The 56547-nt window shown below is 60.3% G+C and carries 54 protein-coding genes (2 of these 54 only partly in view); 34 read left to right on the top strand and 20 right to left on the bottom strand.

Annotated features, from left to right (window positions below; genetic code table 11):
* On the bottom strand, nt 1-2066 hold the 5' portion of the coding sequence (locus tag P3C29_RS11575; RefSeq protein ID WP_275964574.1) for a hypothetical protein. Its footprint begins 655 nt before the window's first position; 2066 of the gene's 2721 nt are visible here — the first part of the coding sequence; its start codon is at nt 2064-2066; its stop codon lies beyond the left edge, outside the window.
* 496 nt (nt 2067-2562) lie between these two features.
* The gene (locus P3C29_RS11570; RefSeq protein WP_010175080.1) at nt 2563-3273 is read right to left on the bottom strand and encodes an SIMPL domain-containing protein; all 711 of its coding nucleotides are present in this window, start codon (nt 3271-3273) and stop codon (nt 2563-2565) included.
* A gap of 206 nt (nt 3274-3479) precedes the next feature.
* On the opposite strand from P3C29_RS11570, the gene P3C29_RS11565 reads away from it, so the two are divergent.
* From P3C29_RS11565 to P3C29_RS11555, 3 genes are all read left to right on the top strand, one after another.
* The gene (locus P3C29_RS11565) at nt 3480-4742 is read left to right on the top strand and encodes an ATP-binding protein (protein ID WP_201125374.1); all 1263 of its coding nucleotides are present in this window, start codon (nt 3480-3482) and stop codon (nt 4740-4742) included.
* Complete coding sequence (locus P3C29_RS11560; protein ID WP_003216016.1) at nt 4735-5295, top strand: response regulator transcription factor; 561 nt, start codon at nt 4735-4737, stop codon at nt 5293-5295. The genes P3C29_RS11565 and P3C29_RS11560 overlap by 8 nt, the downstream gene beginning before the upstream one ends.
* Nucleotides 5296-5394: 99 nt before the next feature.
* A complete protein-coding gene (locus P3C29_RS11555; protein ID WP_275964573.1) occupies nt 5395-7119 on the top strand; it encodes an ABC transporter ATP-binding protein/permease in 1725 nt (574 codons plus the stop codon).
* A 920-nt stretch (nt 7120-8039) separates the two neighbouring features.
* On the opposite strand, the gene P3C29_RS11550 is transcribed toward P3C29_RS11555, so the two are convergent.
* Nucleotides 8040-8477 (bottom strand): DUF1043 family protein, encoded by a 438-nt coding sequence (locus P3C29_RS11550; protein ID WP_010170781.1) that lies wholly within the window; start codon nt 8475-8477, stop codon nt 8040-8042.
* A 147-nt stretch (nt 8478-8624) separates the two neighbouring features.
* Between P3C29_RS11550 and P3C29_RS11545 the strand changes: the two genes are divergently transcribed.
* From P3C29_RS11545 to zapE, 3 genes are all read left to right on the top strand, one after another.
* A complete protein-coding gene (locus P3C29_RS11545) occupies nt 8625-9254 on the top strand; it encodes an alpha/beta fold hydrolase (RefSeq protein WP_275964572.1) in 630 nt (209 codons plus the stop codon).
* Nucleotides 9255-9270: 16 nt separating this feature from the next.
* Nucleotides 9271-10626, top strand: coding sequence for a tryptophan--tRNA ligase (locus tag P3C29_RS11540; protein WP_275964571.1), 1356 nt, complete (start codon nt 9271-9273; stop codon nt 10624-10626).
* 78 nt (nt 10627-10704) lie between these two features.
* Nucleotides 10705-11799: a cell division protein ZapE gene (zapE, locus tag P3C29_RS11535; RefSeq protein WP_003216025.1), complete on the top strand. Its 1095-nt coding sequence runs from the start codon at nt 10705-10707 to the stop codon at nt 11797-11799.
* 48 nt (nt 11800-11847) lie between these two features.
* Here the strand turns inward: zapE and P3C29_RS11530 are convergent, their stop codons facing one another.
* Nucleotides 11848-12768 (bottom strand): GlxA family transcriptional regulator, encoded by a 921-nt coding sequence (locus P3C29_RS11530; RefSeq protein WP_172834601.1) that lies wholly within the window; start codon nt 12766-12768, stop codon nt 11848-11850.
* Between the two features lie 220 nt (nt 12769-12988).
* On the opposite strand from P3C29_RS11530, the gene P3C29_RS11525 reads away from it, so the two are divergent.
* Nucleotides 12989-14125: an acyl-CoA dehydrogenase family protein gene (locus P3C29_RS11525; protein WP_010170773.1), complete on the top strand. Its 1137-nt coding sequence runs from the start codon at nt 12989-12991 to the stop codon at nt 14123-14125.
* 54 nt (nt 14126-14179) lie between these two features.
* On the opposite strand, the gene P3C29_RS11520 is transcribed toward P3C29_RS11525, so the two are convergent.
* A complete protein-coding gene (locus P3C29_RS11520; protein WP_275964570.1) occupies nt 14180-15220 on the bottom strand; it encodes an NADP(H)-dependent aldo-keto reductase in 1041 nt (346 codons plus the stop codon).
* Nucleotides 15221-15468: 248 nt separating this feature from the next.
* Here P3C29_RS11520 and rplM point away from each other — a divergent pair, with 248 nt between their 5' ends.
* The 8 genes from rplM (at nt 15469) to P3C29_RS11480 (ending at nt 21277) form a co-directional block, all read left to right on the top strand.
* Nucleotides 15469-15897 carry a 50S ribosomal protein L13 gene (gene rplM / locus P3C29_RS11515; protein WP_003216032.1) on the top strand — a complete coding sequence of 143 codons (429 nt, stop codon included), beginning with the start codon at nt 15469-15471 and terminating at the stop codon, nt 15895-15897.
* Nucleotides 15898-15911: 14 nt separating this feature from the next.
* A complete protein-coding gene (rpsI, locus tag P3C29_RS11510) occupies nt 15912-16304 on the top strand; it encodes a 30S ribosomal protein S9 (RefSeq protein ID WP_003216038.1) in 393 nt (130 codons plus the stop codon).
* A 266-nt stretch (nt 16305-16570) separates the two neighbouring features.
* On the top strand, nt 16571-17167 hold the full coding sequence (gene petA, locus P3C29_RS11505; protein ID WP_003216040.1) for a ubiquinol-cytochrome c reductase iron-sulfur subunit: 597 nt from the start codon (nt 16571-16573) through the stop codon (nt 17165-17167).
* Nucleotides 17167-18378, top strand: a complete 1212-nt coding sequence (locus P3C29_RS11500) for a cytochrome bc complex cytochrome b subunit (RefSeq protein ID WP_003216042.1) — start codon at nt 17167-17169, stop codon at nt 18376-18378. The genes petA and P3C29_RS11500 overlap by 1 nt, the downstream gene beginning before the upstream one ends.
* Nucleotides 18378-19157: a cytochrome c1 gene (locus tag P3C29_RS11495; RefSeq protein WP_010170751.1), complete on the top strand. Its 780-nt coding sequence runs from the start codon at nt 18378-18380 to the stop codon at nt 19155-19157. The genes P3C29_RS11500 and P3C29_RS11495 overlap by 1 nt, the downstream gene beginning before the upstream one ends.
* Before the next feature lie 145 nt (nt 19158-19302).
* The gene (locus P3C29_RS11490; protein WP_010170749.1) at nt 19303-19920 is read left to right on the top strand and encodes a glutathione S-transferase N-terminal domain-containing protein; all 618 of its coding nucleotides are present in this window, start codon (nt 19303-19305) and stop codon (nt 19918-19920) included.
* A 17-nt stretch (nt 19921-19937) separates the two neighbouring features.
* Nucleotides 19938-20357 carry a ClpXP protease specificity-enhancing factor gene (locus P3C29_RS11485; protein WP_010170747.1) on the top strand — a complete coding sequence of 140 codons (420 nt, stop codon included), beginning with the start codon at nt 19938-19940 and terminating at the stop codon, nt 20355-20357.
* A 170-nt stretch (nt 20358-20527) separates the two neighbouring features.
* Nucleotides 20528-21277, top strand: a complete 750-nt coding sequence (locus tag P3C29_RS11480; protein ID WP_275964569.1) for a FadR/GntR family transcriptional regulator — start codon at nt 20528-20530, stop codon at nt 21275-21277.
* A gap of 191 nt (nt 21278-21468) precedes the next feature.
* Here the strand turns inward: P3C29_RS11480 and P3C29_RS11475 are convergent, their stop codons facing one another.
* On the bottom strand, nt 21469-22623 hold the full coding sequence (locus P3C29_RS11475) for a phospholipase (protein WP_201125371.1): 1155 nt from the start codon (nt 22621-22623) through the stop codon (nt 21469-21471).
* A gap of 236 nt (nt 22624-22859) precedes the next feature.
* On the opposite strand from P3C29_RS11475, the gene kdgD reads away from it, so the two are divergent.
* The 5 genes from kdgD (at nt 22860) to P3C29_RS11450 (ending at nt 29419) form a co-directional block, all read left to right on the top strand.
* Complete coding sequence (gene kdgD / locus P3C29_RS11470; protein WP_003216058.1) at nt 22860-23771, top strand: 5-dehydro-4-deoxyglucarate dehydratase; 912 nt, start codon at nt 22860-22862, stop codon at nt 23769-23771.
* Between the two features lie 54 nt (nt 23772-23825).
* Entirely contained in the window at nt 23826-25271 is a 1446-nt protein-coding gene (locus P3C29_RS11465) for an aldehyde dehydrogenase family protein (RefSeq protein ID WP_003216060.1), read from the top strand.
* Nucleotides 25272-25356: 85 nt separating this feature from the next.
* Nucleotides 25357-26721 (top strand): MFS transporter, encoded by a 1365-nt coding sequence (locus tag P3C29_RS11460; RefSeq protein WP_010170736.1) that lies wholly within the window; start codon nt 25357-25359, stop codon nt 26719-26721.
* Nucleotides 26722-26734: 13 nt separating this feature from the next.
* The gene (gene garD, locus P3C29_RS11455; RefSeq protein ID WP_275964568.1) at nt 26735-28288 is read left to right on the top strand and encodes a galactarate dehydratase; all 1554 of its coding nucleotides are present in this window, start codon (nt 26735-26737) and stop codon (nt 28286-28288) included.
* Between the two features lie 189 nt (nt 28289-28477).
* A complete protein-coding gene (locus P3C29_RS11450; RefSeq protein WP_010170731.1) occupies nt 28478-29419 on the top strand; it encodes an AEC family transporter in 942 nt (313 codons plus the stop codon).
* On the opposite strand, the gene P3C29_RS11445 is transcribed toward P3C29_RS11450, so the two are convergent.
* From P3C29_RS11445 to gatC, 6 genes are all read right to left on the bottom strand, one after another.
* Complete coding sequence (locus P3C29_RS11445; protein WP_088422719.1) at nt 29416-29796, bottom strand: carboxymuconolactone decarboxylase family protein; 381 nt, start codon at nt 29794-29796, stop codon at nt 29416-29418. The genes P3C29_RS11450 and P3C29_RS11445 overlap by 4 nt on opposite strands.
* Entirely contained in the window at nt 29793-30848 is a 1056-nt protein-coding gene (locus tag P3C29_RS11440; RefSeq protein WP_275964567.1) for a calcium/sodium antiporter, read from the bottom strand. Before P3C29_RS11440 ends, P3C29_RS11445 begins: the two co-directional genes overlap by 4 nt.
* 50 nt (nt 30849-30898) lie before the next feature.
* On the bottom strand, nt 30899-31270 hold the full coding sequence (locus tag P3C29_RS11435; RefSeq protein ID WP_275964566.1) for a septal ring lytic transglycosylase RlpA family protein: 372 nt from the start codon (nt 31268-31270) through the stop codon (nt 30899-30901).
* A 156-nt stretch (nt 31271-31426) separates the two neighbouring features.
* Nucleotides 31427-32872, bottom strand: a complete 1446-nt coding sequence (gatB, locus tag P3C29_RS11430) for an Asp-tRNA(Asn)/Glu-tRNA(Gln) amidotransferase subunit GatB (RefSeq protein ID WP_010170723.1) — start codon at nt 32870-32872, stop codon at nt 31427-31429.
* 10 nt (nt 32873-32882) lie between these two features.
* A complete protein-coding gene (gatA, locus tag P3C29_RS11425; protein WP_169386306.1) occupies nt 32883-34334 on the bottom strand; it encodes an Asp-tRNA(Asn)/Glu-tRNA(Gln) amidotransferase subunit GatA in 1452 nt (483 codons plus the stop codon).
* A gap of 16 nt (nt 34335-34350) precedes the next feature.
* The gene (gatC, locus tag P3C29_RS11420; RefSeq protein WP_003216077.1) at nt 34351-34638 is read right to left on the bottom strand and encodes an Asp-tRNA(Asn)/Glu-tRNA(Gln) amidotransferase subunit GatC; all 288 of its coding nucleotides are present in this window, start codon (nt 34636-34638) and stop codon (nt 34351-34353) included.
* Nucleotides 34639-34848: 210 nt separating this feature from the next.
* Between gatC and mreB the strand changes: the two genes are divergently transcribed.
* From mreB to tldD, 8 genes are all read left to right on the top strand, one after another.
* A complete protein-coding gene (gene mreB, locus P3C29_RS11415) occupies nt 34849-35886 on the top strand; it encodes a rod shape-determining protein MreB (protein ID WP_002555108.1) in 1038 nt (345 codons plus the stop codon).
* Nucleotides 35887-36026: 140 nt separating this feature from the next.
* Nucleotides 36027-37133, top strand: coding sequence for a rod shape-determining protein MreC (mreC, locus tag P3C29_RS11410; RefSeq protein ID WP_081480076.1), 1107 nt, complete (start codon nt 36027-36029; stop codon nt 37131-37133).
* Nucleotides 37133-37621 carry a rod shape-determining protein MreD gene (gene mreD / locus P3C29_RS11405; protein ID WP_010170623.1) on the top strand — a complete coding sequence of 163 codons (489 nt, stop codon included), beginning with the start codon at nt 37133-37135 and terminating at the stop codon, nt 37619-37621. The genes mreC and mreD overlap by 1 nt, the downstream gene beginning before the upstream one ends.
* A 50-nt stretch (nt 37622-37671) precedes the next feature.
* Nucleotides 37672-38268, top strand: a complete 597-nt coding sequence (locus P3C29_RS11400) for a Maf family protein (RefSeq protein WP_201125368.1) — start codon at nt 37672-37674, stop codon at nt 38266-38268.
* Nucleotides 38269-38338: 70 nt separating this feature from the next.
* Nucleotides 38339-39796 carry a ribonuclease G gene (gene rng / locus P3C29_RS11395; protein ID WP_003216085.1) on the top strand — a complete coding sequence of 486 codons (1458 nt, stop codon included), beginning with the start codon at nt 38339-38341 and terminating at the stop codon, nt 39794-39796.
* A gap of 76 nt (nt 39797-39872) precedes the next feature.
* Nucleotides 39873-43688 (top strand): YhdP family protein, encoded by a 3816-nt coding sequence (locus tag P3C29_RS11390; RefSeq protein WP_275964565.1) that lies wholly within the window; start codon nt 39873-39875, stop codon nt 43686-43688.
* 63 nt (nt 43689-43751) lie between these two features.
* Nucleotides 43752-44600 carry a carbon-nitrogen hydrolase family protein gene (locus P3C29_RS11385; RefSeq protein ID WP_275964564.1) on the top strand — a complete coding sequence of 283 codons (849 nt, stop codon included), beginning with the start codon at nt 43752-43754 and terminating at the stop codon, nt 44598-44600.
* Nucleotides 44601-44616: 16 nt separating this feature from the next.
* Nucleotides 44617-46059 (top strand): metalloprotease TldD, encoded by a 1443-nt coding sequence (gene tldD, locus P3C29_RS11380; protein WP_275964563.1) that lies wholly within the window; start codon nt 44617-44619, stop codon nt 46057-46059.
* Between the two features lie 45 nt (nt 46060-46104).
* On the opposite strand, the gene yjgA is transcribed toward tldD, so the two are convergent.
* Nucleotides 46105-46626 carry a ribosome biogenesis factor YjgA gene (gene yjgA, locus P3C29_RS11375; protein WP_003216092.1) on the bottom strand — a complete coding sequence of 174 codons (522 nt, stop codon included), beginning with the start codon at nt 46624-46626 and terminating at the stop codon, nt 46105-46107.
* A gap of 108 nt (nt 46627-46734) precedes the next feature.
* On the opposite strand from yjgA, the gene pmbA reads away from it, so the two are divergent.
* The 6 genes from pmbA to P3C29_RS11345 all read left to right on the top strand — a co-directional run bounded on the left by pmbA (nt 46735) and on the right by P3C29_RS11345 (nt 52002).
* On the top strand, nt 46735-48081 hold the full coding sequence (gene pmbA / locus P3C29_RS11370; protein ID WP_010170604.1) for a metalloprotease PmbA: 1347 nt from the start codon (nt 46735-46737) through the stop codon (nt 48079-48081).
* Between the two features lie 148 nt (nt 48082-48229).
* Nucleotides 48230-48625, top strand: coding sequence for a hypothetical protein (locus P3C29_RS11365; protein WP_010170602.1), 396 nt, complete (start codon nt 48230-48232; stop codon nt 48623-48625).
* Complete coding sequence (locus P3C29_RS11360; RefSeq protein ID WP_201125365.1) at nt 48618-49994, top strand: class II fumarate hydratase; 1377 nt, start codon at nt 48618-48620, stop codon at nt 49992-49994. Before P3C29_RS11365 ends, P3C29_RS11360 begins: the two co-directional genes overlap by 8 nt.
* A gap of 27 nt (nt 49995-50021) precedes the next feature.
* Nucleotides 50022-50465 (top strand): hypothetical protein, encoded by a 444-nt coding sequence (locus tag P3C29_RS11355; RefSeq protein ID WP_010170597.1) that lies wholly within the window; start codon nt 50022-50024, stop codon nt 50463-50465.
* A gap of 1 nt (nt 50466) precedes the next feature.
* Nucleotides 50467-51078 (top strand): superoxide dismutase, encoded by a 612-nt coding sequence (locus tag P3C29_RS11350; protein ID WP_275964562.1) that lies wholly within the window; start codon nt 50467-50469, stop codon nt 51076-51078.
* A gap of 30 nt (nt 51079-51108) precedes the next feature.
* Entirely contained in the window at nt 51109-52002 is an 894-nt protein-coding gene (locus P3C29_RS11345; RefSeq protein ID WP_275964561.1) for a ZIP family metal transporter, read from the top strand.
* Between the two features lie 41 nt (nt 52003-52043).
* Here the strand turns inward: P3C29_RS11345 and P3C29_RS11340 are convergent, their stop codons facing one another.
* The 7 genes from P3C29_RS11340 to lptA all read right to left on the bottom strand — a co-directional run.
* Nucleotides 52044-52316 (bottom strand): HPr family phosphocarrier protein, encoded by a 273-nt coding sequence (locus P3C29_RS11340; RefSeq protein ID WP_012722237.1) that lies wholly within the window; start codon nt 52314-52316, stop codon nt 52044-52046.
* Between the two features lie 16 nt (nt 52317-52332).
* On the bottom strand, nt 52333-53190 hold the full coding sequence (gene rapZ, locus P3C29_RS11335) for an RNase adapter RapZ (RefSeq protein WP_201125362.1): 858 nt from the start codon (nt 53188-53190) through the stop codon (nt 52333-52335).
* 2 nt (nt 53191-53192) lie between these two features.
* A complete protein-coding gene (gene ptsN / locus P3C29_RS11330; RefSeq protein WP_010170588.1) occupies nt 53193-53657 on the bottom strand; it encodes a PTS IIA-like nitrogen regulatory protein PtsN in 465 nt (154 codons plus the stop codon).
* Nucleotides 53658-53669: 12 nt separating this feature from the next.
* Nucleotides 53670-53975, bottom strand: coding sequence for a ribosome-associated translation inhibitor RaiA (gene raiA / locus P3C29_RS11325; protein WP_010170586.1), 306 nt, complete (start codon nt 53973-53975; stop codon nt 53670-53672).
* 75 nt (nt 53976-54050) lie between these two features.
* Entirely contained in the window at nt 54051-55544 is a 1494-nt protein-coding gene (locus P3C29_RS11320) for an RNA polymerase factor sigma-54 (RefSeq protein WP_010170584.1), read from the bottom strand.
* 184 nt (nt 55545-55728) lie between these two features.
* The gene (lptB, locus tag P3C29_RS11315) at nt 55729-56454 is read right to left on the bottom strand and encodes an LPS export ABC transporter ATP-binding protein (protein WP_003216119.1); all 726 of its coding nucleotides are present in this window, start codon (nt 56452-56454) and stop codon (nt 55729-55731) included.
* On the bottom strand, nt 56454-56547 hold the 3' end of the coding sequence (gene lptA, locus P3C29_RS11310; protein ID WP_010170582.1) for a lipopolysaccharide transport periplasmic protein LptA. 479 nt of this gene lie beyond the right edge of the window; 94 of the gene's 573 nt are visible here — the last part of the coding sequence; its start codon lies off the right edge, out of view; it ends in the stop codon at nt 56454-56456. The genes lptB and lptA overlap by 1 nt, the downstream gene beginning before the upstream one ends.

The following is a 56547-nucleotide window of genomic DNA, read 5'->3' as shown; positions in this document are numbered from 1 at the left end:
ACCGCAATGCCGTATTTGTACTCGTTTGCGTCAAGGTTCAAATACGGGTCAAATTTTTCAGCCCCCTTCATTTTTGAGCCATTTACCTCTATAAACTGATCGGCAATCGTCAGTTGAGGTCTGGGTTCCGGGCTTGGCGGAGAACTTTTGCGTTGCCATGGCCATCCACCTTCCATCCCTCTTCTTTTCCATAACCCATTTTTATCCGCTGCTGCCAATATACCGGTACTCACCAACGTTGATGGGTCATTCGGGTCTTGTACGAGCAACAGGTAACTTAACCCGTCCGCATCGTCAGGCTTATCAGCGACGAAGTATTTTTCGCCCCTGAATTCTATCTCGCGCATTCCCGGAAAGGAGGGCTTGGCCGTGGGTTCTACTGGAGGCACTTTTCCTGTTGTAACGGGGGCGGGTTCAACTTTCTCCGAAGTCTCAGGTCTTCGCACCAAGCCAAATCCTTTTGCCTCCTCGTTATATCTCCAGTTGTAATGTGGGGTTGTGGGAGACTCAAACGGTATGCGTTCTACCATCGAGGGGGCCAGTTCGTGCGCCAGCTGCAGGCCTGATATCACCGCAGCCGCATTGCCGCCAACGCGATCATCGGCTGTCATGCCATAAATAGAGTCATGGACGCCGAAGTAAATATTGCCCGCGTTGCCGAGGATGGGGAAGTAACCGAAGGTGCGCCCCCACAATTCTTTCGCGGCTTTCCAGGTTTGCTGCGATGAACCAAACACTTCGGTCTGGTCGGACCATACCGCGTTGCTGGCGTTAATCTCTTGGTATTTGGCGGCAAGAGTGGTGTCCAGGTCTCCGTATTTCAACCGATAAGCACCCCCGCGTGCTTCCGTATAGTTAAATGTTTCCTGCACGGGCACCCCTTTGTCTTTGAGGAGGTTTTGATAGCCCGGGTAGGAGGCAAAGTTTCCGGCAATAAGGTTGTCGAGCACATCCCCCGCTTTTGGCCAGTGAGCATCTTTTCCGCCCTGCCTGTCGCGGGCATTAAAACTTTGCAGTAAGTCACTTCGGTTGTTTTTGGCCCAGTCGGAAAAATCCTTATCACCCTTTATTTCACGGACTGTGCCGTTCTTCAAATCGATCATCAATCCCTTATCGGGCCTGTGCTTATAGTGACCGTCAAAAGGGGTGTAAGGAATGAACGCATACCCGGCCAGTGGGTAGCCATAGATGTTGGGGATAATAACTTGTCCATTCTTATCCAGTGTACGCCTGGTGGCCTCTTGACCTTCATTGCTTAGTTTTTCGAAAGTATCTTTATCACTCACCAGGCTTTGCAAGGTTCCCCGTACAACATACGCGTCTGCCTTCCCCGAGCGTTTCGCCAATGGGCCCGACTCGTCCCGCATGGGTTTGGCTATCTCATCTTTCCAATGACCCTGAAGTTGCGCGCCTAATGACTCCAGAATGTTGATCTTGGTCCGGTCTTCAGGCTCGATTTCCATCTCTTGGAAGTTGAGCAGGCCGCCTCCCGGTGGCCTTTCGTGCTTAAGGGCTCCGGCTGCAATTTCCCATGCAAAATAGGTGCGTTTTTCCGTATTGGTCCGTACTTCCGGCTTCCATTTTCCTACATAGGTATTGAACGTCACCGTGATTTTTTCATGGGGGTCGTATCCGGCAGCCAACAGCCCACCACTAAAGTAACCGGCAGGATCAAAGAACTGGCGAGCTTGCAGGAACCTGCTAGTGCTTGTGCTTTCGTTACTGCCTTCTATGTTCTTGATCTGCGTTACTACGCGATTCGCGTAGTCATCAATGCGCTGCTTTCGCTCTTGCTGCGTAAGATTCTGCGAGGGCGGAGGAACGGTGAACGAGCCATAAATGACGCTCTTGGCGATGTCTAATTCATGATTCGGTGCAAGGTGTGCAATGGGCTTTTGTTCGGGAGCGTTTTTTTTGCTCACCTCTCCAGGAAGTCCATTTTTGGGAGAGGGCGAATAGTCCATGTTTTGTAGATGACGACTGTGCTCCTGGTGCGGCTGAATATTCAATTCGGAAGGATAGGTTGTTACTAAAGGCAGGCTCGGGGAAGACGGACGCATACTCATTATCACCTCGCGTTATGGGTGTAGCTCATCAGGTTGATTATTTGATGTGACGCAATAGTATTCCGTCCGCGCGCTGTTCTATTACGCCATCTCAGTCGTTCTGCTTTCAGCGGGTTAACGTTTAAAAAATGGAATTTTTATTATCGGGTATGCACCGCTCATCTGCCTGGCCGGGCCATAACAAACGTTATGGCGGACTTCTCTGGGACAGTGTGGCTGCCTAGTTGCAGCAAGGTCATGGATGAATTATTTATAATTGGGTGGTTATTGGCAGGCGCGCGGTTCCTTTTTGCGCCTATTCCATTCGCGAGAATTAGTTTCATAAGCGGCCGTCTGCCGTTTTCGAGAAAAGGCTGATGCTCAGACACACGGAAACGACGCGTAGGACAGCAGGCTGAAGTGAGAATCGGGTGTTGGAGATGATGTGATGGTGACGCCGCGTAAAAAAACGGCGCTGGCCTTGGAAGGCAGCGCCGTTTTTACAGGACTACAAAGCTTACTGAAGGACTTCAATCACCCCATCGGCGCTCATGCTCACCTGACTGGTGCCGGCTTCGACTTCCGGCGTCGGCGCCGAATCCATCGCTGCGGCCTTCATCATCATCCCACCGCGGGCGTAGGGCTGTGGATAACCGTTGGTGTTGAAGTTCAGGTTGACGATTTTGTAGCCCTTGCCGCCCAGCGCGTCGGTGGCCAGTTGTGCACGGGCCTTGAACGCGGTGACCGCTTCTTTAAGCAAGGCATCTTCGCTGGCCTTGCGTGTCGGGTTGGCGATGGCGAAATCCATGCTGTCCATTTTCAGGTTGGTCAGCATGTCGCCGGTGAGCTTGGACAGTGCGGCGAAGTCCGCACTTTCCATGCGCAGTTCGGCGCGTTCACGCCAGCCGGTGATCTTCTGGTTCTTGTTGTCGTAGATCGGGTAGCTGTTGCGGCTGCCCTGGCGCAGGGTCACGCCTTTGACTTCGCGGGCCTGGGCCAGCGCCTTGTTCATGGTGGTGGTGATTTCGGCGGCCAGCTTGGCCGGGTCGGTGTTCTGCGACTCGGTGTAGAGGGTGACGATCATCTGGTCGCGCGCCACTTCCTGGCTGACTTCGGCACGCAGGGAAATCTGGTTGTAATGCAGTTCATCGGCAGCCATCGCCGGCAGGCTGGCGAGGGTAGCGGCGCCGAGGGTGAGGGTGGCTGCACTGCGAATGAAACGTGACATGGAAGCTCCTTGAGATGTTCGTGTTCGGTAAGACTGTAGACGCAAGGTTTCAGTTCTTCGGGTTTACACATTCGCTACAAGTTACCGGATGCCGACGAACGGTTGTGTTCCTGACCCCTGCGTCAAAGAGCCACACACGCCGTGCCAGCGCTGTCGCTTCGTTTATACTCCGTGCGATCCGCCTGCAGCGCTCATCGGGAGAGCTCATGCTCGCCGCCGTAAAACTGACTTCCGCCACCCGCCAGAACCTTTGGCGCCTGACGTTCATCCGCACCCTGGTGCTGGCCGCACAGGCCGGTTCGGTGGGGCTTGCCTATTGGTTCAACCTGCTGCCGCTGCCGTGGTTGCAACTGGCGGTCACCCTCGGGTTTTCCACCGTGCTGTGCGCGTTTACTGCCATCCGCCTGCGCACCACGTGGCCGGTGACTGAACTGGAATACGCGCTGCAACTGGCCTGCGACCTGTTTATCCACAGTGTGTTGCTGTACTTCTCCGGTGGTTCCACCAACCCCTTCGTTTCCTATTATTTGGTGCCATTGACCATCGCTGCGGTGACCTTGCCGTGGCGCTATTCGGTGGTGCTGTCGGGCATCGCCCTGGCCCTGTACACCCTGCTGCTGGCGCAGTTCTACCCGCTGCAAACTTTCCCCATCGCCCGGGAAAACCTGCAGATCTACGGCATGTGGTTGAGTTTCGCCCTGTCGGCGGCGGTCATCACGTTCTTTGCCGCGCGCATGGCGGAGGAGCTGCGCCGTCAGGAAGAGCTGCGCGCCATTCGCCGTGAAGAAGGCCTGCGCGATCAGCAGTTGCTGGCCGTCGCGACCCAGGCCGCCGGCGCGGCCCACGAGTTGGGCACGCCGCTGGCAACCATGAGCGTGCTGCTCAAGGAAATGACCCAGGACCATCACGACCCGGCCCTGCAAGATGACCTCGGTGTGCTGCAGGAACAGGTCAAGCAGTGCAAGTTGACGTTGCAGCAACTGGTGCGCGCCGCCGAAGCCAATCGCCGCCTGGCGGTGGAGATGCAGGACGTCACCCAGTGGCTGGACGAAGCCCTGAACCGCTGGCACCTGATGCGTCCCGAAGCCAGTTACCGTTTCCACCTGCTGGGCCAGGGCGCAGTGCCGCGCATGGCGCCGCCGCCGGACCTGACCCAGGCGCTGCTGAACCTGCTGAACAACGCCGCCGATGCGTGCCCGGAAGGGTTGGAAGTGACCCTGAACTGGGACGCGGAAGACCTCACCATCAGTATTCGCGACCACGGCGCCGGTGTGCCGCTGGCGATTGCCGAGCAGATCGGCAAGCCATTCTTTACCACCAAGGGCAAAGGCTTCGGCCTGGGCCTGTTTTTGAGCAAGGCCAGCGTGACCCGCGCGGGCGGCTCAGTGAAACTCTATAGTCATGAGGAAGGCGGCACGCTCACCGAGCTGCGCCTGCCCCGTGTCGCACGAGGAGACATCGATGAGTGACGAGATCCAAGTCGAAGGCGAAGAACTGCCGCACCTGCTGCTGGTAGATGACGACGCCACCTTTACCCGCGTGATGGCCCGCGCCATGAGCCGTCGTGGCTTTCGTGTCAGCACCGCAGGTTCCGCCGAGGAAGGCCTGGCCATCGCCACCGCCGACCTGCCGGAATACGCCGCCCTGGACCTGAAAATGGATGGTGACTCCGGCCTGGTGCTGCTGCCCAAGCTGCTGGAGCTGGACCCGGAAATGCGCGTGGTGATCCTCACCGGCTATTCCAGCATTGCCACCGCTGTGGAGGCCATCAAGCGCGGCGCCTGCAACTACCTGTGCAAGCCGGCAGACGCTGACGACGTGCTGGCCGCCTTGCTCTCCGAGCACGCCGACCTCGACACCCTGGTGCCGGAAAACCCGATGTCGGTGGACCGCCTGCAGTGGGAGCACATCCAGCGGGTGTTGACCGAGCACGAAGGCAATATCTCCGCCACCGCCCGTGCTCTGGGCATGCATCGCCGGACGTTGCAGCGCAAGCTGCAGAAGCGCCCGGTACGACGTTGAACGGCGACTGAACAATCTGCTTCAGGCTGCACGGAGCCCCGGATCGATCGGCTATGATCGGTCCGACGCCTGTTCTTTATTTCCTACCGAGCCTGAACAATGAATCAGAACGCTGAGTATTCCGCGGTCAATGACGCGGTGCGTGGGCAATTTTTAAGGAAAGTCTGGGCGCTGATCACCCCTTACTGGCGCAGTGAGGAGAAGGGCAAGGCCTGGCTGTTGTTGCTGGTGGTGCTGGGGCTGTCGCTGTTCAGTGTGGCGGTGTCGGTGTGGTTCAACAGCTGGAACCGTGACTTCTACAACGCCCTGGAAAAAAAGGACTACGACGCCTTCACCCATTTGCTGATGTACTTCAGCGTGATCGCCGTGGTGGCGATCGTCACCGGGGTGTTCACGTCTTATTTGCAGCAAATGCTCACCATCCGCTGGCGGCGCTGGCTGACCGAAACCTACTTCGCCAAGTGGCTGAGCCAGAAGAACTACTACCACCTGGAATACGGCGGCTACACCGATAACCCCGACCAGCGTATCTCCGAAGACCTCAACGCCTTCACCAGCAGCACCCTGAGCCTGGGCCTGGGTTTTATCAGTAACCTGGTCAGCCTGGTGTCGTTCTCGGTGATTTTGTGGGGCGTGTCCGGCAGCATTGAAGTGTGGGGCATTACGATTCCCGGCTACATGTTCTGGGCGGCGCTGGTGTATGCCGTGCTGGGCAGTTGGTTGACCCACTTGATTGGTCGAAAACTGATCGGCTTGAGCAACCGCCAACAACGGTTTGAGGCCGACTTGCGTTTCAGCCTGGTGCGGGTGCGCGAGAACGCCGAAAGCATCGCGCTGTTCAATGGCGAGCCGAATGAACACCAACAGCTGAGTGCACGTTTCGGGCGGGTGTGGAGCAACTTCTGGAGCATCATGCAGCTCAAGAAGCGCCTGAATTTCTTCACCAGCGGTTACTCGCAGATTGCGATCATCTTTCCGTTTGTGGTGGCCGCGCCGCGCTACTTTTCCGGGCAGATAGAGCTGGGTGTGCTGATGCAGGTGGCCAGTGCCTTTGGCAGCGTGCAGGGCAGCCTGAGCTGGTTTGTCGACGCATATACCGTGTTGGCCAGCTGGCGCGCGACCTGTGATCGTCTGCTGAGTTTTGGCGAGGCGATGGAAGAAAACGAAGGCCGCAACATGGGCATTGAGTTGCAGCGTCAGGGCGGCAATTTGCAGATGAACAACCTCAGTCTGGACCTGGCCGATGGTCGTCACCTGCTCGACGGCGCCAACCTGACCGTCGCCGAGGGGGAGCGCCTGATGCTCAGCGGTCGCTCCGGCAGCGGTAAATCTACCTTGCTGCGGGCCATGGGTAATCTGTGGCCAAACGGTCACGGCAACATTCGCTTGCCGGCCGAGCGTTACCTGTTCCTGCCGCAGAAGCCGTATCTGCCGATTGGCACCTTGCGCGGCGTGTTGAGTTATCCACAGGAGGAGGGCGCCTACCCGGCGGAACGTTATGCACAGGTGCTGGAAACCTGCCGCCTGGCGCATCTGATTCCGCGGTTGGATGAAGCCAATCACTGGCAGCGCATGTTGTCACCGGGTGAGCAGCAGCGTCTGGCGTTTGCTCGCGCATTGCTGTTTGCGCCGCAATGGCTGTATATGGATGAAGCTACGTCGGCGATGGACGAGGAGGACGAGGCGGCGCTGTATCAGGCGTTGATCGATGAGTTGCCGGGGTTGAGCATCGTCAGCGTCGGGCACCGCAGCAGCCTCAAGCGCTTCCATGGGCGGCATGTGCGGATCGAGAACGGGCAGTTGGCGGAGCAGGTGCTGGTTTGAGACTTTGGGGCATATCCGTTTTTTCGGTAACGGCTACTTGTGGTTCCGCTCTTACAGCGGGTCACTTTTGAAAAGCGCAAAAGTAACCAAAACGCTCTGCCCCGCCTGTCGGCGCCTCGCCTAGGCTCGGCGTTCCCTCACTCCGGCATTGCTCCGCGGGCCGCCGCGACGGGGCGTCCCTGCCCCGTCGCGGCTAAACCGGCGTCCTGCCGGTTTACCCGCTCCTCAATCCCTGCGTTCGGCCTCGGGCTTATTGGGGCAGTCAGATCAAGATCAAAAGCAAGAGCACAGCGGCCTACAGGCCGGCTTGAGTGGTAGAAGCCAGATCAAAAGCGAAAGCCAAAGCGAAAACCAAATCTGAAACGGATGCAGCTCTGCTTTTCTGTGGGAGCTGGCTTGCCTGCGATGCAGACACCTCGGTTTTTCAGGTACATCCAGTTGATGCCATCGCAGGCAAGCCAGCTCCCACATTTGACCGTGCCCGCTCTGGCTTTTGATTTTGATTTTGCCTTTGCTTCACACCACTCAAGCCGGCCTGTAGGCCGCTGTGCTGTTGATCTGCTTTTGATCTTGATCTTAGGCGCCCCGTTAAACCACGCTGGCCGAACGCAGGTAGTACGGAGCGGGTAAACCGGCAGGACGCCGGTTTAGCCGCGACGGGGCAGGGACGCCCCGTCGCGGCGGCCCGCGGAGTAGTACCGGAGTGAGGGCACACCGAGCCTGAGCGAGGTGCCGAGTGGTGGGGCAAGAGCGTTTTGCTTACTTTTGCGCTGTTCAAAAGTGAGCCGCCGTAAGGGCGGAACCCATAGCAGCCCCGACCGCAGCAACGGATATGTACTCACTCCATCCAACGAAGCCAAACAAAAAAAGCCCGGCTGATCATCGATCAGCCGGGCTTTTTCATGTCGCTTGAAAACGTATTACTTCTTCAAGCCGTAATGCTCATCCAGCATCCCCGGGGCGTTTGGCGTTTTTGGCGCGTAGTCCCGTGGCGGTTCCTGGTTTTCCCGGGGTGGGGTCAGGCGTTCCCGTGGCGCTTGCGGGGCATCGGAATGCAGCGCGGCCAGCAGACGCTGGCGGGTGATGTCGTCCAGGGCCAGGCGGTTGGCACCCTCGGCGAGATGATCCTGTACTTCCTGGTAGCTCTGAGTGAGCTTTTTCACCAGGGTCGCGGTGCTGTTGAAGTGGGTAACAACCTCGTTCTGATAACTGTCAAAACGTTCCTGAATGTCATCCAGCTGACGCTGCGTGCGGTTAGGCGCGGCATTCGGCAGCAGGCGGGCAACCAGGAATCCAATGGCGACACCGGCAACCAAGGCGAGAGTCGGCAACAACCAAACTAAGAGCGAGTGTTCCACGAGTCCTTCCTCTATAAACGGCTTTGCTTTACGTTAACGGCTCGGACCTGCGCTGTATACCGCGATTAAGCTCGCAATGATGCCATGCACAGACTTTTAGCTAGACGAGTCGACCCCTTGAGAGGTCACGGAGTTCCTTCCTTGCTGATGCGTGAAACCCCCGTTTTGATCGATGGCCCGGTAGGCCAACTGGAAGCCCTGTATCTGGATCACCCCGAGCCACGTGGCCTGGCGCTGATCTGCCACCCTAACCCGGTGCAGGGCGGCACCATGCTCAACAAAGTCGTATCGACCCTGCAACGCACTGCGCGCGATGCCGGCTTGATCACATTGCGATTCAATTATCGCGGTGTCGGCGCCAGCGCCGGTACGCACGATATGGGCACCGGTGAAGTCGACGACGCCGAAGCCGCCGCCACCTGGCTGCGTGAAAAGCATCCCGACCTGCCGATCACCCTGCTGGGGTTTTCCTTCGGCGGGTTTGTGGCAGGCACCCTCGGCGGCCGCCTGGAAGCCAAGGGCGAAAAACTCGCCCACCTGTTCATGGTGGCCGCGGCGGTGATGCGCCTGCGAGATAACGACGTGTTGCCGCAGGGCTGCCCATTGACCGTGATCCAGCCGGAAACCGACGAAGTGGTCGACCCGCAGCTGGTCTACGACTGGTCCGCCGCCCTGAATCGTCCCCATACGCTTCTGAAAGTGGCAGAATGCGGACACTTTTTTCATGGCAAGCTGACCGATCTCAAGGATCTTGTGCTGCCACGTCTTTCGAATTGATGACAAGCGATCACCCATGACGACCCGTACCCGCATCCTCACTGGCATCACCACTACCGGCACGCCGCACCTGGGCAACTACGCCGGCGCGATTCGCCCGGCGATCCTTGCCAGCCAGGACGCCAATGCCGACTCCTTCTACTTCCTGGCCGACTACCACGCCCTGATCAAGTGCGATGACCCGCAGCGCATCCAGCGCTCGCGCATGGAAATCGCTGCGACCTGGCTGGCCGGTGGCCTGGATGTGAACCGCGTGACGTTCTATCGCCAGTCCGACATCCCGGAAATCCCCGAGCTGACCTGGTTGCTGACCTGCGTGGCGGCCAAGGGCCTGCTCAACCGTGCGCACGCCTACAAGGCCTCGGTGGACAAGAACCTGGAAAACGGCGAAGACCCGGATGCGGGCATCACCATGGGCCTGTACAGCTACCCGGTGCTGATGGCGGCGGACATCCTGATGTTCAACGCCCATAAGGTGCCGGTCGGTCGTGACCAGATCCAGCACGTGGAAATGGCCCGGGACATCGGCCAGCGCTTTAACCACCTGTTCGGCAATGGCAAGGAATTCTTCACCATGCCCGAGGCGCTGATCGAAGAAAGCGTCGCCACCTTGCCGGGCCTGGATGGCCGCAAGATGTCGAAGAGCTACGACAACACCATCCCGTTGTTCACCAGCGCCAAGGACATGAAGGACGCGATCTCGCGCATCGTCACCGACTCCCGCGCGCCGGGCGAAGCGAAAGATCCGGACAACTCCCACCTGTTCACCCTGTACCAGGCATTTGCCACCAAGGCCCAGGAAGAAGAATTCCGCGGCGAACTGCTGCAAGGCCTGGGCTGGGGCGAGGCGAAGAACCGTCTGTTCCAATTGCTGGACGGCCAACTGGGTGAGGCGCGTGAGCGTTACCACCAACTGATGTCGCGCCCGTCGGACATGGAAGACCTGCTGCTGATCGGCGCCCACAAGGCCCGTGCCGTGGCGGCACCGTTCCTGGCCGAGCTGCGTGAAGCGGTGGGCTTGCGTTCGTTCGTCAACCCGGTCGCCGTTGCCGCCACCACCAGGAAGAAGGCTGCGAAAGCCGCGCGTTTTGTCAGCTTCCGCGAAGACGACGGCAGCTTCCGCTTCCGTTTGCTGGCGGCCGAAGGCGAGCAACTGCTGCTGTCGCGCAACTTTGCCGACGGTAAAACCGCCGGCGCGGTGACCAAGCAGCTGCAGTCGGGTCAGGCGTTGGATGTACGCAGTGAAGCCTCGAGCTTCAGCGTGTGGCTGGACGGTGAAGTCGTCGCCGATAGCCCGGCGTTCGCCGACAGCGTCTCGCGGGATGCGGCGATTGAAGCCTTGCGCGTTGCGTTGACCCCACTCGAGGATTGACCCGACCAAGGGTTGATTGCCATTCTTCAGGGCCGTCGTTACAGTGGCGGCCCGTTTTTGTTGCCTTGCTAACGAATTATGACGCCCCTAGAACGATATCAAGCTGATCTGAAACGCCCGGAATTCTTCCATGACGCTGCCCAGGAAACTGCGGTGCGCCATTTGCAGCGCCTGTACGACGATCTGGTCCAGGCCTCGCAGAACAAGCCGGGCATGTTCAGCAAGTTGTTTGGCAAGAAAGACCACACGCCGGTCAAGGGCCTGTACTTCTGGGGTGGTGTTGGCCGGGGCAAGACTTACCTGGTCGATACCTTCTTTGAAGCGCTGCCGTTCAAGGAAAAGGTCCGTACTCACTTTCACCGCTTCATGAAGCGCGTGCACGAAGAGATGAAGACCCTGCCGGGCGAGAAGAACCCGCTGACCATCATCGCCAAGCGCTTCTCGGAAGAAGCCCGGGTGATCTGTTTCGATGAGTTCTTCGTGTCCGACATCACCGACGCGATGATTCTCGGCACCCTGATGGAAGAGCTGTTCAAGAACGGCGTGACCCTGGTCGCCACCTCGAACATCGTGCCCGATGGCCTGTACAAGGACGGCCTGCAACGCGCGCGCTTCCTGCCGGCCATTGCCCTGATCAAGCAGAACACCGACATCGTCAACGTCGACAGCGGCGTCGACTACCGCCTGCGTCACCTTGAGCAAGCCGAACTGTTCCACTACCCGCTCAACGAAGTGGCCCAGGAAAGCCTGCGCAAAAGCTTCCGCGCACTGACGCCGGAATGCACCCAGGCGATCGAAAACGACAAGTTGATCATCGAAAACCGCGAAATCATTGCGTTGCGCACCTGCGATGACGTGGCCTGGTTCGAATTCCGCGAACTGTGCGACGGCCCCCGCAGCCAGAACGACTACATCGAACTGGGCAAGATCTTCCACGCGGTGATCCTGAGCGGCGTCGAGCAGATGAGCGTCACCACCGACGACATCGCGCGGCGCTTTATCAACATGGTCGACGAATTCTACGACCGTAACGTCAAGCTGATCATCTCGGCGGAAGTCGAGCTCAAGGATCTCTACACCGGCGGTCGCTTGAACTTCGAATTCCAACGGACCTTGAGCCGCTTGCTGGAAATGCAGTCCCACGAGTTCCTGTCGCGGGCGCACAAGCCGTAAGCGATGTGCTCGAAATGAAAAAGGCCCGCAGCGATGCGGGCCTTTTTTTTACGCCGCCTGCTGGAATTGCTGGCGGTACTGGTTGGGTGACAACTCGGTGTGTTGCCGGAACAGCCGCGCAAAGAAGCTCGCGTCGTCGTAACCCACCTCGTAACTGATGGTCTTGATGCTTTTGCGACTGCCGGACAGCAAGCCCTTGGCCGTCTCGATGCGCAGGCGTTGCAGGTAATGCAGCGGCTTGTCGCCGGTGGCGGTCTGGAAGCGGCGCATGAAGTTGCGGATGCTCATGCCGTGCTCCCGGGCCACGTCTTCGAAGCGGAACTTGTCGGCGAAGTGTTCTTCGAGCCAATGCTGGATTTGCAGGATGATCACGTCCTGGTGCAGCTTCTGGCCGCCAAAACCGATACGCCCCGGGGCATAGCTGCGTTGCACTTCATAAAGGATGTCGCGGGCGACCGCCTGGGCGATGTTGGCGCCACAGAAGCGCTCGATCAGGTAGATGTAGAGGTCGCAGGCCGAGGTGGTGCCGCCGGCGCAGTAGAGGTTGTCGGCGTCGGTCAGGTGCTTGTCCTGGTTCAGTTGCACCTTGGGGAAGCGTTCGCTGAAGGCGTTGAAGAAGCGCCAGTAGGTGGTCGCCTCCTTACCGTCCAGCAAGCCGGCTTCGGCAAGCCAGAACACGCCGGTGGCTTCGCCGCAGAGCACGGCGCCACGGGCGTGTTGTTCGCGCAGCCAGGGCAGTACTTGGGGGTAGCGTTGGCACAGTGAGTCGAAGTCGTCCCAGAAGGCCGGGAGCACGATGATGTCGGCGTTTTCGAGGCCTCCGTCCACCGGCATGATCACGTCGCTGAAGCTGCGCACCGATTGCCCGTCGGGGCTGACGAGGCGGGTTTCAAACGCAGGTGTGAGGCCCTGGCCCAGCTGTTTGCCGTAGCGCAGGCTGGCGAGATGGAAAAAATCCTTGGCTTGCATGAGGGTTGAAGCGAATACCCGATCAATGGCCAAAATGCTGACGCGCCGCAAGGGCGTGGAGATTTGGTTAGACATAATTTCATTTATTCTTATAGGGGAAAGTGGTCACCAGACGGCTGGATCGTCTTATTTTTTGTCGCATGTGTCCAGTGTCCCGTGACGCCTTCGCGGCTTAGGCTCTGTGATCCCGGTCTTGTCCGACAATTCACGCAGGTGACCCATGATTCCCAGAACCTTGTTCAGCTCGGAGCACGAACTCTTCCGCCAGAGCGTGCGCACCTTCCTCGAAAAAGACGCGGCGCCGTTCCACGGGCAATGGGAAAAGCAGGGCTACATTGACCGCAACCTGTGGAACAAGGCGGGGGAGGCGGGGATGCTTTGCTCGCACTTGCCGGAAGAGTACGGCGGCCTCGGGGCGGACTTTCTCTACAGCGCGGTGGTGATCGAAGAGATCAGCCGGCTGGGGCTGACCGGGATTGGTTTCTCCCTGCATTCGGACATCGTCGCGCCTTACATCCTGCATTACGGCAGTGAGGCACTGAAGCACAAATACCTGCCCAAGCTGATCTCCGGGGAGATGGTCACGGCCATCGCCATGACCGAGCCGGGTGCCGGGTCGGACCTGCAAGGGGTCAAGACCACGGCGGTGCTGGACGGTGATGAATACGTGATCAACGGCTCCAAGACGTTCATCACCAACGGCTACCTGGCGGACCTGGTGATTGTCGTCGCCAAGACCGACCCCAAGGCCGGCGCCAAGGGCACCAGCCTGTTCCTGGTGGAGGCCAACACGCCGGGCTTCGACAAGGGCAAGCGCCTGGAGAAGGTCGGGATGAAGGCCCAGGACACCTCGGAGCTGTTCTTCCAGGATGTGCGTGTACCCAAGGAGAACCTGCTGGGCCAGGCCGGGATGGGCTTTGCCTATCTGATGCAGGAGTTGCCGCAGGAGCGCCTGACGGTGGCGATTGGCGCGTTGTCTTCAGCCGAGGCGGCGTTGCAATGGACGCTGGAGTACACCCGCGACCGCAAGGCGTTCGGCAAGGCGATCATTGATTTCCAGAACACCCGTTTCAAGCTGGCGGAGATTGCTACGGAAACCCAGATTGGCCGAGTGTTTGTCGACAAGTGCATGGAGTTGCACCTGGAAGGCAAGCTCGATGTGCCCACGGCGGCGATGGCCAAATACTGGGCCACGGATTTGCAGTGCAAGGTGCTGGATGAGTGCGTGCAGTTGCACGGGGGGTACGGCTTTATGTGGGAATACCCGATTGCCCGGGCGTGGGCGGATGCGCGGGTGCAGCGGATTTATGCGGGGACGAACGAGATCATGAAGGAGATTATTGCGCGGGCGCTTTGACGGCGCAGAGAGATTCATGTGGCGAGGGGGCTTGTCCCCTCACCACAGGGTCAATCACGGCGCAGGATTCGGATGATCCTTCTGGATCGCCTCAATCCCCGCCAGCACCTCATCCGACAGTTTCAGGTCGGCGCTGGCGATGTTGCTATCCAGCTGCTCCAGGGTCGTGGCACCAATGATGTTGCTGGTCACGAACGGCTGTTGTGTCACAAACGCCAATGCCATCTGCGCCGGGTCCAGGCCGTGCTCGCGGGCCAGTGCCACATAGCGGCTGCAGGCTGCTTCCGACTGGGCGTTGAAGTAGCGGCTGAAGCGGCTGTAGAGGCTCAGGCGGCCCTTGGCCGGGCGTGCGCCACCTTCGTATTTGCCGCTGAGCATGCCGAAGGCCAGGGGCGAATAGGCCAGCAACCCACATTGTTCACGGATGGCGATTTCCGCCAGGCCCACTTCAAAGCTGCGGTTGAGCAGGTTGTAGGGGTTCTGGATCGACACCGCGCGGGTCCAGCCGCGGGCCTCGGCCAGGGCCAGGAACTTCATGGTGCCCCATGGGGTTTCGTTGGACAGGCCGATGTGGCGGATCTTGCCGGCCTTGACCTGCTCATCCAGGGCTTCGAGGGTTTCTTCCAGCGGGGTCAGGTCCTCTTCAGCCTTGTGCTTGTAGCTCAGTTGGCCGAAAAAGTTGGTGCTGCGCTCGGGCCAGTGCAACTGGTAGAGGTCGATCCAGTCGGTTTGCAGGCGCTTGAGGCTCGCGTCCAGGGCTTCGGCGATGTGTTTGCGGTTGTGCTTGAGGCTGCCATCGCGGATGTAGTCGATGGTGTTGCCGGGGCCGGCGATCTTGCTGGCGAGGATCCAGTCGGCACGGTCGCCACGGCTTTTGAAGTAATTACCGATGTAGCGCTCGGTGGTGGCGTAGGTGTCGGCCTTGGGCGGTACCGGGTACATTTCTGCGGTGTCGAGGAAGTTGATTCCCGCGGCCTTGGCCCGTTCGATCTGTGCGAAGGCCTCTGCCTCGCTGTTCTGCTCGCCCCAGGTCATGGTGCCCAAGGCTATCGCGCTCACGTTCAGATCGGTTCGGCCCAGCTGTCGATAGTCCATCGGGTACTCCTTCGGGGAAAACAATCATAAAAGCAGGTTGAAATTTTTTTGGCAATCTGCATAATTGCCCACCTCTTTCTGCAGTGGAAGTGATGCGCCGCCTGCCGAAGAATCTTGCCGTTGAACGGACGCGCCGACCCGAGCCCCCGATAGCGTCTGTATCCGGCTGCCTTTGACTTGTCAAAGTACGCACTATTCAGTAAGATCCGCCGTCTAATTTACAGGGCGGCCCCTGAGGCTATTAAAGAATGACAACTTTTACTGCAAAACCAGAAACAGTTCAGCGCGACTGGTTTGTCGTCGACGCCGCTGGTCAGACCCTGGGTCGTCTGGCCACTGAAGTCGCCAGCCGTCTGCGTGGCAAGCACAAGCCTGAGTACACCCCTCACGTTGATACCGGTGACTACATTGTCATCATCAACGCCGAGCAGGTACGTGTTACCGGCAACAAAGCGCAAGACAAAATGTACTACCGTCACTCCGGTTTCCCAGGCGGTATCAAGTCTTCGAACTTCGAAGGCCTGATCTCCAAAAAGCCTGAAGCCCCGATTGAAATCGCGGTCAAAGGTATGCTGCCGAAGGGCCCACTGGGTCGCGACATGTATCGCAAGCTGAAAGTCTATGCGGGCGCTGCTCACCCTCATGCTGCTCAGCAGCCCCAAGAACTGAAGTTTTAACGGAATAGTTCATTATGTCGGCGACTCAAAATTACGGCACTGGCCGTCGCAAAACCGCTACCGCTCGCGTTTTCCTGCGTCCGGGTACTGGTAACATCTCGATCAACAACCGCACTCTGGAAAATTTCTTCGGTCGCGAAACTGCCCGCATGGTAGTTCGTCAGCCGCTGGAATTGACCGAGACCGTTGAAAAGTTCGACATCTACGTCACCGTTATCGGTGGCGGTGTAAGTGGTCAAGCTGGCGCAATCCGCCACGGTATCACTCGCGCTCTGATGCAGTACGACGAAACCCTGCGTGGCGCTCTGCGCAAAGCTGGCTTCGTTACTCGCGATGCTCGTGAAGTTGAACGTAAGAAAGTTGGTCTGCGTAAAGCGCGTAAGCGTCCGCAGTACTCGAAGCGTTAATTCGCTTTTACGTTCCAGAAAACGCCCAGCCTCCTCACGGAGCTGGGCGTTTTTTATTGCCTGCTATTTATGTAAAAAAATCTCTGTGACAACTTGCCACATCCGTAGAGCCCCTATACTCAAAGGCTTGGAGCCAGTGCCGGGGGTAATTACCTTGTCAGACGTGGGGCTTTTCATTACCATTCGGCAAAATTTTTATAAGTTCAGATTTAACACTTAGTAGACGCCTGATTTAACAGGCCACAAAGCTGATGGGAGAGGACTGAATGAGCAATGACGGCGTGAATGCAGGCCGGCGTCGCTTCTTGGTAGCAGCCACATCCGTGGTGGGTGCTGCAGGAGCGGTGGGGGCTGCGGTCCCGTTCGTGGGGTCATGGTTTCCCAGTGCCAAGGCGAAAGCCGCAGGTGCACCGGTGAAGGTGAATGTCAGCAAGATCGATCCAGGCCAGCAAATGATTGCTGAGTGGCGCGGTCAGCCAGTGTTCATCGTTCGTCGTACCGAGGAAATCCTGGGAAATCTGAAGAAGATCGAGGGCCAACTGTCTGACCCCGACTCGAAGAATTCCGACCAACCCGCTTACGTCGATAAGGAAATTCGCTCGATCAAGCCGGAGATTCTGCTGCTGATCGGTATCTGCACCCACTTGGGTTGCTCTCCCACCTTCCGCCCGGAAGTGGCGCCCGCGGACCTGGGCAAGGACTGGGTCGGGGGCTATTTCTGCCCGTGCCACGGTTCTCACTACGACCTCGCCGGCCGCGTCTACAAGTCACAACCCGCACCACTGAACCTGCCAGTTCCGCCACATCACTATGAGACTGACAGTGTCATTGTCATTGGCGTCGACGAGGGGGAGAAAGCCTGATGAGCAAGTTCATGGATTGGGTGGATGCGCGCTTCCCCGCGACCAAAATGTGGGAAGACCACCTCAGCAAGTACTACGCACCGAAGAACTTCAACTTCTTCTATTTCTTTGGCTCCCTGGCACTTCTGGTACTGGTCAACCAGATCGTTACCGGTGTCTGGCTGACAATGAGCTACACCCCGTCGGCCGAAGAAGCCTTCGCCTCCGTCGAATACATCATGCGCGACGTCGAGTACGGCTCGATCCTGCGTCTGCTGCACTCTACCGGCGCCTCGGCGTTCTTCATCGTCGTCTACATGCACATGTTCCGTGGCCTGCTCTACGGTTCGTACCAGAAGCCCCGCGAGCTGGTGTGGGTGTTCGGCATGCTGATCTACCTGGCGCTGATGGCCGAGGCCTTCATGGGCTACCTGCTGCCGTGGGGCCAGATGTCCTACTGGGGTGCCCAGGTGATCATCTCGCTGTTCGGCGCGATCCCGGTCATCGGCAACGACCTGACCCAGTGGATTCGTGGTGACTACCTGATCTCCGGGATCACCCTGAACCGCTTCTTCGCCTTGCACGTGGTGGCCTTGCCGATCGTGATCCTGGGCCTGGTGGTGCTGCACATCCTGGCGTTGCACGAAGTGGGTTCGAACAACCCCGACGGCGTGGACATCAAGAAGCACAAGGACGAAAACGGCGTACCGCTGGACGGCATTCCGTTCCACCCGTACTACACCGTGAAAGATATCGTCGGCGTGGTGGTGTTCCTGTTCATCTTCTGCTCGATCGTGTTCTTTTTCCCGGAGATGGGCGGTTATTTCCTCGAGAAACCGAACTTCGAACAGGCGAACGCCTTCAAGACCCCGGAACACATTGCCCCGGTCTGGTACTTCACCCCGTTCTACGCGATCTTGCGTGCAATTCCCGACAAACTCATGGGCGTTATCGCCATGGGCGCGGCGATTGCGGTGCTGTTCGTGCTGCCCTGGCTCGACCGTAGCCCGGTCAAGTCCATGCGCTACAAGGGCTGGCTGAGCAAGATCTGGCTGTGGGTGTTCTGCATTGCGTTCGTGATCCTGGGTGTACTGGGCGTGTTGGCGCCGACCCCGGAGCGTACGTTGCTGTCGCAGGTCTGCACCTTCCTGTACTTCGCCTACTTCATTCTGATGCCGTTCTACACCCGGCTCGAGAAGACCAAACCGGTACCGGAAAGGGTGACTGGCTGATGAAAAAATTATTCGTTGCATTCATTCTTGCGGCCTTGCCGCTGCTGTCTTTCGCCGCTGAACACGGCCCAGAGCTGGAAAAAGTCGACATCGATGTGTCGGACAAGGCTGCGATGCAGGACGGGCTGCGCACGTTCACCAACTACTGCATGGGCTGCCACAGTGCCAAGTTCCAGCGTTACGAGCGCGTAGCCGATGACCTGGGCATCCCCCATGACGTGATGCTCAGCCACTCGGTGTTCACCGGTGCGAAGATCGGCGACCACATGACCATCGGCATGCAACCGGCCGACGCCAAGACCTGGTTCGGGGCTGCACCGCCCGACCTGACCCTGGTGGCCCGTGTGCGTGGTACCGATTGGCTCTACGGCTACCTGAAGTCCTTCTACGAAGACCCGACGCGTCCCTACGGCGTGAACAACAAAGTGTTCCCGAACGTCGGTATGCCTAACGTTCTGGTCGGCCTGCAAGGCCGTCAGGTGGTAGGATGCAAGCAAGTACAAATCGTCGAAGACGGCAAGAAGCAGTATGATCCGCTCACCGGTACGCCTTTGACTCATGAAGCGTGCGATCAGCTGACCATAGTGCCGAAGACCGGCGCGCTGAACGAAGAGCAGTTCGACGAGAAGGTCAAGAATCTGGTGACCTTCCTGGCCTACTCGGCCAACCCAGTGAAGCTGCAGCATCAGCGCATTGGTACCTATGTGTTGCTGTACCTGGCCTTCTTCTTCGTGTTCGCCTATCTGCTGAAACGCGAATACTGGAAGGATGTGCATTGATCCAACCGTAAGTAATTGCTGTTAATCTTGCGCGCCCAGCGGCATCTCTGAAGGTAAGCCTGGTTTATCCAGGCGTCACGGAGATGCTCACTGGGCGCGCTCGTTTTTGAGCTTCCGATAATTTCAACAAGCGAGGAGGACCGCCATGGGCGTGACCAATCGGTTGGCCTGTTACTCCGACCCCGCCGACCACTATTCCCACCGAGTACGCATCGTGCTCGCAGAGAAGGGTGTCAGCGCAGAGATCATTACTGTGGAGGCGGGGCGTCATCCGCCGAAGCTGATCGAAGTGAACCCTTACGGCAGCTTGCCCACCCTGGTCGATCGTGACCTGGCGTTGTGGGAGTCAACCGTGGTGATGGAATACCTGGATGAGCGTTATCCCCATCCGCCGTTGTTGCCGGTGTATCCGGTGGCGCGTGCCAACAGCCGCCTGCTGATCCATCGGATCCAGCGTGACTGGTGTGGCCTGGTGGACCTGATTCTGGATTCACGCAGTAAAGAAGCGGCCCGGGTTCAGGCGCGCAAGGAATTGCGCGAGAGCCTGACTGGTGTTTCGCCGTTATTTGCCGACAAACCTTTTTTCCTCAGCGAGGAACAAAGTCTGGTGGATTGCTGCCTATTACCCATACTCTGGCGCTTGCCGATTTTGGGCATTGAATTGCCGCGGCCTGCCAAGCCGCTGCTTGACTACATGGAGCGCCAGTTTGCGCGTGAGGCTTTCCAGGCGAGTCTGTCTGGTGTCGAACGCGATATGCGCTAAGGCTTAAGGAGCCGTTGATGAACTCCAGTCGACCTTACCTGGTCCGCGCGCTCTATGAGTGGATAGTGGACAACGATTGCACCCCGCACATGCTGGTCAATTCCGAGTTTCCTGCGGTTCAGGTACCGCAAGGTTTTGCCAGTGACGGACAAATCGTCCTGAACGTTTCACCCAGTGCCGTGCGACACCTGCACATGGACAATGAAGCGGTCAGCTTTGAAGGGCGTTTCGGCGGTGTGCCGCATACGCTGTTCGTGCCTATTGGCGCCATCCTCGGGATTTACGCCCGGGAAAACGGCCAGGGCATGGTGTTTGATCTGGAGTCGTCCCTTGAGGAAGACGAAGCGATCGAGCTCGAAGGCGAAGATGATGTACCGCCGCCGGATTCCGAGCCACCGCGTCCAAGCGGTCGGCCGAGTCTGAAAGTGGTGAAGTAACAAAACGCCGGTCCTCGGGCCGGTGTTAAAAATGCCTCGGCAATGCCGGGGCATTTTTTTGCCCGATGAAAACCCCGGCGGTTATAGATGAAAGTCATGACGTAACGGTGATCGTACAACCGCCATGGGCTATCATGCGTACTTCTGATCGCCGAGATAGATGATTCATCATGGAAAACGCCAGCGCCGCCCCTCGTCTTCCCCGCAAGCGCCGCAGCCTTGCCCAGGAATTGGTCACGGTGTTGTCCGAGCAGATCCGCGACGGCCAACTCAAACGTGGCGACAAACTGCCCACCGAGTCGGCGATCATGGACGCCCATGGGGTCAGCCGCACCGTGGTGCGTGAAGCCATCTCGCGATTGCAGGCGGCGGGGCAGGTGGAAACCCGTCACGGTATCGGCACCTTTGTGCTGGACACGCCAAGCCCCAGCGGTTTCCGCATCGACCCGGCCACCGTGGTGACGCTGCGGGATGTGCTGGCCATCCTTGAGCTGCGGATCAGCCTGGAAGTGGAGTCTGCCGGGCTCGCCGCCCAGCGTCGCAACGAGGAGCAATTGGCCGGCATGCGCGCCGCCCTCGATGCCCTGAACGAAAGCGCGGCCCACGCCGGTGATGCGGTGGCGTCGGACTTCCAGTTCCACCTGCAGATTGCCCTGTCCACCGGCAACCGCTACTTCACGGACATCATGACCCACCTGGGCACCAGCATCATTCCGCGCACGCGGCTGAACTCGGCCCGCCTGGCCCATGATGACCAGCAGCACTACATGAGTCGCCTGAGCCGTGAACACGAAGAGATCTATGAGGCGATCGCTCGCCAGGACTCGGACGCGGCACGGGCGGCCATGCGGTTGCACCTGACCAACAGCCGTGAGCGGCTGCGCCATGCCCATGAAGAGGCAGAAGCGCAGCGCGGTTAATTCCAGCCTGGAAGGCTTGAAAGCTCATTTTGGCGAGGGAGCTTGCTCCCGTTGGGCCGCGCAGCGGCCCCAAAACCATTCCCCCGAGTTCTGTCTGAAAGAACCCCGTGTTCCCGCTGGGGCTGCTTCGCAGCCCAACGGGAGCAAGCTCCCTCGCCACAGGTTAATGCACAAAACTTAACTCATGTCGTTCAGGCCGGCTGATTCGGCTTGTAGTCCTTCAGCAGCAGATACGTGCTCCACCCCCACCAGTCATTGGTCCACTGCTTGTCGTTCAGGTTGTTGACGTCCTTGCGCCGCAGCACCTTGTCGCCTTCAGCCTTGAACAGCGGTGAAAAGTTGTTCGCCGGGTTTTGCGCGGCGTTCAGGTCCGGCACGTACAACGGCGCCTTGAAGTTGGCCGGGGAGGGTGCCACGCCGCTGATAAACGTTTCGAAGATTTCGTCGGCCGAAGCCTGCACGGAACGTTTGACCATGGCCCGGTTGGCCGCGTCGTTACTGTCGAAATAACGTTTATCGCCGTAGGCGTGCCACTGATCGCCCAAAGCGTTGCGCACATTGAGCCCGAACTTGCTGTCTTCATCGTGCATGAAGCGGCTGATCAGCGAGCCCAGTTCACCCGGTGTCACCACCGCCGCCAGTTGTTTGCGCGGAACCCGCAGGTGGCCGGCAGAAAACAGGTCGGTCAAAAAATGATCAGCAAAGCTGTTCATCGCGTAGGCCAGTTCCAGCGCCTGGTCGGTGCCGGTCTGATGGGCCACGACTGCTTGTTGCAGCGCCGCTGTATGGCCCGCGAGGTAGGCCGCCAACGCCCACTCGCCGAAGTGGTCGGCATTGTCTGCCGCCAGTTTCAGGTAACGCCCCAGGGGAACCAACGCCGACACGGCACTGCCGCCGCCGGTGATGCGGTTCCATTCTTCCGACAACGTGTCACCCAACGCGTCATAGGCCTCGTGGGGTTGCTTGCCGTCCTTGATCGCCTGGTTGACCGCGTTGATCTCCTTTTGCATCACGGCCAGGATTTTGCCCGCTTCCTCCCGTGATGCCGGGAGTACCGCCAGCGAGTTGAACGCATCGGTAAAGCGCTGCACGCGATCGGCGGGCGATGTGCCTTCGTTGATGGGGCGCCCGGGAATGCCATAGAAATCGCCGCCCAGGGCGATGATTTGGCCATAGCGCAGGGCAAGGCCGTTGGGCAGGTGCAATTCGACCTGCCGGGCGGGAATCGCCGGGGCATCCTTGACGAAGCGCAACAGGGTGTCGTCGCCGATGGCGGTGTGTTCACCGCCTTCAAAACGCAGGGTGGGCGGGGTTTTTTCAGGTGCAGCGAGATCAAGACCTGACATGTTAGCTCCTTGCTATGTCGTAGGAATCTTCCTTAATAACTGTATATATATACAGCTAAAGCGAGCATAGAGGAGAAATTTCCTACGTCAAGGCAGGCGTGTACAAAATCCCGAACCGGTAGAAGGTCGATGAATTGCAGTTGACGAATATTTTTATAGTTGTACGATGACGTACGACATCAAGATAACCATCCGTAATCTCACAACAGAAAGTCTTCGCCCAGGGTGTTCGAATAATGAATCCACAAGAACTGAAGTCCATCCTCTCTCACGGTCTGCTGTCTTTCCCGGTGACCGATTTCAACGCCCAGGGTGATTTCCACCAGGCGGGCTACATCAAGCGTCTGGAATGGCTGGCCCCTTACGGCGCGACTGCCTTGTTCGCCGCTGGCGGCACCGGTGAGTTTTTCTCCCTGGCGGCCAGCGAATATTCGCAAGTGGTGAAAACCGCGGTGGATACCTGCGCCACCAGCGTGCCGATTCTTGCCGGTGTCGGCGGTGCCACTCGCCAAGCCATCGAGTACGCCCAGGAAGCCGAGCGTCTGGGCGCCAAAGGCCTGCTGCTGCTGCCGCACTACCTGACCGAAGCCAGCCAGGACGGGGTTGCCGCCCACGTTGAAGCGGTGTGCAAGTCGGTCAAGATCGGCGTCGTGGTCTACAACCGCAACGTCTGCCGCCTGACCGCGCCGCTGCTGGAACGCCTGGCCGAGCGCTGCCCGAACCTGATCGGCTACAAGGACGGTCTGGGTGATATCGAATTGATGGTGTCGATCCGCCGCCGCCTTGGTGACCGTTTCAGCTACCTGGGCGGCTTGCCGACTGCAGAGGTTTACGCCGCTGCCTACAAGGCCCTGGGCGTGCCGGTGTACTCCTCGGCGGTGTTTAACTTCATTCCGAAAACCGCGATGGATTTCTACCACGCCATTGCCCGGGAAGATCACGCCACCGTCGGCAAGATCATCGACGACTTCTTCCTGCCGTACCTCGATATCCGTAACCGCAAGGCCGGTTACGCCGTGAGCATCGTCAAGGCCGGGGCGAAAATCGTCGGCTATGACGCAGGCCCCGTGCGTACGCCGCTGACCGATCTGCTGCCGGAAGAATACGAAGCCCTGGCCGCGCTGATCGACAAGCAAGGCGCGCAATAACCCATCACCAAGGCCGCTGAGTAATCAGCGGCTTTTTGCGTCAGGAGAGAATTCGTGTCCCAAGCCAAGCGTTTTGAAAACTACATCGGTGGCCAGTGGGTTGCCGGCGCCGACTACTCGGCCAACATCAACCCGTCTGAGTTGTCTGATGTCATTGGCGAATACGCCAAGGCTGACCTCGCCCAGGTGCATGCCGCTATCGACGCTGCGCGCGCGGCATTCCCGGCGTGGTCCACGTCCGGCATCCAGGCGCGTCATGACTCCCTGGATAAAGTCGGCACTGAAATCCTTGCCCGTCGCGAAGAGCTCGGCACCCTGTTGGCCCGGGAAGAGGGCAAGACCCTGCCCGAAGCCATCGGCGAAGTGACCCGCGCCGGCAACATCTTCAAATTCTTCGCCGGTGAATGCCTGCGCCTGTCCGGCGACTACCTGCCGTCGGTGCGCCCGGGCGTCAACGTCGAAGTGACCCGTGAAGCCTTGGGCGTGGTTGGCCTGATCACGCCGTGGAACTTCCCGATCGCGATTCCTGCCTGGAAGATCGCCCCGGCCCTGGCGTACGGCAACTGCGTGGTGCTCAAGCCGGCTGAACTGGTGCCGGGTTGCGCCTGGGCCCTGGCCGAAATCATCTCCCGCGCAGGCTTCCCCGCCGGTGTGTTCAACCTGGTGATGGGCAGCGGCCGTGTGGTCGGCGATGCCATGGTCAACAGCCCGAAAGTCGACGGCATCAGCTTCACCGGCTCGGTGGGTGTGGGGCGTCAGATCGCTGTCAGCTGCGTGTCGCGCCAGGCCAAGGTGCAGTTGGAAATGGGCGGCAAGAACCCGCAGATCATTCTCGACGACGCCGACCTCAAGCAAGCCGTCGAGCTGTCGGTACAGAGCGCGTTCTACTCCACCGGTCAGCGTTGCACCGCTTCCAGCCGCTTTATCGTCACCGCCGGGATTCACGACCAGTTCGTCGCGGCCATGGCTGAGCGCATGAAGTCGATCAAGGTCGGCCACGCGCTGAAAACCGGTACCGACATTGGTCCGGTGGTTTCCCAGGCTCAGCTGGACCAGGACTTGAAATACATCGACATCGGCCAGAGCGAAGGTGCCCGGCTGGTCAGCGGTGGTGAGCTGGTGACGTGTGACACCGAAGGCTACTTCCTCGCGCCGACTCTGTTTGCCGACAGCGAAGCCGCGATGCGCATCAGCCGTGAAGAGATCTTCGGCCCGGTGGCCAACGTAGTGCGCGTGGCGGATTACGAGGCGGCGCTGGCGATGGCCAACGACACCGAGTTCGGCCTGTCGGCCGGTATCGCCACCACATCGCTGAAGTACGCCAACCACTTCAAGCGTCATTCCCAGGCCGGGATGGTGATGGTCAATCTGCCGACTGCCGGTGTGGATTACCACGTTCCATTCGGGGGCCGTAAGGGTTCATCCTACGGTTCGCGTGAGCAGGGTCGCTATGCGCAAGAGTTCTACACCGTGGTGAAAACCAGCTACATCGGTTCGTAACGCCAGCACTGTGGCGGGTCCGTGCCCGCCACAGGCTTACAATTTGATTACCCGCAAAAAAAATAATTAGTGGGAGTACATCTTCATGCAAGCGACCAAGCCGACTCACGTCCGCTATTTGATCCTGCTCATGCTGTTTCTGGTGACCACGATCAACTACGCCGACCGTGCCACCATTGCTATTGCCGGCTCCAGCCTGCAAAAAGACCTCGGCATTGACGCCGTCACCCTCGGCTATATCTTCTCCGCATTCGGTTGGGCCTACGTGGCCGGGCAAATTCCCGGCGGCTGGCTGCTGGACCGGTTCGGTTCGAAAAAGGTCTACGCCCTGAGCATTTTCACCTGGTCACTGTTCACCGTGCTGCAAGGCTATGTCGGTGAGTTCGGTGTCTCCACGGCCATCGTTGCGCTGTTCATGCTGCGGTTCCTGGTGGGCCTGGCTGAAGCGCCATCCTTCCCCGGAAATGCCCGCATTGTGGCGGCGTGGTTTCCTACCGCTGAACGCGGCACTGCCTCGGCGATCTTCAACTCGGCGCAGTACTTCGCCACCGTGTTGTTCGCACCGCTGATGGGCTGGATCGTCTACACCTTCGGGTGGCAGCACGTGTTTGTGGTGATGGGCGGCATCGGCATCGTGTTCTCGCTGATCTGGCTGAAAGTTATCCACAGCCCGCGCCAGCACCCGATGATCAACGAAGCCGAGTTCCAGCACATCGCAGCCAACGGCGCGATGGTCGACATGGATCAGGACAAGGGCAAAGGCAAGAAAACCGACGGGCCGAAGTGGGATTACATCCGTCAGTTGCTGACCAACCGCATGATGCTCGGCGTCTACCTGGGCCAGTACTGCATCAACGGCATCACCTATTTCTTCCTGACCTGGTTCCCGGTGTACCTGGTTCAGGAGCGCGGCATGACCATCCTCAAGGCCGGCTTTATCGCCTCGTTGCCAGCGATCTGCGGTTTTATCGGCGGCGTATTGGGCGGGGTGATTTCCGATTACCTGCTGCGTAAAGGCCATTCCCTGACCTTCGCCCGCAAGGCGCCGATCATTGGCGGCTTGCTGATTTCCAGCAGCATCGTTGCGTGCAACTACGTGGACATTGAATGGATGGTGGTGGGCTTCATGGCCCTGGCCTTCTTCGGTAAAGGCGTTGGCGCACTGGGTTGGGCGGTGGTGTCCGACACCTCGCCGAAACAAATCGCTGGCCTGAGTGGCGGTTTGTTCAATATGTTCGGCAACCTGGCGTCCATCAGCACACCGATCGTGATCGGCTACATCATCAGCACCACCGGTTCCTTCAAATGGGCCTTGGTGTTTGTGGGTGCCAACGCGTTGCTGGCGGTGTTCAGCTACCTGGTGATTGTCGGCCCGATCAAGCGTGTGGTGCTCAAAGAGCCGCCGGCCAACGGCCCTGAGCTGACTAAACTTTCTCAAGCGCATTCCTGAAGGGGCCCGCGTCATGCAGTTGATTGAACATGCCGATTCGCCACGCTCCATCCGTTTGCACGCGCTGGATAACGTGGTGATTGTGGTCAACGACCAGGGCGTACCGGCGGGGACCGAGTTTCCCGACGGCCTGGTGACGGTGGATTTCATTCCCCAAAGCCACAAGGTGACCCTGGAAGACATCCCCGAAGGCGGTCGGATCATTCGCTACGGCCAGACCATCGGGTATGCCTTGCGCCCGATTCCCCGCGGCAGTTGGGTTCAGGAAGATCAACTGCGCATGCCCACGGCGCCGCCCCTGGACAGCTTGCCGTTGTCCACCGAGGTGCCCGAGGCGCAGGCGCCGCTGGAAGGGTTTACCTTCGAAGGTTATCGCAACGCCGACGGTACGGTCGGCACGCGCAATATCCTTGGCATCACCACCACGGTGCAGTGCGTCACGGGCGTGCTGGACCACGCGGTGAAGCGCATCAAGGACGAGCTGCTGCCCAAGTATCCGAACGTCGATGACGTGGTCGCGCTGACCCACAGCTACGGCTGCGGCGTGGCGATTACCGCCACCGACGCCTACATTCCGATTCGCACCGTGCGTAACCTGGCGCGCAACCCGAACCTGGGCGGTGAGGCCCTGGTGATCAGCCTCGGTTGCGAGAAATTGCAGGCCGGGCAGGTGATGCACGACAACGACCGCTCGGTAGACCTGAGTGAGCCTTGGCTGTATCGGTTGCAGGACTCCAGCCACGGCTTTACCGAAATGATCGAACAGATCATGGAATTGGCCGAAACCCGCCTGAAGAAACTCGACCTGCGCCGGCGGGAAACCGTACCGGCGTCGGAGTTGATCCTCGGCATGCAGTGCGGTGGCAGCGATGCATTCTCAGGGATTACCGCCAACCCGGCGCTGGGTTATGCCTCGGATTTGCTGCTGCGGGCGGGCGCGACGGTGATGTTTTCCGAGGTAACCGAAGTGCGCGATGCGATCTACCTGCTGACGTCCCGTGCGCAGAACCAGGACGTGGCCCGGGAGCTGGTGCGGGAAATGGACTGGTACGATCGCTACCTGGCCAAGGGCGAGGCGGATCGCAGCGCCAACACCACGCCGGGCAACAAGAAGGGCGGGTTGTCGAATATTGTCGAGAAGTCGCTGGGCTCTATCGTCAAGTCGGGCAGCAGTGCGATCAATGGCGTGCTTGGCCCGGGTGAACGGTTCAATCGCAAGGGCCTGATTTTTTGCGCGACGCCGGCCAGTGATTTTGTGTGCGGTACGTTGCAGTTGGCGGCGGGGATGAACCTGCATGTGTTCACCACCGGGCGTGGTACGCCGTATGGGCTGGCGATGGCGCCGGTGGTGAAGGTCTCGACGCGCACCGAGCTGGCGCAGCGCTGGCCGGACCTGATTGATATCGATGCCGGGCGGATAGCCACCGGGCGCGCGACGATCGAGGAGCTGGGTTGGGAGTTGTTCCACTTCTATCTGGACGTGGCCAGCGGCAAGAAGCAGACCTGGGCGGAGCAGCACAAGCTGCATAACGACATTACGTTGTTCAACCCGGCGCCGATCACCTGAGACAGATGTGCACTGTGTGGGAGCTGGCTTGCCTGCGATAGCGGTAGGCCAGTCAACAATGATGTTTGCTGTACCGACGCCATCGCAGGCAAGCCAGCTCCCACATTTGATCGGTGTGCTCCAGACGAACCTGTGCCAGGTGGCTTATCATTAGCCACCTACCGACGCCCACCCAAGGTTCTCCCCGGCATGCTGGCAATTTTCCTACAAACCCTGAACATCACCGCGCCGGTGTTTGCCATGCTGTTCCTGGGCGTCCTGCTCAAGCGCATCAATTGGATCAACGACAACTTTATCCACATCGCCTCGGCCCTGGTGTTCAACGTCACCATGCCGGCCTTGCTGTTCCTCGGGATTCTCCACGCCGACCTGCATTCAGCCCTCAAACCCGGGCTGTTGATCTACTTCGCCGTGGCCACGTTGCTGAGCTTCGCCCTGGCCTGGGGCTGGGCGATCTTTCGTTGCCCCCGGGAAGATCGCGGCATTTACGCCCAGGGTGCGTTTCGCGGCAACAACGGCGTGATCGGCCTGGCCCTGGCGGCCAGCATGTATGGCGACTACGGGATTTCCCTCGGCGCGGTGCTCGCGGCGCTGGTGATCCTGTTCTACAACACCCTTTCGACCATTGTGCTGGCGGTGTACAGCCCGGTGATCAAGTCCGACCCGTGGAGCATCTTCAAGAGCGTGCTGGCCAACCCGTTGATCATCAGCGTGATCGCGGCGGCGCCCTTCGCGTATTTCCAGATTGGCCTGCCCGGCTGGCTGGAGTCTTCCGGGCAGTACCTGGCGGACATGACCTTGCCACTGGCGTTGATCTGTATCGGCGGCACCCTGTCGTTGGCGGCGCTGCGCAAAAGCGGTGACATGGCCCTGAGTGCCAGCCTGATGAAAATGGTCTGGCTGCCGGTGCTGGCCACCCTGGGGGCGTGGCTGCTGGGGTTCCGTGGGCCGGAGTTGGGGATTCTGTTCCTGTACTTCGGCGCGCCCACGGCGGCGGCCAGTTTTGTGATGGCGCGGGCGGCGGAGGGCAATCATGAGCTGGCGGCCGCGATTATCGTGATCACCACCTTGATGGCGGCGGTGACCACGAATATCGGGATTTTCGTGTTGCAGGCAGGCGGCTGGATTTAAACGTCTTTCTGGTAACTGTCGATCACTTCCTGAGCGGCACGGAAGGCATCAATCGCTGCCGGCACACCGGCATACACCGCGCAATGCAGCAGCGCCTCGCGAATCTCCTCCACGGTGCACCCATTGTTCAGCGCGCCGCGCACATGGCCCTTGAGTTCCTGCGGGCACTTGAGGGCGGTCAAGGCGGCGAGGGTGATCAGGCTGCGGGTTTTCAGCGGCAACCCTTCACGATTCCACACGCTGCCCCAGGCATGCTCGTTGACGAAATCCTGCAGCGGCTGGCTGAACTCGGTGGCGTTGCCCAGCGCCCGATCGACAAACACATCACCCATTACCTGGCGGCGCATTTCAACGCCGGGCTTTTTCTGTTCGGTCATTGCGATTCCCTCTTGTGTTGGCGGCGCCAGGCTCGCAGCGAGGCGAACAACAGGAAAGCCACCAGCGCTGGCAGGACGTAATACAGCATCAGTTGTTCAAGCTTGTTGGCCAGCGGCATGCCGAAGGTGAACGACACCACATGCAGCCCATACACCAGGTACAGGCCCAGGAACACCAGGCCTTCGGCCCGAGTGACGCGGTAGCCCGAATAGAACACCGGCAGGCACAACGCGACCACGCCAAGCATCACCGGCAGGTCAAAATCCAGCGCGTTGGGCGACACCGACAGCGGCGAAGGTGCCACCAGGGCGGTAAAGCCCAGCACCCCGAGCAGGTTGAACAGGTTGCTGCCGATCACGTTGCCCACGGCAATTTCCCGCTGGCCGCGCAGGGCGGCGATCAACGAGGTGGCGAGGCACGGCAGCGAAGTGCCGACGCCAATCAGCGTCAGGCCGATGATGCGCTCCGACAGCCCGAGGTCCTCGGCCACGTCCACCGCGGCGCCCAGCAGCAGGTGGCCGGCGAGGACCAGGATCAGCAGCCCGCCGAGCATCAGCAGCACGCTGCTCAGCCACGGCGCCTGCACCACAATGTCCCGGGTACGGGGGCGGCGGGAGTGGCGGGTCTGGTAGAGCAACACGCCGAGGTAGGCCACCAGGGCCACCAGCAGCAACAGGCCGTCGACGGGCGTCAGCTCTTCATTGGCGGCGAGCACAAACACCAGCAGGCTGGCGAGAATCATCACCGGGATGTCCAGGCGCACCAGTTGCCGCGAGACCCGCAGCGGGATGATCAGGGCCGACAGACCAAGGGTCACCAGGGTATTGAAGATACTGCTGCCGATCACGCTGCCCACGGCGATGTCGGTGTTATCGGCCAGGGTGGCTTGCAGGCTGATCGCCATTTGCGGGGCGCTGCTGCCGAAGGCGACGATGCTCAGGCCGATGATCAGCGGGCGCACCTTGAGACCGGCCGCCAGGCGCACGGCGGCGCGCACCAGGACTTCGGCGCCGACGATCAACAGCAGCAGGCCGCTGATCAGTTCGATCACGCTAAAGAGCGAGAGGGCGGTTAATCCGAAAATGGCCTGGGCTCCGTGGGTCAGTTGCTGAGGGCTTGCACGCGAACACGCGCGGTGCCGTTGCTGATCGTACCGAGCTGTTCGGCGGCTTTGCGTGAAAGGTCGATCAGGCGCCCACGGGTATGCGGGCCGCGGTCGTTGATGCGGACAACGACGCTTTTGTTGTTGTCGAGGTTGGTGACCTTCACCTGCGTGCCGAAGGGCAGGCGACGATGGGCGGCGGTCAGGGCATTCTGGTTGAACGGTTCACCGCTGGCAGTTCGGTTGCCGTGGTGTTTGGCGCCGTAGTAGGAGGCGGTGCCGGTTTGGTCGTAGCCGTTGGGGTCGATGAGGCCGCTGGCGCAGCCGGTGAGCAGTGAGAACAGGGCCAACAGGCCGAGTAGACGCTTCATTCAAGGTGTCCCCGAAAGTGATGTGGAAGCCGGCTTATGTGGGAGCCGGGCTTGCCCGCGATGCAAGCGCCTCGGTCGTTCAGGTGCACCGAGGTGATGCTATCGCAGACAAGCCAGCTCCCACACAAGCCGGCTCCCGCAGTGAGGCGACCGCGATCAGCCTTCGAGCTTGCTTTTCAGCAGTTCGTTGACCTGTTGCGGGTTGGCCTTGCCTTTGGAGGCTTTCATCGCCTGGCCGACAAAGAAGCCGAACATTTTGCCGCGCTTGGCTTCATCCGCCGCACGGTATTGTTCAACCTGTTCGGCGTTGGCTGCCAACATCTCGTCGAGCACGGCCGAAATCGCGCCGCTGTCGGTGACTTGCTTCAGGCCGCGCTTCTCGATGATCTCGTCAGCGTTGCCTTCGCCTGCGGCCATGGCTTCAAACACGGTCTTGGCGATTTTGCCGGAGATGGTGTTGTCCTTGATCCGCAGCAACATGCCGCCCAACTGCTCGGCGGACACCGGTGCTTCGTCGATTTCCAGGCCCTGTTTGTTCAACAGGCTGCCCAGCTCGACCATCACCCAGTTGGCCGCCAGTTTGGCGTCGCCGGCAATGCTCACGACTTTTTCGAAGTAGTTGGCTTGCTCGCGGCTCGAAGCCAGGACGCTGGCGTCATACACCGAAAGACCGAACTGCTCCTGGAAGCGCTCGCGCTTTTGCGGCGGCAATTCCGGCAGGGTGGCGCGCACGTCAGCCAGGAACGAGTCCTCGATGACCACCGGCAACAGGTCCGGGTCGGGGAAGTAACGGTAGTCGTTGGCTTCCTCTTTGCTGCGCATGGCGCGGGTTTCGTCTTTGTTCGGGTCGTACAGGCGCGTCTGCTGGATCACCTTGCCGCCGTCTTCGATCAGTTCGATCTGGCGACGCACTTCGGTGTTGATCGCCTTCTCGATGAAACGGAACGAGTTGACGTTCTTGATCTCGCAGCGAGTGCCGTACTCGGCCTGGCCTTTTGGTCGCACCGACACGTTGCAGTCGCAACGCAGCGAACCTTCGGCCATGTTGCCGTCGCAAATGCCCAGGTAACGCACCAGCGCGTGGATCGTCTTGACGTAGGCCACGGCTTCCTTGGCGCTGCGCATGTCCGGCTCGGACACGATCTCCAGCAACGGCGTGCCGGCGCGGTTCAGGTCGATGCCGGTGGCGCCGTTGAATTCTTCGTGCAGGCTCTTGCCGGCATCTTCTTCCAGGTGCGCACGGGTCACGCCGACACGTTTGATGGTGCCGTCTTCCAGCGGGATGTCCAGGTAGCCCTTGCCGACGATCGGCAATTCCATCTGGCTGATCTGGTAGCCCTTGGGCAGGTCCGGGTAGAAGTAGTTTTTACGGGCGAACACGTTGTGCTGGCCGATCTCGGCATCGATTGCGAGGCCGAACATCACCGCCATGCGCACCGCTTCCTGGTTCAGCACCGGCAGCACGCCGGGCATGCCCAGGTCTACGAGGCTGGCCTGGGTGTTGGGCTCGGAGCCGAACGTGGTGGCGCTACCGGAGAAAATCTTCGATTGGGTGGCGAGCTGGGTATGAATCTCCAGCCCGATCACGACTTCCCATTGCATAGTGTTCTCCTCAGAAGCCGGTAGGGGTGCGAGTGTGCCAGTCAGTGTTCAACTGGTACTGGTGCGCCACATTGAGCAGGCGGCCTTCCTGGAAATACGGGGCGAGCAGTTGCACGCCTACCGGCAAACCGTCGACGAAACCAGCAGGCATGGACAAGCCCGGCAGCCCCGCGAGGTTGGCGGTGATGGTGTACAGGTCTTCCAGGTACTCGGCGATCGGGTCGCCGGTCTTGGCGCCGATCTTCCAGGCCGGGTTCGGCGTGGTTGGGCCGAGGATCACGTCGACTTCATTAAAGGCAGCCATGAAGTCGTTCTTGATCAGGCGACGGATCTTTTGCGCCTTGAGGTAGTACGCGTCGTAGTAACCGGCCGACAGGGCGTAGGCACCGACCATGATCCGGCGCTGTACTTCCACACCGAAACCTTCGCCACGGGAGCGCTTGTAAAGGTCGGTGAGGTCTTTCGGGTTTTCGCAGCGGTAGCCGAAACGCACGCCGTCGAAACGCGACAGGTTGGAGGACGCTTCTGCCGGGGCGATCACGTAGTAGGCAGGAATCGCGTGCTGGTTGTTCGGCAGGCTGATTTCCTTGATCACGGCGCCGAGCTTTTCCAGCGCCTTGACGCTGTTGTGCACCAGTTCGGCAATGCGCGGATCGAGACCGGCGCTGAAATACTCTTTTGGCACGCCAATGCGCAGGCCTTTGATCGAGGTATTCAGGCTGGCGCTGTAGTCCGGCACGGGCTCGTCAATGCTGGTGGAGTCCTGCGGATCGAAGCCTGCCATGCCTTGTAACAATATTGCGCAGTCTTCAGCCGTGCGTGCCAGAGGGCCGCCCTGATCAAGACTGGAGGCATAGGCAATCATGCCCCAGCGGGAAACGCGACCGTAGGTCGGTTTCAAACCGGTGAGGTTGGTGAACGCGGCCGGTTGGCGGATCGAACCGCCGGTGTCGGTGGCCGTGGCGGCAGGTAACAGACGAGCGGCAACCGCGGCAGCCGAGCCGCCGGACGAACCGCCGGGCACGTGCTCAAGGTTCCACGGGTTTTTCACCGGGCCGTAGTGGCTCGACTCGTTGGCCGAGCCCATGGCGAATTCGTCCATGTTGGTCTTGCCCAGGGTCACAGCCCCGGCGGCAGCCAGCTTGGCGACCACGGTGGCGTCGTAGGGCGCCTTGAAATTGTCGAGCATCTTCGAGCCGCAACTGGTGCGAATGCCCTGGGTGCAGAACAGGTCTTTGTGGGCAATCGGCGCACCCAACAGGGCGCCGTTTTCACCGTTGGCGCGACGGGCGTCGGCGGCCTTGGCCTGGCTCAGGGCCAGTTCTTCGGTGATGCTGATGAAGCTGTTGACCGCAGGGTCCAGCTCGGCGATACGCGCCAGCAGGGTCTTGGTCAGCTCTTCGGAAGAAAACTTTTTGTCGGCGAGACCGCGGGCGATCTCGGCCAGAGTCAATTGATGCATTGCAGGCTCTTTCCCTTTAGTCGATGACTTTCGGAACCAGGTACAGGCCGTTTTCGACCGCTGGCGCGATGGACTGGTAAGCCTCGCGGTTATTGCGCTCGGTCACGACGTCGGCGCGCAGGCGCTGGCTGGCTTCCAGCGGGTGAGCCAGGGGCTCGATGCCGTCGGTATTCACGGCTTGCATTTGGTCGACCAGCCCGAGAATGCTGTTCAGGGCTGCGGTGGTCTGTGGAAGATCGGCTTCATTGAGGCCCAGGCAGGCCAAATGAGCGATTTTTTCCACGTCGGAGCGTTCAAGCGCCATGGGATTCTCCAGTGGAAAACAGAACGGAAGCTATCCGTGTGTTAGATTGTAGGAACACTACCGCATTTCTACGGTCATATGGCCGCGATTGTGGGGGTTGGTGCACAGAAAGTCGGCCAATTTAGCACATTGGCGCCTTGCCCAAAATCCCTGTCGTTGTTAGAGTTTGCCGCACTTTTTTACCCACGCGTTGCCTAGGGTCCCTTTCCCATGTTCAAGAAACTGCGTGGCATGTTTTCCAGCGATCTTTCCATCGACCTGGGCACTGCCAACACCCTTATTTACGTGCGCGAGCGCGGTATCGTCCTGAATGAGCCATCGGTTGTGGCCATTCGGACCCATGGTAATCAGAAAAGTGTCGTTGCCGTTGGCACCGAGGCCAAGCGCATGTTGGGCCGAACACCGGGCAACATTGCTGCCATTCGTCCGATGAAGGATGGCGTGATTGCCGACTTCAGCGTCTGCGAAAAGATGCTGCAGTACTTTATTAACAAGGTTCACGAAAACAGCTTCCTGCAGCCCAGCCCTCGTGTGCTGATCTGCGTTCCGTGCAAGTCCACCCAGGTGGAGCGTCGTGCCATCCGTGAATCGGCCCTTGGTGCCGGTGCCCGTGAAGTGTTCCTGATCGAAGAGCCAATGGCGGCTGCGATCGGTGCCGGCCTGCCGGTTGAAGAGGCGCGCGGCTCGATGGTGGTGGATATCGGTGGTGGTACCACTGAAATCGCCCTGATTTCCCTCAATGGTGTGGTGTATGCCGAATCCGTACGGGTTGGCGGCGACCGCTTCGACGAAGCGATCATCACCTACGTGCGTCGTAACTACGGCAGCCTGATCGGCGAGTCCACCGCCGAGCGCATCAAGCAGGAAATCGGTACCGCTTACCCGGGCGGCGAAGTTCGCGAAGTGGATGTTCGCGGTCGCAACCTGGCCGAAGGCGTTCCACGTGCCTTTACCCTGAACTCCAATGAAGTGCTGGAAGCTCTGCAAGAGTCCCTGGCCACCATCGTTCAGGCTGTGAAGAGCGCCCTGGAGCAATCGCCTCCGGAACTGGCTTCCGATATCGCCGAGCGTGGCCTGGTGCTGACCGGTGGTGGCGCCTTGCTGCGCGACCTCGACAAGTTGCTGGCCCAGGAAACCGGTCTGCCAGTGATCGTCGCTGAAGACCCGCTGACCTGCGTTGCCCGTGGCGGTGGTCGTGCACTGGAAATGATGGATAAACACACCATGGACCTGCTCTCCAGCGAATAAGCGTTTGCTGGTTGGCCCATGCTTCGCCAACAGGCAGCACTTTGCAGTGCTGCCTGTTGGCGTTTATCTTCTTCAATCTGCATCCAGGCCGGTTTGATGCCGTATGAATAAAGAAAACATTTGCCCGGGAGGAGCGGCTTATTAAACCGCTTTTCTCCAAAGGCCCCTCATTGGGCGTGCGCCTGTTGGTGCTGGTCGTGCTATCGGTTGCGCTGATGGTGGTCGATGCCCGCTTCACACTGCTCAAGCCAGTGCGTAGCCAGATGTCGCTGGTCCTGATGCAGACTTACTGGATCACCGACCTGCCGCAGCGTCTTTACCAGGGCGTGGCCAGCCAATTTGGCAGCCGCACCGAACTGGTGGCCGAAAACGAAAAACTCAAGACCGAAAACCTGCTGTTGCAGGGGCGCATGCAAAAGCTGGCGGCCCTCACCGAGCAGAACGTTCGGCTGCGCGAGTTGCTCAATTCCTCTGCGCTGGTCAACGAAAAGGTCGAAGTGGCCGAGTTGATCGGCATGGACCCGAACCCCTTCACCCACCGCATCATCATCAACAAGGGTGAGCGCGACGGCGTGGTCCTTGGCCAGCCGGTGCTCGATGCCCGTGGCTTGATGGGCCAGGTGGTGGAGTTGATGCCTTATACCTCCCGCGTCCTGTTGCTGACCGACACCACCCACAGTATCCCGGTGCAAGTTAACCGCAACGGTCTGCGGGCGATTGCCAGCGGTACGGGTAACCCGGAGCGCCTGGAATTGCGCCACGTGGCTGATACTGCCGACATCAAGGAAGGCGACCTGCTGGTCAGTTCCGGCCTGGGTCAGCGGTTCCCGGCAGGCTACCCGGTTGCGACGGTCAAGGAAGTGATCCACGATTCCGGCCAGCCGTTCGCCATCGTGCGCGCCGTGCCGACCGCCGCGTTGAACCGCAGCCGCTACCTGTTGCTGGTATTCAGTGACAACCGCACCCCGGAAGAGCGCGCCAACGAAGCCGCCCAGGCCCAGGAAGCGGAAGACAAGCAAAACGGCACTGCGCCGATCATTCCGGCCACCGTGCCAAAGCCGGCTGCACCTGCCGCCCCGGCTGCTGCTCCGGCAACCCCAGTCGCGCCTGTCGCAACCCCGGCCAAGCCGGTGGCCCATAGCGCGCGTCCGGCCAAGCCTGCGGCTGCTGCACCTGCCGCTGCCAAACCGCCCGCCGCCAAGCCACCGGCTGCGGCCCCGGCAACCACTCGGCAGAGGGAAGAATAATGGCCGGTACTCATTCGCGTAACGGCTGGATCGTCTGGCTGACCTTCGCCATCGGCTTGCTGCTCAGCGTTTCGCCGTTGCCGCAATTCATGGAAATCCTGCGTCCGCTGTGGCTCGCCTTGCTGCTGGCATTCTGGGCCCTGGCGTTGCCGCACAAGGTCGGGATGGTCACGGCCATGTGCCTCGGGCTGATGGAAGACGTGCTCTACGGCACGCTGCTCGGTCAGAACGCGCTGATCCTGACCCTCATTACCTTCCTGGTGCTGTCGTTGCAGCAGCGCCTTCGCATGTTCCCGATGTGGCAGCAGTGCCTGGTGATCCTGGTGATCTTCGGCCTGGCGCAGCTGGTACAGCTGTGGCTCAGTGCCTTGACCGGCAACCGCCAACCGACCCTGGCATTGGTGTTGCCCGCCCTGGTCAGCGCGTTGTTGTGGCCCTGGATCAGTTTCGGCCTGCGTGGATTGCGTCGTCGCTATAAAATCAATTGAATGGATCGCGAGGCTCTGCCTGGTTATCGAACCCCACAGGGAGAGTCTGCATGAATTCGCTTTACCTGGCCTCGGGCTCCCCGAGGCGGCGTGAACTGCTGACCCAGATCGGTGTGCCGTTCACTGTCGTCAGCGCCGCCATTGATGAAACTCCCCTTACCAATGAATCGCCGGCGTCCTACGTAGAGCGCCTGGCGCGCGGCAAGGCGGCGGCCGGCCGTGCGGCCCTGGCCGATGCGGCTGGCGCTTGCGTGCTGGGCGCCGACACCGCCGTCATCCTCGACGGCCAGATCCTCGGTAAACCCGTGGATCAGGCCGATGCCCAGGCCATGTTGCTGGCCCTTTCTGATCGTGAACATGAAGTCCTGACGGCCATTGCCCTGATTGATGACCAGCGTTGCGAAACGCGGCTGGTCAGTAGTCGCGTGCGCTTTCGCAAGATTTCAGCGGATGAAGCCACCACTTATTGGCACAGCGGCGAGCCCCACGACAAAGCGGGCGGCTATGCTATCCAAGGCTTGGCGGCGGTGTTCGTCGCCGGACTCAATGGCAGCTACTCTGCCGTCGTTGGCCTGCCGGTCTGCGAAACCGCAGAACTGCTGGGCCAATTCGGCATACCCTGTTGGCAAAACCTTACCGTGCGCTAAACGCCGTATTCCAGCGCCAAGCCTTAAGCGATCGGTCACTATTGTGAAAACGCCTGAACGAGACCCAGCCATGAGTGAAGAGATTCTGATCAATATCACGCCGATGGAATCGCGCGTGGCGGTGGTAGAGAACGGTGTTCTGCAAGAAGTGCATGTCGAGCGCACCCAAAAGCGCGGGATCGTCGGCAATATCTATAAAGGCAAGGTCGTGCGTGTGTTGCCGGGGATGCAGGCGGCTTTCGTCGACATCGGCCTGGACCGCGCCGCGTTTATCCATGCTTCGGAAATCTCCCTGCGTGAAGGCCCGGCGGTTGAAAGCATCAGCGCCCTGGTGCACGAAGGGCAAAGCCTGGTGGTGCAAGTCACCAAGGACCCGATTGGCTCCAAAGGCGCGCGGCTGACCACCCAACTGTCGATTCCTTCGCGCTACCTGGTGTACATGCCGCGCACAGCTCACGTTGGCATCTCCCTGAAAATCGAAGACGAAGCCGAGCGCGAGCGCCTGAAAAAGGTGGTCAGCGACTGCGTGGCGCTGGAAGGCATCAAGGAAGCCGGCGGTTTCATCCTGCGTACCGCCGCTGAAGGCGCCGGCGCCGATGAAATCCTCATGGACATCCGCTACCTGCGTCGCCTCTGGGACCAGATCGGCGCGCAGATCAAGACCATTGGCGCACCGAGCGTGATCTATGAAGACCTCGGCCTGGCCCTGCGCACGCTGCGTGATCTGGTCAGCCCGAAGATTGAGAAAATTCGTATCGACTCGCGGGAAACCTTCCAGCGCACCACGCAATTTGTTGCCGAGCTGATGCCGGAAATTGCCGATCGTCTGGAGCATTACCCGGGCGAGCGGCCGATCTTCGACTTGTACGGTGTCGAAGACGAAATTCAGAAAGCCCTCGAGCGCAAAGTGCCGCTCAAGTCCGGCGGCTACCTGGTGGTGGACCCGGCTGAGGCCATGAGCACCATCGACGTCAACACCGGCGCCTTTGTGGGCCATCGCAACCTCGAAGAAACCATCTTCAAGACCAACCTCGAAGCCGCCACCGCAATTGCCCGCCAACTGCGCCTGCGCAACCTGGGCGGGATCATCATCATCGACTTCATCGACATGGAGGATGAAGAGCACCAGCGCCAGGTACTGCGTACCCTTGAAAAGCAGCTGGAGCGCGATCACGCCAAGACCAACATCATCGGTATCACCGAATTGGGCCTGGTGCAGATGACCCGCAAGCGCACCCGCGAAAGCCTGGAACAAGTGCTGTGCGAGCCGTGTAGCAGTTGCCAGGGGCGCGGCAAGTTGAAGACCCCGGAAACGGTTTGCTACGAGATTTTCCGGGAAATCTTACGGGAGGCACGCGCCTACCAGGCCGAGGGCTATAGAGTCCTGGCTAACCAGAAGGTGGTCGACCGGCTGCTGGATGAAGAGTCCGGCAACGTGGCAGAGCTGGAAGGTTTTATCGGACGCACTATTCGCTTCCAGGTCGAAACCATGTATTCCCAGGAACAATATGACGTGGTGCTGCTCTGATTCGCGTTAGCTCTTATCAACGAGACCGGCAGACCTCGAACTGCCGTCCGACTATTGCCTTTGAGGGTCGCCTGACATGGAGCGTCTGATACGCTTTTTTGCCGCATTGACCCGCTGGGGCCTTGGCCTGTGCGCCTTGCTGCTGGTATTGGCAGCGGTGTACGTGAGCCTTGGCCGTGAATTGACGCCGCTGGTGGCGGAATACCGGGGCGAAATCGAAGCCAAGGCCCGTACTGCGCTGGACATGCCCTTGAGCATCGGCAGCCTGGAAGGGCGCTGGAGCGGTTTCGCCCCGGTGTTGATGGCCCACGATGTGATGGTCGGCGAGGGCAACAGCGCCCTGCGTCTGGATCAGGTGCAAGTCGTACCGGATATCTGGGCCAGCGTGCTGGCGCGCGAAGTGCGGATCGCCCATCTGGAAGTCAGTGGCCTGCAAGTCAGCGTGAAGGAAGACAAGGACGGCCACTGGGCGCTGCAAGGCCTGCCGGTGCAGGATGACCAGCCGCTGGATCCCGAACAACTGCTGACGCGCATGCAAATGGTCGGGCAAGTCTCATTGCTCGACAGCCAGGTGACGCTGCAGCCGTTCGAGCAGGCGCCGCTGACCTTGACCTATGTCGGTGTAAGCCTGCAGACCGGCGCCAACCGCCAGCGCCTGGACGCGCGCCTGACCCTGCCCGATGGCCAGCCGCTGGCGCTGAACCTGCGTACCCGGATCCGCGCCAGCCAGTGGAAAGACGGTGAAGCCGAGGCTTACCTGAGCTTGCCCCAGAGTGACTGGGCAAAATGGATCCCGGCAAAGCTGACCCGGCAATGGAAACTCACCGAACTCAAGGCCGGCGGCGAATTCTGGCTGACCTGGGGCAAGGGCACCGTGCAAAGCGCCGCCGTGCGCCTCAACGCTGCGCAACTCAAGGGCAGCTACGCCGACCGCAAGCCGACCCATATCGAGAACCTGGCCCTCACCGCGTACCTGCAACGCAGTGACAGCGGCCTCAAGGTGCTGTTCGACTCGCTGGCGATGAACCTCGGTGACACGCGCTGGGAGTCGCGCCTGCAACTGCAGCAAACCCTGGCGACCGACAAGGCCCAGGAAGTCTGGAACCTGCAGGCCGATCGTCTCGACCTGACCCCGATCACGCCGTTGCTGCATGCCCTGGCACCGTTGCCGGAGGCCCTGGCTACCACCCTGGATCACCTCAAGGCGACGGGTACGCTGCGCAACGTGTTGCTGGATTACCGTCCTGAAGACACCACTGACCAGCGCGTGAGCTTCGCGGCCAACCTCGACCGCATCGGTTTTGATGCCTACTTCGGCGCCCCGGCGGCCCGTAATGTCAGCGGCAGCATCAGCGGTGACCTGGGCAAGGGCGAGTTGCGCATGGACAGCAAGGACTTCTCCTTGCACCTGTTTCCGATCTTCGCCAAGCCCTGGCAGTACATCCAGGCCAACGCTCGCCTGACGTGGAAGCTGGATAAAGAAGGCTTCACCCTGATTGCGCCGTACATCAAGGTGCTGGGGGAAGAGGGCAAAGTGGCGGCGGACTTCCTGATTCGCCTGCATTTCGACCATAGCCAGGAAGACTACATGGACCTGCGGGTCGGCATGGTCGACGGCGATGGCCGCTTCACCCCCAAATACCTGCCCGCCGTCTTGAGCCCGGCACTCGATGAATGGCTGCGCACCGCGATCCTCAAGGGCGCGGTGGACGAGGGTTTCTTCCAGTACCAGGGCTCGCTGAACCACGATGCGCTGCCTGCTTCGCGCAATATCAGCCTGTTCTTCAAGGTGCACGATGCCGAACTGGCATTCCAGCCGGTCTGGCCGCATGTCAGCAAGGTCAAGGGCGAAGTGTTTGTCGAGGAAAGCGGCGTGCGCATCCTGGCCAGCAAGGGCCAGTTGCTCGACACCAAGGTCAACGACATCTACGTCAACATTCCCCATGCCCCTGAAGGCAAGGACAGTCACCTGCTGCTGACCGGCAATTTTGCCGGCGGCTTGGGCGATGGCCTGAAGATCCTTCAGGAGGCGCCGATTGGCACCGCCTCGACCTTCGCCGGCTGGAAAGGCGACGGCGACCTGCAAGGCAAGCTCGACCTGGATATTCCCCTGGCCAAGGGGGCCGACCCGAAGATTGTGGTGGATTTCAAGACCGACAAGGCGCGCCTGCAACTGGCTGAGCCTACGCTGGACCTGAGCCAACTCAAGGGTGATTTCCGTTTCGACAGCGCCAAGGGCCTGAGTGGCCAGAACATCAGCGCCCAGGCCTTCGACCGGCCGATCACCGCGCAGATTTTTGCCGATGGCCGGCAGGGCAATCTCAATACCCGCGTGACCGCCAAGGGGCAGGTGACCGTCAAGCGTCTGACTGACTGGCTGAAAGTCAGCCAGCCGTTGCCGGTGTCCGGCGATATCCCCTACCAATTGCAGCTCAACCTCGACGGCGCCGACAGCCAGTTGATGGTCAGTTCCAACCTCAAGGGCGTGGCCGTGGACCTGCCGGCACCGTTCGGCATGCCGGCGAGCCAGGGCCGTGACAGCGTGTTCCGCATGACGCTGCAGGGTAAGGAGCGCCGCTACTGGTTCGATTATGGCGAGTTGGGCAGCTTCACCTTCGCCGCCCCGGCGGACAATTTTGCCGATGGCCGTGGTGAGCTGTTCCTGGGGGAGGGCGATGCCGTGTTGCCGGCCGGCAAGGGCTTGCGTATTCGCGGGGTGTTGTCGGAGCTGGATGTCGATCCCTGGAAAAAACTGGTAGACCGCTATGCTGGCAACGACCCGGGTGGCAGTGCCAAGCAACTGTTGAGCGGGGCTGACTTCAAGATTGGCAAGCTGACCGGCTTCGGCACGCAGTTTGACCAGGTCAACCTGCAACTGGATCGCAAGCCCGCGGCCTGGGGCTTGCAGTTCGACAGCCAGCAAGCCAAAGGCACTGTGGGGCTACCGGATGCCAAGGGCGCGCCGATCGCGGTCAACTTGCAATACGTGAAATTGCCGGCAGTGGATCCGACGGTGCAGGCGGATGAAAATGCGCCGGACCCGCTGGCTGATGTCGATCCCAAGGATATTCCGGCACTGGATATCTCGATTGCCCAGTTGTTCCAGGGCCCGGACCTGGTAGGTGCCTGGTCGTTGAAAGTCCGGCCGACCACCAAGGGCATGGCGTTCAACAGCCTCAACCTGGGCCTCAAGGGCATGCTGCTCCAGGGCGCCGGCGGTTGGGAGGGGGCCCCCGGAGCCAGTAGCAGTTGGTACAAGGGCCGCCTGGATGGCAAGAACATTGGGGACGTGCTCAAGGGCTGGGGTTTTGCGCCGAGCGTGACCAGTGAAGAGTTTCATGTGGACGTGGACGGCCGCTGGCCGGGTTCGCCGGCCTGGGTCGGTCCCAAGCGTTTCTCCGGCAGCCTGGATGCCAGCTTCCGCAAAGGGCAGTTTGTTGAAGTGGAAGGCGGCGCCCAGGCCCTGCGGGTGTTTGGTTTGCTGAACTTCAACTCTATCGGTCGCCGGCTGCGGCTGGACTTCTCGGACTTGCTCGGTAAAGGCTTGAGTTATGACCGGGTCAAGGGCTTGCTGGCCGCCAGTAATGGCGTGTTTGTGACCCGTGAGCCGATCACCATGACGGGCCCGTCAAGCAACCTGGAGATCAACGGCACCCTGGACCTGGTGGCGGATCGCGTCGATGCGAAGTTGCTGGTAACGCTGCCGGTGACCAATAACCTGCCGATTGCCGCGCTGATCGTCGGCGCGCCGGCCATTGGCGGTGCATTGTTCCTGATCGACAAGCTGATTGGCGACCGCGTCTCGCGTTTCGCCAGCGTCCAGTACAAGGTCGAAGGCCCATGGAAAGACCCGAAAATCACCTTCGACAAGCCATTTGAAAAACCAAACTGAGTGCCTGCGGAGTAGCATGGCACTATCCCTTTTTGGTGCATGCCTTTTCTGGAGTGTGGGCCCATGTCCTTTGCGGTAATTCAAATGGTCAGCCAAAGCGATGTGCTGGCCAACCTGGCCCAGGCCCGGCGCCTGCTGGAACAAGCGGCGGCGGGCGGTGCCAGGCTCGCCGTACTCCCGGAAAACTTCGCCGCCATGGGCCGTCGTGATGTGGCCGATATCGGTCGCGCCGAGGCCTTGGGCGAAGGTCCCATCCTGCCATGGTTGAAACAGGCCGCTCGCGACCTCACCTTATGGATAGTGGCCGGCACTTTGCCGTTGCCTCCAAAGGATCAACCGAACGCCAAGTCCAATGCCTGCTCGTTGCTGATCGATGATCAGGGCGAAATCGTCGCCCGCTACGACAAGCTGCACCTGTTCGATGTCGACGTAGCCGATGCCCGGGGCCGTTATCGCGAATCCGATGACTATGCTCATGGTAGCCAGGTGGTGGTGGCGGATACGCCGGTCGGCCGCCTGGGGCTGACGGTGTGCTACGACTTGCGCTTCCCGGAGCTGTACAGCGAGTTGCGCGCTGCGGGTGCCGAGTTGATCACTGCGCCTTCCGCCTTTACGGCGGTGACGGGCGCTGCGCACTGGGATGTGCTGATTCGCGCGCGGGCTATCGAAACCCAGTGTTACCTGCTGGCGGCTGCCCAGGGCGGCGTGCACCCGGGACCTCGGGAGACCTTCGGGCATGCAGCAATTATCGACCCATGGGGCCGAGTGCTGGCACAACAGGATCAAGGCGAGGCGGTGTTGCTGGCCGAACGCGATAGCAGTGAACAGGCGTCGATACGGACGCGCATGCCGGTGGCAGGCCACCGGCGCTTTTTCTCGCAGGGCGCGCAGCGACCTGCTTCAGAACGATGAATTTAAGGCCAAACCTATGAGCGAGTTGTTGTCCTCAGTCAGTGAACACCTCCTGGCGCCCGGTGGCGTGACCATCGAAAGCTTGCAAACGGTCCTCGGCGATCTGGCCGGGCCGGGCATCGATGCTGCCGACCTGTATTTCCAGGGGCAGATTTCCGAGTCCTGGGCCCTGGAAGACGGGATCGTCAAGGAAGGCAGCTTCAACCTCGACCAAGGCGTGGGCGTGCGTGCCCAGTCCGGTGAAAAAACCGGTTTTGCCTACAGCAATGCCATCACCCTTGAAGCCCTGGGCCTGGCGGCTCGCGCTGCCCGTTCGATCTCCCGTGCCGGCCAGAACGGCACGGTGCAGGCGTTCAGCACCCAGGACGTGGCCCAGTTGTATGCGCCGGATAACCCGCTGGAAGTGATCAGCCGCGCCGAAAAGGTCGAGCTGCTCAAGCGTGTGGACGCCGCGACCCGCGCCCTGGACCCGCGCATCCAACAAGTCACCGTGAGCATGGCCGGCGTGTGGGAGCGCATCCTCGTGGCCTCCACCGATGGCGGCCTGGCGGCGGATGTGCGGCCACTGGTGCGTTTCAATGTCAGTGTGATCGTCGAGAAGAACGGCCGCCGCGAGCGCGGTGGTCATGGCGGCGGCGGGCGTACCGACTACCGTTACTTCCTCACCGAAGACCGCGCCATGGGGTATGCCCGTGAAGCGCTGCGCCAGGCCCTGGTCAATCTGGAAGCGATTCCGGCGCCGGCCGGTACGTTGCCGGTGGTGCTGGGTTCCGGCTGGTCCGGCGTGCTGTTGCATGAAGCGGTGGGCCACGGCCTGGAAGGTGACTTCAACCGCAAGGGCAGTTCGGCCTACAGCGGCCGCATGGGCGAGATGGTTGCGTCCAAGCTCTGCACCATCGTCGATGACGGCACCCTGGCCGGGCGTCGTGGTTCGTTGAGCGTCGATGATGAAGGCACGCCGACGGAGTGCACCACCCTGATCGAAAACGGCGTGCTCAAGGGCTACATGCAAGACAAGCTCAACGCTCGCCTGATGGGCGTGGCCCGCACGGGTAACGGTCGTCGCGAGTCCTACGCGCACCTGCCGATGCCGCGCATGACCAACACCTACATGCTCGGTGGCGAAAGCGACCCGGCTGAAATCATCGCCTCGGTGAAGCGCGGCATCTACTGCGCCAACCTCGGTGGCGGGCAGGTGGACATCACCAGCGGCAAGTTTGTGTTCTCCACCAGCGAGGCGTACTTGATCGAAGACGGCAAGATCACCGCGCCGGTCAAGGGTGCAACGTTGATTGGCAATGGCCCGGAAGCCATGAGCAAGGTGTCGATGGTCGGTAACGACCTGTCGCTGGACAGCGGTGTGGGGACGTGCGGGAAAGATGGGCAGTCGGTGCCGGTGGGTGTCGGCCAGCCAACCCTGAAAATTGATGCGATCACCGTGGGTGGCACGGGGTCGTAAGAACGGGAGCTTCGGGTGGCGAAGGCCGCCACCCGGGGAAGAGGGTCAGCGCAGGCCGCGTTGACTATCGTCCAGCTCACGGATGTATTTGAAGATTTTTCGGCTGGAAGCCGGTGGCTTGCTTTGCGCCAGTTCGTGCTGGGCCTGACGGATCAGGGAGCGCAATTGTTGGCGATCGGCATCCGGGTATTCGATGACGAACTTCTCCAGCACCGCGTCGTCGCCGGCGATCAGGCGATCACGCCAGCGTTCCAGGTTATGGAAGCGCTCGTTGTACTGGCGAGTGGAGGCGTCGAGTTGATCGAGCAACGTCAGAATCGCGTCAGTGTCCTGGTCGCGCATCAGTTTGCCGATAAACATAAGGTGCCGTTTACGCGCGATATTCGCGGTGTGCTTGGGCGCATCGTTCAGAGCCCGGCGCAGGGCGTCGGTCAATGGCAGTTTTGCACACAAGTCAGGCTTGAGTGTTGTAAGGCGCTCGCCGAGGTCAACCAGAGCATGTAGCTCACGTTTGACCTGAGATTTGCTTTTCTCCCCATCGAGGGAGTCGTCGTAAGAATCAACCATGGTGGCAGTCCGCAAAGAAACGCCGCCATGATAACCAGTCGGGGGCCGCTTGTCCGGCCCGGTCGCTAGAAGGCCTTAACCGAAAGCAGAATTTGAGTGGAGAAAACCATGAGTGCAGCCCAAAGCGTCGGTCCGCAAGCGTTACCGGCACTGCAGGAACAAGTCGAGCAGATCATTGCCGAGGCCAAGCGCCAGGGGGCCAGTGCCTGTGAAGTGGCGGTGTCCCTGGAGCAGGGGTTGTCGACTTCGGTGCGCCAGCGTGAAGTGGAAACCGTCGAATTCAACCGCGACCAGGGGTTTGGCATCACCTTGTACGTGGGCCAGCGCAAAGGCTCGGCCAGCACCTCCGCCAGTGGCCCGGAAGCGATTCGCGAAACCGTCGCCGCCGCACTGGCGATTGCCAAGCACACTTCCGAAGACGAAAGCTCGGGCCTGGCCGATGCGGCCTTGATGGCGCGTGACCTGAAGGATTTTGACCTGTTTCACGCCTGGGATATCACCCCGGAGCAGGCCATTGAACAAGCGCTGACCTGTGAGGCGGCGGCCTTTGATGCCGACAGCCGGATCAAGAACGCCGATGGCACCACCTTGAGCACCCACCAGGGCTGCCGTGTGTATGGCAACAGCCACGGTTTTATCGGCGGTTATGCCTCGACGCGTCACAGCCTGAGCTGCGTGATGATTGCCGAAGCCAACGGCCAGATGCAGCGTGATTACTGGTACGACGTGAACCGCCAGGGCGATTTGCTGGCGGACCCGGTGAGCATTGGCCAGCGTGCCGCGCAACGGGCCGCCAGCCGCCTGGGCGCGCGTCCGGTGCCGACGTGCGAAGTACCGGTGCTGTTCTCGGCGGAACTGGCCGGTGGTTTGTTCGGCAGTTTCCTTGGGGCGATTTCCGGCGGCAACCTGTATCGCAAGTCGTCGTTCCTGGAAGGGGCGATCGGCCAGAAGCTGTTCCCGGAGTGGCTGACCATCGATGAGCGTCCGCACCTGATGCGCGCCATGGGCAGTTCGTCGTTTGACGGTGATGGCCTGGCCACCTATGCCAAGCCGTTCGTCGAGAACGGTGAGTTGGTGTCCTATGTGCTGGGCACCTATGCCGGTCGCAAGCTCGGCCTGCCCAGCACCGCCAACGCCGGCGGCGTGCACAACCTGTTCATCACCCATGGCGATGAAGACCAGGCGGCGCTGTTGCGCCGTATGGGGCGCGGCTTGCTGGTCACCGAGTTGATGGGGCATGGCCTGAACATGGTCACGGGCGACTACTCCCGTGGCGCGGCGGGTTTCTGGGTTGAAAACGGCGAAATTCAGTTCGCCGTGCAGGAAGTGACCATCGCCGGCAACATGCGCGACATGTTCAAGCAGATTGTCGCGGTGGGTAATGACCTGGAACTGCGCAGCAACATCCGCACCGGTTCGGTGTTGATCGAGAAGATGACCGTCGCCGGTAGCTGACCCGCCGAAAGACGCTGTAAACAAGGCGCGCCACCCATTGGGTAGCGCGCTTTTTTTGTGCCTGGAATTCCGAGTGATTTCCTCAGGCTCTTGTTTTGATTCTCAATATCATTTAATAATAAATATCATTACCGAATGAGCGTGGATCATGAGTTCTGTCCTGCATGAGGATCCCTACCTGGAAAGCTGGCGTTGGATGAGCCGTCAGATTCGCTGCGGCCTTGATCCCGACGAGCCCCGCCTGATCGAACATTACCTGGCCGAAGGCCGGTACCTCGCCTGTTGCACGGCGACCCATCCGTGGACCATCGGCGAAACCTCATTCCGCCTGCTGCTCGACACCGCCTCCGACATCGCCTTGCCCTGGCACTGGCGGTCCATGTGCCTGGACCAGGCCTGGCGCCCGTTGCGCGACCTGGAAAAACTGTCCCACTGTGCCTGCCGCCTCAAGCGCTGGCAGACCTTTGCCTGGCAATTGGCGACCTGCGAATTGCTGCCATCGATTTCTCACTCTGACCTGGTGCAAGGATCTTCCGATGAGTAACACCCGTATCGAACGCGACAGCATGGGCGAACTGCAAGTACCTGCCGAGGCCTTGTATGGTGCGCAAACCCAGCGAGCGGTGAACAACTTTCCCATCAGCCATCAACGTATGCCGGCGCAATTCATCCGTGCGCTGATCCTGGCCAAGGCCGCCGCCGCCAAGGCCAACGTGGAGCTGAAACAACTGAGCGAAGCCCAGGGCAAGGCCATCGTTGATGCTGCCCAGGGTTTGCTGGAAGGCGACTTCATGCAGCATTTCCCGGTGGATATCTTCCAGACCGGTTCTGGCACCAGCTCCAACATGAACGCCAACGAAGTGATTGCGACCCTCGCCAGTCGCTTGCTGGGCGAGCCGGTCAACCCTAACGATCACGTCAACTGCGGCCAGAGCAGCAACGACATCATCCCCACCACCATCCATGTCAGCGCGGCGCTGGTGCTGCACGAACAAACGCTGCCGGCACTGCTGCACCTGGTGCAGGTGATCGAACACAAGGCCGAAGAGGTGCATCGCTTCGTCAAGACCGGCCGGACGCACCTGATGGACGCCATGCCAGTGCGCATGAGCCAGGTGCTCAATGGCTGGGCCCAGCAACTCAAGGCGAATATCGGCCATCTGCAAGACCTGCTGCCGAGTCTGCAGGCGCTGGCCCAGGGCGGTACCGCCGTCGGTACCGGGATCAATGCCCATCCGGAATTTGCGGCGCGTTTCAGCCAGCAACTGAGCGGCCTGACTCAGGTTCAATTCACACCCGGCAAGAACCTGTTTGCACTGATTGGCTCCCAGGACACTGCCGTCGCGGTCTCCGGGCAACTCAAGACCACTGCGGTGTCCTTGATGAAAATTGCCAACGACTTGCGCTGGATGAACTCCGGCCCGTTGGCCGGCCTCGGTGAAATCGAACTGGAGGGCCTGCAGCCGGGCTCCTCGATCATGCCGGGCAAGGTCAACCCGGTGATCCCGGAAGCCACTGCGATGGTTGCCGCGCAAGTCATCGGCAATGACACGGTGATCACCATCGCCGGTCAGTCCGGCAACTTCGAACTCAATGTGATGCTGCCGATCATTGCCCAGAATCTGCTCGGCAGCCTGGAATTGCTGGCCAACTCAAGCCGTTTGCTGGCGGACAAGGCCATTGCCAGCTTCAAGGTCAACGAAGCCAAGCTCAAGGAGGCGCTGTCGCGCAACCCGATCCTGGTGACCGCACTCAACCCGATCATCGGTTACCAAAAGGCCGCCGAAATCGCCAAGAAGGCCTATCAACAAGGCCGTCCGGTGATTGATGTGGCGCTCGAACACACCGACTTGCCCCGCAGCCAACTGGAAATCCTGCTGGATCCGGAAAAGCTCACGGCCGGCGGCGTGTAATCACCGACCCTGCTTTGGAGGCTCACCATGGAGCACTGGAAACGCACGATCGAACGGGCCAATCGCTGCTTTATGGCGGGCGAGCTGGTAGATGCCCGCGAAGCCTACCTGCAAGCCCTGGCCCTGGCTCAAGTGTTGTTTGAGCGCTGGGCGGATGCCGACGAAGCAGTGGCGGCTTGCGTCATTTCCCATCACAACCTGGCGGACCTGCATCTGCGCCTGAACCAGCCGGAAGAAAGCGCGGAATACCTCTGCGCCATTCACCAGCGCCTGTTGCAGACCATTCAGGACACCCGTCTTAACCCGCTACTGCGGGAAGCGGCCCTGCGCCAGAGCAGCAAGACCTACGTCGAGCTGCTGAATTTCATCAGCGATCACGGTGAGTACCCGCGTACTCATCGCTTGCTGGGCAGCAACGTGGCGCCCTCGGATGCGTCGACCCGCAACAGCCCTTTTTATGGAGCTCATTGATATGTCCTACACCTTGCCGGCGTTGCCTTACGCCTACGATGCCCTTGAACCGCATATCGACGCGCAAACCATGGAGATCCACTACACCAAGCACCACCAGACCTACATCAATAACCTCAACGCGGCTGTCGAAGGCACCGAGTTTGCCGGTTGGCCGGTGGAGAAACTGGTGTCCAGCGTGCAGCAACTGCCGGAAAAACTCCGGGCGGCGGTGATCAACCAGGGCGGCGGTCACGCCAACCACTCGTTGTTCTGGGCCGTCATGTCGCCCAAGGGCGGCGGCAAGCCAGACGGCGCGCTGGGCAAAGCCATTGACGAGCAGTTGGGTGGTTTCGACGCCTTTAAAGAGGCCTTCACCAAGGCTGCCTTGACCCGCTTCGGCAGTGGCTGGGCGTGGTTGAGCGTTACCCCGCAAAAGACCCTGGTGGTGGAAAGCAGCGGCAACCAGGACAGCCCGCTGATGAACGGCAATACGCCGATCCTCGGCCTGGACGTCTGGGAGCACGCTTACTACCTGCTGTACCAGAACCGTCGCCCGGAATACATCAACGCGTTCTACAGCGTCATCAATTGGCCGGAAGTTGCCGAACGGTACCAGGCTGCGCTGGGCTGAAATCCTCTATAACAAGATCTAAGGCCGACTATGGGCACTGAAACACTGGCGATCAGCAGCGTGCGAATGTTTCGTTATGCGTTTGGCTCGCTGCTGCTATTGGCAGGAACTGCATTGCTGGTGGCCCAAGGGTTGGCCTGGCTTGACCTGGAGCCCCGCATCCTGCGCGCGTTGCAGGGGGGGGCCATTTGCGCCCTTGGCACCGCCTTGGGCGCCGTGCCGGTACTGGTGATTCGCCGGATGCCATTGGCGGTGAGTGACACGCTGCTGGGCTTCGGTGCGGGGGTGATGCTGGCGGCCACCGCGTTTTCGCTGATCGTGCCGGGTATTGCTGCTGCTGAAAACCTCGGGCTGACGCCTTGGGCCGCCAGCGGCTTGATCAGTTTTGGCATCATGCTGGGCGCATTCGGGCTGTATCTGGTAGATCGCAAGGTCTCCGGCGCCAGCCCGGAAATGCTGGTGGGCAGTCCGGAACATCCGGTGATTCTGCCGCGCATCTGGCTGTTTGTGTTCGCCATCATTGCCCACAATATTCCCGAAGGCATGGCAGTGGGTGTCTCGGCGGGCGGCGGCATGCCCGATGCCGACAGCCTGGCCATGGGCATTGCCTTGCAGGATGTGCCGGAGGGCTTGGTGATTGCCTTGGTGCTGGCCGGGGCAGGGATGTCGCGGGTCAAGGCGTTCCTGATTGGCGCGGCGTCCGGGTTGGTGGAGCCGGTGTTTGCGGTGCTGTGTGCCTGGCTGGTAAGCCTGGCGGAGGTACTGTTGCCGTTGGGGTTGGCGCTGGCGGCCGGGGCGATGCTGTTGGTGGTGACCCACGAAGTGATTCCCGAATCGCGGCGCAATGGCCATGACAAGCTCGCCAGCCTGGGGCTGTGTATCGGGTTTTGTTTGATGATGGTGATGGATACAGCGTTGGGGTGAAGCCGCTTGCGGGCTTCACCCTGTCACAGGGGAGGCGGGTTTTACTCGCCTTCGTCAAAATAGTTGTTGATCAACGCCACCAGCGCATCCATCGCTTCCTGCTCTTGCTCGCCTTCCGTCTTCAAGTGAATCTTCGTGCCCTTGCCCGCCGCCAGCATCATCATGGCCATGATGCTTTTGCCGTCGACCATGGATTCCGGGGTGCGCCCGGCGCGAATCTGGCAAGGGAATTGGCCGGCGACGCCGACGAACTTGGCCGAAGCCCGGGCGTGCAGGCCCAGCTTGTTGATGATTTCAATTTCCAGAGCGGGCATCGCGGGGGTGTTCCTTTCAGCTAAGGTCGCGGTGGCGAACCTGGACGTTCTTGAGGGTTTGTTGCAGCACCTTGCCCAGGCGTTCGGTCAGGTAGACGGAACGGTGATGGCCGCCGGTGCAGCCAATGGCGATGGTGACATAAGCCCGGTTGCTGGCCGCAAAGCGCGGCAGCCATTTGAGCAGGTAGCTGGAGATATCCTGGAACATCTCCTCTACATCCGGTTGCGCCGCCAAATATTCCGCCACAGGTTCGTCCAGCCCGGACTGATCGCGCAGTTCCGGCTTCCAGTACGGGTTGGGCAGGCAGCGCACATCAAACACCAGGTCGGCATCCACCGGCATGCCGCGCTTGAAGCCAAACGACTCCACCAGAAACGCGGTGCCCGGCTCCGGCTGATTCAGCAGGCGCAGCTTTATCGCATCGCGCAGTTGATACAGGTTCAGGCTGGTGGTGTTGATCTTGAGGTCGGCCAGGTCAATGATCGGCCCCAGCAGTTTGGTCTCGTCCTCGATGGCTTCTGCCAGCGAGCGATGCGGGCTGCTCAGTGGGTGGCGGCGACGGGTCTCGGAGAAACGCTTGAGCAGGGTTTCTTCGTCGGCGTCCAGGTACAGCACATCGCAGTGGATGTGCTTGGCCCGCACTTCTTCGAGCAGTTCAGGGAAGCGGGTGAGGTGGCTGGGCAGGTTGCGGGCGTCGATCGAGACAGCGACCAGCGGTTGCGCCAACTCGGTATGGATCAGTGCACGTTCCGCCAGTTCCGGCAGCAGGCCGGCGGGCAGGTTGTCGATGCAATAGAAGCCGTTGTCCTCGAGAACATTGAGAGCCGTGCTTTTACCTGAGCCGGAGCGGCCGCTGACGATGATCAAACGCATGATTACTGCCCGTTTTGTTCATCCAGTACAACCTGATAAAGCGCCTCATTGCTGGGAGCGCTGCGCAGTTTGTCGCGTACTTCCTTGCGGTCGAGCATGCTGGCGATCTGCCGAAGCAGTTCCAGGTGCGCATCGGTGGCAGCTTGCGGGACCAGCAGAACAAACAGCAGGTCGACCGGCGCGCCGTCGATGGCGTCGAAATCGATGGGGGCGTCCAGGTGCAGCAGGGCGCTGACTGGTGACTCACAGCCTTGCAGGCGGCAGTGAGGAATGGCGATGCCGTTGCCAAAGCCGGTCGAACCGAGCTTTTCACGGGCGATCAGTGCCTCATACACAGCTTGCGTATCCAGCTCGGGCACTTCGCGGCCGATCAGGTTGGCAATTTGTTCGAGGGCACGTTTTTTACTGCCGCCCGGCACGTTCACGAGGGAACGGCCGGGGGTCAGGATGGTTTCAAGTCGAATCATGGGTGGGGAGTGTTAGCGGCCAGTGCCTTGAAGAAGACTCTGCTGCTTTTCCTTATGCTTTTTGATTTGGCGATCCAGCTTGTCGGTCAGGTCGTCAATGGCAGCATACATATCTGAATGCTCGGCATTGGCGACTACTTCCCCGCCGGGTATACGCAAGGTGGCTTCGATTTTCTGCTTGAGCTTCTCGACAGTCATGATGACTTGCACGTTGGTGATCTTGTCGAAATGCCCCTCAATTCGTTTGAGTTTTTCGCCGATATAGGCGCGCAGCGGTTCGGTCACTTCCAGTTGGTGTCCACTGATGTTGACTTGCATACAGCTTCTCCTTCGTTGCCAGTGCATAAAGCGGCAGGCCGGGGTGCCTGCCACTGGAACGCTATGGCCCGCCCGTCACATCAAACGTTTACGCTCGCTGGAAGGCGCGATCCCCAGGGACTCGCGGTACTTGGCGACGGTTCGACGGGCGACCTGAATGCCTTGTGCCTCCAGTAAACCAGCGATCTTGCTGTCACTCAACGGCTTTTTCTGATTTTCCGCGGCAACCAGTTTTTTGATGATCGCGCGGATCGCCGTGGACGAGCATTCGCCGCCTTCGGAGGTGCTGACATGGCTGGAGAAAAAGTATTTCAGCTCATAAATACCCCGTGGGGTATGCATGAATTTTTGCGTGGTCACCCGGGAAATCGTTGATTCGTGCATGCCCACCGCCTCGGCGATGTCGTGCAGTACCAGCGGCTTCATCGCCTCATCGCCGTATTCCAGGAAGCCGCGCTGGTGCTCGACGATCTGGGTGGCGACTTTCATCAGGGTTTCGTTGCGGCTTTGCAGGCTCTTGATGAACCAGCGGGCTTCCTGCAACTGGTTGCGCATGAAGGTGTTGTCGGCGCTGGTGTCGGCGCGGCGTACAAACCCTGCATATTGCGGGTTGACCCGCAGGCGCGGCACCGATTCCTGGTTCAGCTCCACCAGCCAGCGCTCGTTGTCCTTGCGCACGATCACATCGGGGACGACGTATTCGGCTTCGCTGGACTCGATCTGCGAGCCGGGGCGCGGGTTGAGGCTCTGCACCAGCTCGATGATCTGGCGCAGGTCATCTTCCTTGAGCTTCATGCGGCGCATCAGCTGGCTGTAGTCGCGGCTGCCGAGCAAGTCGATGTAGTCGGTGACCAGGCGCTGCGCTTCGGCCAGCCAAGGCGTCTTGGCCGGCAGTTGGCGCAGTTGCAACAGCAGGCACTCGCTGAGGCTGCGGGCGCCGATACCGGCTGGCTCGAATTGCTGGATGCGGTGCAGGACGGCTTCGATTTCGTCCAGTTCGATGTCCAGTTCCGGGTCGAAGGCCTCGAGGATCTCCTCAAGGGTCTCGTCCAGGTAGCCCTGATTGTTGATGCAGTCGATCAGGGTGACGGCGATCAGGCGATCGGTGTCGGACATCGGTGCCAGGTTCAGTTGCCAGAGCAAATGGCTCTGCAGGCTCTCGCCGGCGGAGGTGCGGGTGGTGAAGTCCCACTCGTCATCGTCATTGCTGGGCAGGCTGCTGGCGCTGGTCTGGTAGACGTCTTCCCACGCGGTGTCGACGGGAAGCTCGTTGGGAATGCGTTCGTTCCATTCACCGTCCTCGAGGTTGTCCACCGTGGGGGCGGTTTCCTGGTAGGAGGGTTCCTGTACGTCGGGGTTGGGTTTTTGCTCGATGTTGTCGGCCAGCGGGTCTGCATTATCGAAGTCGTCGCCTTCTTCCTGGCGTTCGAGCATCGGATTGGACTCCAGGGCCTCCTGGATTTCCTGTTGCAGGTCCAGGGTCGACAATTGGAGCAGGCGGATGGCCTGTTGCAGCTGCGGTGTCATCGTCAGCTGCTGGCCCATTCTCAGGACTAGCGATGGTTTCATGGCAGGGGCTTAACACCTTATTCGCCGGCGCAATGCGCCATCCACGACAGGGCGCGTGAGCGCCAAACATAAGCAAATTATATGCCTGATATCGGGGGCTTTGCCTAGAGCGCGGTAACAATAAAAATACTGAGGTTTTTATTGACTCCCGCGCTCCATGGCGAATGGCCTGATACCACCGTGTTTACAGGCGGAACTCGTGACCCAGATACACTTCCTTGACCAGTTCGTTGGCCAGGATAGTGGCAGAGTCACCTTCGGCAATCAGCTGTCCATCGTTGACGATGTAGGCGGTTTCGCAGATATCGAGGGTCTCACGGACGTTGTGGTCGGTGATCAACACACCGATGCCCTTGGCCTTGAGATGATGGATGATCTGCTTGATGTCGCCGACGGAAATCGGGTCGACACCGGCGAAAGGTTCGTCCAGCAGGATGAACTTTGGCGCAGTGGCCAGGGCGCGGGCGATTTCCACACGACGACGCTCGCCGCCGGAAAGGCTCATGCCGAGGTTGTCGCGAATGTGGTTGATGTGGAATTCCTGCAACAGGCTTTCCAGCTCTTTCTTGCGCCCGGCGCGGTCGAGTTCCTTGCGGGTCTCGAGGATCGCCATGATGTTGTCGGAAACCGACAGTTTGCGGAAGATCGACGCTTCCTGGGGAAGATAGCCGATACCCGCCTGTGCACGACCGTGCATCGGCTGGTGGCTGACGTCCAGGTCGTCGATCAGCACGCGGCCTTGATCGGCCTGAACCAGGCCGACAATCATGTAGAAACAGGTGGTCTTGCCGGCACCGTTGGGGCCGAGCAAGCCGACGATCTGGCCGCTGTCGATCGACAGGCTGACGTCGCGCACGACCTGACGGCTTTTATAGGCCTTGGCCAGATGCTGGGCTTTCAGGGTTGCCATTAATTCGCCTTCTTCGCGTCGGTTTTCGGCGTCGGCTGGGCGGCGTCGGCTTTCTGCTTCGGCTGGATAACCATATCGATGCGCGGCTTCGGC

Origin of the sequence: Pseudomonas sp. 1912-s (assembly GCF_029269205.1) — a bacterium.
Taxonomy (GTDB): Bacteria; Pseudomonadota; Gammaproteobacteria; order Pseudomonadales; family Pseudomonadaceae; genus Aquipseudomonas.
Note: the sequence above shows the minus strand (reverse complement) of the source record. Positions and strands in the feature narration are given on the sequence as shown.

Excerpts from the sequence above, each read along its gene's own strand:
- P3C29_RS11570 (WP_010175080.1), bottom strand. The coding sequence starts at position 3,273 with ATGTCACGTTTCATTCGCAGTGCAGCCACCCTCACCCTCGGCGCCGCT.
- P3C29_RS11565 (WP_201125374.1), top strand. The coding sequence starts at position 3,480 with ATGCTCGCCGCCGTAAAACTGACTTCCGCCACCCGCCAGAACCTTTGG.
- P3C29_RS11560 (WP_003216016.1), top strand. The coding sequence starts at position 4,735 with ATGAGTGACGAGATCCAAGTCGAAGGCGAAGAACTGCCGCACCTGCTG.
- P3C29_RS11555 (WP_275964573.1), top strand. The coding sequence starts at position 5,395 with ATGAATCAGAACGCTGAGTATTCCGCGGTCAATGACGCGGTGCGTGGG.
- P3C29_RS11545 (WP_275964572.1), top strand. The coding sequence starts at position 8,625 with ATGCGTGAAACCCCCGTTTTGATCGATGGCCCGGTAGGCCAACTGGAA.
- P3C29_RS11540 (WP_275964571.1), top strand. The coding sequence starts at position 9,271 with ATGACGACCCGTACCCGCATCCTCACTGGCATCACCACTACCGGCACG.
- zapE (WP_003216025.1), top strand. The coding sequence starts at position 10,705 with ATGACGCCCCTAGAACGATATCAAGCTGATCTGAAACGCCCGGAATTC.
- P3C29_RS11530 (WP_172834601.1), bottom strand. The coding sequence starts at position 12,768 with ATGCAAGCCAAGGATTTTTTCCATCTCGCCAGCCTGCGCTACGGCAAA.
- P3C29_RS11525 (WP_010170773.1), top strand. The coding sequence starts at position 12,989 with ATGATTCCCAGAACCTTGTTCAGCTCGGAGCACGAACTCTTCCGCCAG.
- P3C29_RS11520 (WP_275964570.1), bottom strand. The coding sequence starts at position 15,220 with ATGGACTATCGACAGCTGGGCCGAACCGATCTGAACGTGAGCGCGATA.
- rplM (WP_003216032.1), top strand. The coding sequence starts at position 15,469 with ATGACAACTTTTACTGCAAAACCAGAAACAGTTCAGCGCGACTGGTTT.
- rpsI (WP_003216038.1), top strand. The coding sequence starts at position 15,912 with ATGTCGGCGACTCAAAATTACGGCACTGGCCGTCGCAAAACCGCTACC.
- petA (WP_003216040.1), top strand. The coding sequence starts at position 16,571 with ATGAGCAATGACGGCGTGAATGCAGGCCGGCGTCGCTTCTTGGTAGCA.
- P3C29_RS11500 (WP_003216042.1), top strand. The coding sequence starts at position 17,167 with ATGAGCAAGTTCATGGATTGGGTGGATGCGCGCTTCCCCGCGACCAAA.
- P3C29_RS11495 (WP_010170751.1), top strand. The coding sequence starts at position 18,378 with ATGAAAAAATTATTCGTTGCATTCATTCTTGCGGCCTTGCCGCTGCTG.
- P3C29_RS11490 (WP_010170749.1), top strand. The coding sequence starts at position 19,303 with ATGGGCGTGACCAATCGGTTGGCCTGTTACTCCGACCCCGCCGACCAC.
- P3C29_RS11485 (WP_010170747.1), top strand. The coding sequence starts at position 19,938 with ATGAACTCCAGTCGACCTTACCTGGTCCGCGCGCTCTATGAGTGGATA.
- P3C29_RS11480 (WP_275964569.1), top strand. The coding sequence starts at position 20,528 with ATGGAAAACGCCAGCGCCGCCCCTCGTCTTCCCCGCAAGCGCCGCAGC.
- P3C29_RS11475 (WP_201125371.1), bottom strand. The coding sequence starts at position 22,623 with ATGTCAGGTCTTGATCTCGCTGCACCTGAAAAAACCCCGCCCACCCTG.
- kdgD (WP_003216058.1), top strand. The coding sequence starts at position 22,860 with ATGAATCCACAAGAACTGAAGTCCATCCTCTCTCACGGTCTGCTGTCT.
- P3C29_RS11460 (WP_010170736.1), top strand. The coding sequence starts at position 25,357 with ATGCAAGCGACCAAGCCGACTCACGTCCGCTATTTGATCCTGCTCATG.
- garD (WP_275964568.1), top strand. The coding sequence starts at position 26,735 with ATGCAGTTGATTGAACATGCCGATTCGCCACGCTCCATCCGTTTGCAC.
- P3C29_RS11450 (WP_010170731.1), top strand. The coding sequence starts at position 28,478 with ATGCTGGCAATTTTCCTACAAACCCTGAACATCACCGCGCCGGTGTTT.
- P3C29_RS11445 (WP_088422719.1), bottom strand. The coding sequence starts at position 29,796 with ATGACCGAACAGAAAAAGCCCGGCGTTGAAATGCGCCGCCAGGTAATG.
- P3C29_RS11435 (WP_275964566.1), bottom strand. The coding sequence starts at position 31,270 with ATGAAGCGTCTACTCGGCCTGTTGGCCCTGTTCTCACTGCTCACCGGC.
- gatB (WP_010170723.1), bottom strand. The coding sequence starts at position 32,872 with ATGCAATGGGAAGTCGTGATCGGGCTGGAGATTCATACCCAGCTCGCC.
- gatA (WP_169386306.1), bottom strand. The coding sequence starts at position 34,334 with ATGCATCAATTGACTCTGGCCGAGATCGCCCGCGGTCTCGCCGACAAA.
- gatC (WP_003216077.1), bottom strand. The coding sequence starts at position 34,638 with ATGGCGCTTGAACGCTCCGACGTGGAAAAAATCGCTCATTTGGCCTGC.
- mreB (WP_002555108.1), top strand. The coding sequence starts at position 34,849 with ATGTTCAAGAAACTGCGTGGCATGTTTTCCAGCGATCTTTCCATCGAC.
- mreD (WP_010170623.1), top strand. The coding sequence starts at position 37,133 with ATGGCCGGTACTCATTCGCGTAACGGCTGGATCGTCTGGCTGACCTTC.
- P3C29_RS11400 (WP_201125368.1), top strand. The coding sequence starts at position 37,672 with ATGAATTCGCTTTACCTGGCCTCGGGCTCCCCGAGGCGGCGTGAACTG.
- rng (WP_003216085.1), top strand. The coding sequence starts at position 38,339 with ATGAGTGAAGAGATTCTGATCAATATCACGCCGATGGAATCGCGCGTG.
- P3C29_RS11390 (WP_275964565.1), top strand. The coding sequence starts at position 39,873 with ATGGAGCGTCTGATACGCTTTTTTGCCGCATTGACCCGCTGGGGCCTT.
- P3C29_RS11385 (WP_275964564.1), top strand. The coding sequence starts at position 43,752 with ATGTCCTTTGCGGTAATTCAAATGGTCAGCCAAAGCGATGTGCTGGCC.
- tldD (WP_275964563.1), top strand. The coding sequence starts at position 44,617 with ATGAGCGAGTTGTTGTCCTCAGTCAGTGAACACCTCCTGGCGCCCGGT.
- yjgA (WP_003216092.1), bottom strand. The coding sequence starts at position 46,626 with ATGGTTGATTCTTACGACGACTCCCTCGATGGGGAGAAAAGCAAATCT.
- pmbA (WP_010170604.1), top strand. The coding sequence starts at position 46,735 with ATGAGTGCAGCCCAAAGCGTCGGTCCGCAAGCGTTACCGGCACTGCAG.
- P3C29_RS11365 (WP_010170602.1), top strand. The coding sequence starts at position 48,230 with ATGAGTTCTGTCCTGCATGAGGATCCCTACCTGGAAAGCTGGCGTTGG.
- P3C29_RS11360 (WP_201125365.1), top strand. The coding sequence starts at position 48,618 with ATGAGTAACACCCGTATCGAACGCGACAGCATGGGCGAACTGCAAGTA.
- P3C29_RS11355 (WP_010170597.1), top strand. The coding sequence starts at position 50,022 with ATGGAGCACTGGAAACGCACGATCGAACGGGCCAATCGCTGCTTTATG.
- P3C29_RS11350 (WP_275964562.1), top strand. The coding sequence starts at position 50,467 with ATGTCCTACACCTTGCCGGCGTTGCCTTACGCCTACGATGCCCTTGAA.
- P3C29_RS11345 (WP_275964561.1), top strand. The coding sequence starts at position 51,109 with ATGGGCACTGAAACACTGGCGATCAGCAGCGTGCGAATGTTTCGTTAT.
- P3C29_RS11340 (WP_012722237.1), bottom strand. The coding sequence starts at position 52,316 with ATGCCCGCTCTGGAAATTGAAATCATCAACAAGCTGGGCCTGCACGCC.
- rapZ (WP_201125362.1), bottom strand. The coding sequence starts at position 53,190 with ATGCGTTTGATCATCGTCAGCGGCCGCTCCGGCTCAGGTAAAAGCACG.
- ptsN (WP_010170588.1), bottom strand. The coding sequence starts at position 53,657 with ATGATTCGACTTGAAACCATCCTGACCCCCGGCCGTTCCCTCGTGAAC.
- raiA (WP_010170586.1), bottom strand. The coding sequence starts at position 53,975 with ATGCAAGTCAACATCAGTGGACACCAACTGGAAGTGACCGAACCGCTG.
- P3C29_RS11320 (WP_010170584.1), bottom strand. The coding sequence starts at position 55,544 with ATGAAACCATCGCTAGTCCTGAGAATGGGCCAGCAGCTGACGATGACA.
- lptB (WP_003216119.1), bottom strand. The coding sequence starts at position 56,454 with ATGGCAACCCTGAAAGCCCAGCATCTGGCCAAGGCCTATAAAAGCCGT.